The sequence below is a fragment of the Faecousia intestinalis genome (assembly GCF_040096185.1).
Classification (GTDB): Bacteria; Bacillota; Clostridia; order Oscillospirales; family Oscillospiraceae; genus JAZOXB01.
On record NZ_JBBMFF010000260.1, the window covers coordinates 1 to 57671 of the forward strand.

Annotated in this window: 48 protein-coding genes, 1 pseudogene and 1 riboswitch (1 of these 50 running past the window's edge); of the genes and pseudogenes, 35 read left to right on the top strand and 14 right to left on the bottom strand. The window is 54.3% G+C overall.

Going from position 1 to position 57671, the window contains the following annotated elements; genetic code table 11:
- Window positions 1-136: 136 nt before the first annotated feature.
- Window positions 137-772 (top strand): lactate utilization protein, encoded by a 636-nt coding sequence (locus WMO66_RS12735; protein WP_349136801.1) that lies wholly within the window; start codon window positions 137-139, stop codon window positions 770-772.
- Window positions 773-837: 65 nt separating this feature from the next.
- Here WMO66_RS12735 and WMO66_RS12740 read toward each other — a convergent pair whose 3' ends face one another.
- From WMO66_RS12740 to ylxM, 5 genes are all read right to left on the bottom strand, one after another.
- A complete protein-coding gene (locus tag WMO66_RS12740) occupies window positions 838-2568 on the bottom strand; it encodes an ABC transporter ATP-binding protein (RefSeq protein ID WP_349136802.1) in 1731 nt (576 codons plus the stop codon).
- 119 nt (window positions 2569-2687) lie between these two features.
- Window positions 2688-2918 (bottom strand): KH domain-containing protein, encoded by a 231-nt coding sequence (locus tag WMO66_RS12745; protein ID WP_349136803.1) that lies wholly within the window; start codon window positions 2916-2918, stop codon window positions 2688-2690.
- Between the two features lie 17 nt (window positions 2919-2935).
- On the bottom strand, window positions 2936-3175 hold the full coding sequence (gene rpsP / locus WMO66_RS12750; RefSeq protein WP_349136804.1) for a 30S ribosomal protein S16: 240 nt from the start codon (window positions 3173-3175) through the stop codon (window positions 2936-2938).
- 60 nt (window positions 3176-3235) lie between these two features.
- Complete coding sequence (gene ffh, locus WMO66_RS12755; RefSeq protein ID WP_349136805.1) at window positions 3236-4579, bottom strand: signal recognition particle protein; 1344 nt, start codon at window positions 4577-4579, stop codon at window positions 3236-3238.
- 2 nt (window positions 4580-4581) lie between these two features.
- Window positions 4582-4932 (bottom strand): YlxM family DNA-binding protein, encoded by a 351-nt coding sequence (gene ylxM, locus WMO66_RS12760; protein WP_349136806.1) that lies wholly within the window; start codon window positions 4930-4932, stop codon window positions 4582-4584.
- A 130-nt stretch (window positions 4933-5062) separates the two neighbouring features.
- On the opposite strand from ylxM, the gene WMO66_RS12765 reads away from it, so the two are divergent.
- Window positions 5063-5860, top strand: coding sequence for a polysaccharide deacetylase family protein (locus WMO66_RS12765; RefSeq protein WP_349136807.1), 798 nt, complete (start codon window positions 5063-5065; stop codon window positions 5858-5860).
- Here WMO66_RS12765 and WMO66_RS12770 read toward each other — a convergent pair.
- The 3 genes from WMO66_RS12770 to WMO66_RS12780 are packed head-to-tail and all read right to left on the bottom strand — an operon-like array spanning window position 5818 to window position 12674.
- Window positions 5818-6891: a flavodoxin family protein gene (locus WMO66_RS12770; protein WP_349136808.1), complete on the bottom strand. Its 1074-nt coding sequence runs from the start codon at window positions 6889-6891 to the stop codon at window positions 5818-5820. The genes WMO66_RS12765 and WMO66_RS12770 overlap by 43 nt on opposite strands.
- The gene (locus tag WMO66_RS12775) at window positions 6881-8110 is read right to left on the bottom strand and encodes a Rossmann-fold NAD(P)-binding domain-containing protein (RefSeq protein WP_349136809.1); all 1230 of its coding nucleotides are present in this window, start codon (window positions 8108-8110) and stop codon (window positions 6881-6883) included. The genes WMO66_RS12770 and WMO66_RS12775 overlap by 11 nt, the downstream gene beginning before the upstream one ends.
- A complete protein-coding gene (locus WMO66_RS12780) occupies window positions 8100-12674 on the bottom strand; it encodes a cytidyltransferase-related domain protein (RefSeq protein ID WP_349136810.1) in 4575 nt (1524 codons plus the stop codon). Before WMO66_RS12780 ends, WMO66_RS12775 begins: the two co-directional genes overlap by 11 nt.
- Window positions 12675-12936: 262 nt before the next feature.
- Between WMO66_RS12780 and WMO66_RS12785 the strand changes: the two genes are divergently transcribed.
- Window positions 12937-13788, top strand: coding sequence for an LptM family lipoprotein (locus WMO66_RS12785; protein WP_349136811.1), 852 nt, complete (start codon window positions 12937-12939; stop codon window positions 13786-13788).
- Window positions 13789-13973: 185 nt separating this feature from the next.
- Window positions 13974-14684 (top strand): TetR/AcrR family transcriptional regulator, encoded by a 711-nt coding sequence (locus WMO66_RS12790; RefSeq protein ID WP_349136812.1) that lies wholly within the window; start codon window positions 13974-13976, stop codon window positions 14682-14684.
- 61 nt (window positions 14685-14745) lie between these two features.
- Here WMO66_RS12790 and WMO66_RS12795 read toward each other — a convergent pair whose 3' ends face one another.
- Both WMO66_RS12795 and WMO66_RS12800 read right to left on the bottom strand, forming a co-directional pair.
- Window positions 14746-15681: a TIGR03943 family putative permease subunit gene (locus WMO66_RS12795; RefSeq protein ID WP_349136813.1), complete on the bottom strand. Its 936-nt coding sequence runs from the start codon at window positions 15679-15681 to the stop codon at window positions 14746-14748.
- Window positions 15682-15691: 10 nt separating this feature from the next.
- The gene (locus tag WMO66_RS12800) at window positions 15692-16858 is read right to left on the bottom strand and encodes a CobW family GTP-binding protein (RefSeq protein ID WP_349136814.1); all 1167 of its coding nucleotides are present in this window, start codon (window positions 16856-16858) and stop codon (window positions 15692-15694) included.
- 265 nt (window positions 16859-17123) lie between these two features.
- Here WMO66_RS12800 and WMO66_RS12805 point away from each other — a divergent pair, with 265 nt between their 5' ends.
- The gene (locus WMO66_RS12805) at window positions 17124-19130 is read left to right on the top strand and encodes an LTA synthase family protein (RefSeq protein ID WP_349136815.1); all 2007 of its coding nucleotides are present in this window, start codon (window positions 17124-17126) and stop codon (window positions 19128-19130) included.
- A gap of 55 nt (window positions 19131-19185) precedes the next feature.
- Here the strand turns inward: WMO66_RS12805 and WMO66_RS12810 are convergent, their stop codons facing one another.
- Window positions 19186-19893: a hypothetical protein gene (locus WMO66_RS12810; protein ID WP_349136816.1), complete on the bottom strand. Its 708-nt coding sequence runs from the start codon at window positions 19891-19893 to the stop codon at window positions 19186-19188.
- 203 nt (window positions 19894-20096) lie between these two features.
- Here WMO66_RS12810 and WMO66_RS12815 point away from each other — a divergent pair, with 203 nt between their 5' ends.
- From WMO66_RS12815 to WMO66_RS12825, 3 genes are all read left to right on the top strand, one after another.
- Entirely contained in the window at window positions 20097-20381 is a 285-nt protein-coding gene (locus tag WMO66_RS12815; RefSeq protein ID WP_349136817.1) for a DUF6110 family protein, read from the top strand.
- Window positions 20382-20434: 53 nt separating this feature from the next.
- Window positions 20435-22537 (top strand): heavy metal translocating P-type ATPase, encoded by a 2103-nt coding sequence (locus tag WMO66_RS12820; protein WP_349136818.1) that lies wholly within the window; start codon window positions 20435-20437, stop codon window positions 22535-22537.
- Window positions 22538-22652: 115 nt separating this feature from the next.
- Complete coding sequence (locus tag WMO66_RS12825) at window positions 22653-23267, top strand: HAD family hydrolase (RefSeq protein ID WP_349136819.1); 615 nt, start codon at window positions 22653-22655, stop codon at window positions 23265-23267.
- Between the two features lie 3 nt (window positions 23268-23270).
- Here the strand turns inward: WMO66_RS12825 and WMO66_RS12830 are convergent, their stop codons facing one another.
- Window positions 23271-23927, bottom strand: a complete 657-nt coding sequence (locus WMO66_RS12830; protein WP_349136820.1) for an ECF transporter S component — start codon at window positions 23925-23927, stop codon at window positions 23271-23273.
- 80 nt (window positions 23928-24007) lie between these two features.
- A riboswitch (FMN riboswitch) is annotated at window positions 24008-24123 on the bottom strand.
- A gap of 53 nt (window positions 24124-24176) precedes the next feature.
- Entirely contained in the window at window positions 24177-24746 is a 570-nt protein-coding gene (locus WMO66_RS12835) for a DUF4830 domain-containing protein (RefSeq protein WP_349136821.1), read from the bottom strand.
- 85 nt (window positions 24747-24831) lie between these two features.
- On the opposite strand from WMO66_RS12835, the gene WMO66_RS12840 reads away from it, so the two are divergent.
- The 12 genes from WMO66_RS12840 to WMO66_RS12895 all read left to right on the top strand — a co-directional run bounded on the left by WMO66_RS12840 (window position 24832) and on the right by WMO66_RS12895 (window position 36562).
- Entirely contained in the window at window positions 24832-25581 is a 750-nt protein-coding gene (locus WMO66_RS12840; RefSeq protein ID WP_349136822.1) for a pseudouridine synthase, read from the top strand.
- 166 nt (window positions 25582-25747) lie between these two features.
- The gene (locus WMO66_RS12845; RefSeq protein ID WP_349136823.1) at window positions 25748-26842 is read left to right on the top strand and encodes a PucR family transcriptional regulator; all 1095 of its coding nucleotides are present in this window, start codon (window positions 25748-25750) and stop codon (window positions 26840-26842) included.
- Window positions 26843-26930: 88 nt separating this feature from the next.
- Window positions 26931-27620 (top strand): cell division ATP-binding protein FtsE, encoded by a 690-nt coding sequence (ftsE, locus tag WMO66_RS12850; protein WP_349136824.1) that lies wholly within the window; start codon window positions 26931-26933, stop codon window positions 27618-27620.
- Window positions 27607-28491, top strand: a complete 885-nt coding sequence (ftsX, locus tag WMO66_RS12855; protein WP_349136825.1) for a permease-like cell division protein FtsX — start codon at window positions 27607-27609, stop codon at window positions 28489-28491. Before ftsE ends, ftsX begins: the two co-directional genes overlap by 14 nt.
- A gap of 24 nt (window positions 28492-28515) precedes the next feature.
- Window positions 28516-29811, top strand: coding sequence for a murein hydrolase activator EnvC family protein (locus WMO66_RS12860; RefSeq protein WP_349136826.1), 1296 nt, complete (start codon window positions 28516-28518; stop codon window positions 29809-29811).
- 144 nt (window positions 29812-29955) lie between these two features.
- Complete coding sequence (locus WMO66_RS12865) at window positions 29956-31209, top strand: S41 family peptidase (protein WP_349136827.1); 1254 nt, start codon at window positions 29956-29958, stop codon at window positions 31207-31209.
- Window positions 31210-31280: 71 nt separating this feature from the next.
- Entirely contained in the window at window positions 31281-31760 is a 480-nt protein-coding gene (gene greA, locus WMO66_RS12870) for a transcription elongation factor GreA (protein WP_349136828.1), read from the top strand.
- Between the two features lie 48 nt (window positions 31761-31808).
- Window positions 31809-33272, top strand: a complete 1464-nt coding sequence (gene lysS, locus WMO66_RS12875) for a lysine--tRNA ligase (RefSeq protein ID WP_349136837.1) — start codon at window positions 31809-31811, stop codon at window positions 33270-33272.
- A gap of 207 nt (window positions 33273-33479) precedes the next feature.
- Window positions 33480-34085, top strand: coding sequence for a helix-turn-helix domain-containing protein (locus tag WMO66_RS12880; protein ID WP_302190695.1), 606 nt, complete (start codon window positions 33480-33482; stop codon window positions 34083-34085).
- Window positions 34086-34193: 108 nt separating this feature from the next.
- A complete protein-coding gene (locus tag WMO66_RS12885; RefSeq protein ID WP_022156502.1) occupies window positions 34194-34859 on the top strand; it encodes a phosphatase PAP2 family protein in 666 nt (221 codons plus the stop codon).
- A 135-nt stretch (window positions 34860-34994) separates the two neighbouring features.
- Window positions 34995-36386 carry a zinc-ribbon domain-containing protein gene (locus tag WMO66_RS12890; protein ID WP_349136829.1) on the top strand — a complete coding sequence of 464 codons (1392 nt, stop codon included), beginning with the start codon at window positions 34995-34997 and terminating at the stop codon, window positions 36384-36386.
- Window positions 36383-36562, top strand: coding sequence for a hypothetical protein (locus WMO66_RS12895; protein ID WP_074392707.1), 180 nt, complete (start codon window positions 36383-36385; stop codon window positions 36560-36562). The genes WMO66_RS12890 and WMO66_RS12895 overlap by 4 nt, the downstream gene beginning before the upstream one ends.
- Window positions 36563-36634: 72 nt before the next feature.
- On the opposite strand, the gene WMO66_RS12900 is transcribed toward WMO66_RS12895, so the two are convergent.
- Window positions 36635-36964: a hypothetical protein gene (locus tag WMO66_RS12900; RefSeq protein WP_074392709.1), complete on the bottom strand. Its 330-nt coding sequence runs from the start codon at window positions 36962-36964 to the stop codon at window positions 36635-36637.
- Between the two features lie 620 nt (window positions 36965-37584).
- On the opposite strand from WMO66_RS12900, the gene WMO66_RS12905 reads away from it, so the two are divergent.
- The 15 genes and pseudogenes from WMO66_RS12905 to WMO66_RS12980 form a co-directional block, all read left to right on the top strand.
- A complete protein-coding gene (locus tag WMO66_RS12905) occupies window positions 37585-38409 on the top strand; it encodes a ParA family protein (protein WP_349136830.1) in 825 nt (274 codons plus the stop codon).
- A complete protein-coding gene (locus WMO66_RS12910) occupies window positions 38366-39313 on the top strand; it encodes a ParB/RepB/Spo0J family partition protein (protein WP_349136831.1) in 948 nt (315 codons plus the stop codon). Before WMO66_RS12905 ends, WMO66_RS12910 begins: the two co-directional genes overlap by 44 nt.
- Window positions 39314-39545: 232 nt before the next feature.
- Entirely contained in the window at window positions 39546-40250 is a 705-nt protein-coding gene (locus tag WMO66_RS12915; RefSeq protein WP_349136832.1) for a hypothetical protein, read from the top strand.
- 71 nt (window positions 40251-40321) lie between these two features.
- Window positions 40322-44572 (top strand): SpaA isopeptide-forming pilin-related protein, encoded by a 4251-nt coding sequence (locus WMO66_RS12920; RefSeq protein WP_349136833.1) that lies wholly within the window; start codon window positions 40322-40324, stop codon window positions 44570-44572.
- A 148-nt stretch (window positions 44573-44720) separates the two neighbouring features.
- The gene (locus WMO66_RS12925) at window positions 44721-45014 is read left to right on the top strand and encodes an exodeoxyribonuclease VII small subunit (protein ID WP_003525240.1); all 294 of its coding nucleotides are present in this window, start codon (window positions 44721-44723) and stop codon (window positions 45012-45014) included.
- A 9-nt stretch (window positions 45015-45023) separates the two neighbouring features.
- The gene (locus tag WMO66_RS12930) at window positions 45024-45617 is read left to right on the top strand and encodes a hypothetical protein (RefSeq protein WP_302190701.1); all 594 of its coding nucleotides are present in this window, start codon (window positions 45024-45026) and stop codon (window positions 45615-45617) included.
- A gap of 13 nt (window positions 45618-45630) precedes the next feature.
- A complete protein-coding gene (locus WMO66_RS12935) occupies window positions 45631-45864 on the top strand; it encodes a hypothetical protein (protein ID WP_015573071.1) in 234 nt (77 codons plus the stop codon).
- Window positions 45842-46399, top strand: coding sequence for a hypothetical protein (locus WMO66_RS12940; RefSeq protein WP_080908673.1), 558 nt, complete (start codon window positions 45842-45844; stop codon window positions 46397-46399). Before WMO66_RS12935 ends, WMO66_RS12940 begins: the two co-directional genes overlap by 23 nt.
- Window positions 46400-46404: 5 nt before the next feature.
- Window positions 46405-47088, top strand: coding sequence for a hypothetical protein (locus WMO66_RS12945; RefSeq protein WP_080908672.1), 684 nt, complete (start codon window positions 46405-46407; stop codon window positions 47086-47088).
- A 15-nt stretch (window positions 47089-47103) separates the two neighbouring features.
- A pseudogene (locus WMO66_RS14545) lies at window positions 47104-53160 on the top strand (helicase-like domain-containing protein); the annotation flags it as partial.
- Between the two features lie 194 nt (window positions 53161-53354).
- Window positions 53355-55475 carry a recombinase family protein gene (locus WMO66_RS12960; protein WP_349136834.1) on the top strand — a complete coding sequence of 707 codons (2121 nt, stop codon included), beginning with the start codon at window positions 53355-53357 and terminating at the stop codon, window positions 55473-55475.
- Window positions 55400-55777, top strand: coding sequence for a TnpV protein (locus tag WMO66_RS12965; protein ID WP_032511034.1), 378 nt, complete (start codon window positions 55400-55402; stop codon window positions 55775-55777). The genes WMO66_RS12960 and WMO66_RS12965 overlap by 76 nt, the downstream gene beginning before the upstream one ends.
- Window positions 55778-55974: 197 nt before the next feature.
- Entirely contained in the window at window positions 55975-56922 is a 948-nt protein-coding gene (locus tag WMO66_RS12970) for a serine hydrolase (RefSeq protein WP_169277270.1), read from the top strand.
- Window positions 56923-57215: 293 nt separating this feature from the next.
- Window positions 57216-57407 (top strand): hypothetical protein, encoded by a 192-nt coding sequence (locus WMO66_RS12975; protein ID WP_278458798.1) that lies wholly within the window; start codon window positions 57216-57218, stop codon window positions 57405-57407.
- On the top strand, window positions 57388-57671 hold the 5' end (the start) of the coding sequence (locus WMO66_RS12980) for an AAA family ATPase (RefSeq protein WP_349136835.1). The gene runs 736 nt beyond the window's last position; the window shows 284 of its 1020 coding nt (coding positions 1-284); it begins with the start codon at window positions 57388-57390; its stop codon lies off the right edge, out of view. Before WMO66_RS12975 ends, WMO66_RS12980 begins: the two co-directional genes overlap by 20 nt.

Sequence of the window (57671 nt, forward strand, 5' to 3'; positions counted from 1 at the left end):
ACCCCATTTTATTCGCCGCCTGCGGGCGGCGAACTCTGCGAGGCTATTTGATATGCTGCTGCCCGGTTGTCCCAATTTGCTCCCTTGCATTTTTGCCTCCGGCGCGATAAAATGAAAGAAAAACGGAGGGATACCAATGGAACCTGTTTCGCTGTTTTATGAAAAGCGCGCGCAGCTCCTGCTGAAGAATCTTCGCGCCCGGCATTTTGATGCATGCTACTGCCCGGACCGTGCCTCTGCGCTTGCTGCTGCGCTGCGGCTGATCCCCCAGGAGTCATTGGTCGGCTGGGGCGGCGCGCGCTCTGCTGACCAGATCGGCCTGCAGCAGGCCCTGCGGGACGGCCCGTGGCGTGTCATCGACCGCGAGAGCATGCAGACGGATGCCGAGCGGGAGCAGGCTGCCCATGATTGCCTCTCTGCCGATTTCTTTCTGACCGGCGCGAATGCCGTCAGCCTTACGGGAGAACTGGTGAATATCGACGGCAAGGGAAACCGCGTTGCTGCCATCGTGTTCGGTCCGCGCGAGATCATCGTGATCGCCGGGATGAACAAGGTCGTCGATACGCTCGACGAGGCCGTGCGCCGTGCCCGAACGATCGCCGCACCGAAGAATGAGCAGCGCTTTCTCGGCAAGACGCCGTGCGCGCAGACCGGCTGCTGTGCCGACTGCCACGGCGAGGAGTGCATCTGCAATCAGATCCTCATCACGCGAAACTGCCGTCCTGCCGGACGCATCCATGTCATCCTCGTCGGCGAGGAGCTTGGCTTCTGAACAAAATTGGCGTAAAAAATCGGAGCCTCCGCTTTCAGAGCGGGGGCTCCGTGTTTTGCCAAGGGTCAGCCGTTTGCCACGTTGAACAGGGAATAGAACTGCTCACGGCGGGCCATCAGGGCGTCAAAGCTGCCGCGTTCGCAGATCTCGCCGTTTTTCAGAACGAGAATTTCATCATATTTCCGCAGCAGCGGCTCCTCGAGCCGGTGCGTAACAACAATACGTGTCAGACCCTCGATGGCCAGAATGGCGGCACTGACAGAATAGGCCGTGGCGGCATCCAGTGCTGCCGTGGCCTCGTCGATGAGCAGGACGGGCGTCTGCCGCAGCAGGCAGCGCGCGATAGAGATGCGCTGCCGCTCGCCGCCAGAGAGGCCGGAGCCGCCCTCACCGCAGATATAGTCCTCGCCGCGCTCGGCCAAAAGGGGAGTCAGACCGGCCTTCTCCGTGGCCTGCTGCACGAGCTTCTCATCAAAGTGGCGAAACATCGTGATATTGTTGCGGATGGTATCGTCGAAGATAAACACGTTCTGCTGCACGACGGAAACAAGGCCGTAGAGTGATTCCGTTGCAATGCTGCGCAGTTCGCGCTGATCGAAGCGGATGCTGCCCTGATAGTCGTTGCTGCTGCCCATGAGCAGGTTCACGAGCGTGGACTTGCCGCTGCCGGATGTGCCGACGATGGCATAGCTTTTTCCGGCCTCAAAGCGGACGGAAACGTCGTTCAGGACGGGCGCACTCTCGTGATAGCCGTAGGTCAGGTGATCGATGGTGATGCCGTCGCGCAGGACCGGGTCCATCTGTTCGCCGCTCTCGCGGACGTTTTTGCCCACGGCGTCGGCCAGCTTGTCGATGAGGGCAACGGCGGCACGGCGGTTGGCCAGGATGGGCGGCACGGAGCCGATGGGATCGACCACGAAGCTCATGAGCGGCAGGAACACGATGACAACGCCGGGTGTAACGCCCTGTTTCGTTACGGCAAGATATGCGCCGAACAGGAATACGCCGAGTTGGGCTACGATCCCTGCGCCGGTGCCGAGCATGGTGATGACCTCCTCCATGCGGCGGCGACGGCCCTTCGTCTCCTCCAGTTCCTCGTTGCGGCGGCAGAAGCGGGCAACGACCTCGGCCTCTGCCTTGAAGCTCTTGACAACGGAGAAGCCGGACAGGAGGTCCTTCGTCATGGCGACGAACGACTCGTTCTGCCGCGAGACCTCCGTCTCCATCCGCGCCAGCCTGTTGCCGCACAGGACGGAAACAGCCAGCGGCACGAGCGACAGCAGCAGGGCAAAGCCGGTGAGCAGGGGACTGTAGAGCAGCATCATGACCAGGCCGCCCACAAAGGAGACGCTCTTTGTCAGAAGTGTAAAGATCTTCGCAAGGTAATTTGTCTCGATGCAGACGGCATCATTCGTCAGGGCGGAGATATAGCGGCTCGTATTCTCGTCCGAGAACGTGCTGATGCTTTTCTTCGTCAGCTCCGTGAAGGCGTATTCTTTATACTGCTTCATGGCGCGCCGCAGAAAGGCGGGGTAGGTATAGCATTGCACCACATAGATCGTCGTCACGCTCACCAGAACACCGAGACACAGCCAGCACATGCGAACGAGCGGGGCAACGCTGTCGCCGGAGGCAATGTCGATGATCTGCTGCAGGATCCAGGCGACGGCCAGCAGCGCGCCGCCGAGCAGGAGCATTGCTCCTGCTGTGACAAAGAATGTGGCTTTATTTTTTCGATAGAACGTCGCGGTCAACTGCCTGCGCAGCGCCCGGACGCGGGGCGGATCAGATTTCATAACAGCGGTTCCTCCATGACAAGTTCGCATGCACGATAACGGTATGCACGCGGGCCGGCGGGGCAAAAGGGGGAAAAATGCAAAATGCCCGCTGCAGGGATGCAGCGAGCGAATTTGCATCAGTCCACAATGTCAACGGTGACGCGCTTGCCGTCACGCTGGGAGACGGCCTTGATGATGGTCCGGATCTCTTTTGCGATGCGTCCCTGGCGGCCGATGACCTTGCCCATATCCTCCGGCGCAACGTGAAGCTCCAGAACGGTGCTCTCGCCGTCCTCACGCTCCGTGACCGTCACGGCCTCGGGATCGTCAACAAGCTGCTTTGCCACATAGAGCAAGAGTTCCTTCATCGTGCAGTCCCTCTCGATCAAAGGACGTTAGCCTTTTTCAAAAGCGCCTTCACGGTGTCGGTCGGCTGAGCGCCGTTCTTGATCCACTGCTGGGCCTTCTCGGCGTCGACAGTGATGGTGGCCGGCTCGGTCAGGGGATCATAGGTGCCGATCTCTTCGATGCAGCGGCCGTCGCGCGGGCTGCGGGAATCAGCAACGATGATGCGGTAGTAAGGAGCCTTCTTCGCACCCATTCTTCTCAGTCTGATTTTAACCATGGGGTTTCACCTCCAAATAGAATTCAAAATATATCGTCAGACCTGGTTGCGGTCCAATGATCACATACCGGGGAAGCCGGGGAAGCCTCCCATTTTGCCGGGCAGCTTGCGCTTTTTGCCCTTGCCGTTCATCTGCTTCATAAGCTGCTGCATCTGGTCAAACTGCTTGAGCAGACGGTTAACGTCCTCGACCTTCTGGCCGCAGCCAAGCGCGATGCGGCGCTTGCGCGAGGAGTTCAGGCACGCGGGGTTCTCGCGCTCATAGGGCGTCATGGAGAGAATGATGGCTTCGACGCGGCCGAGGGCCGATTCGTCGACCTGCACATTCTTCATGCTGCCCATGCCGGGGATCATGCCGAGCAGGTCCTGCATGGGACCCATCTTGCGGATCTGCAGGAGCTGATCGTAGAAATCGGCGAGCGTGAACTTGTTGGCCCGCATCTTCTGCTCGAGCTCGGCGGCCTTCTTCTGGTCGAGGGCCTGCTCGGCCTTTTCGATCAGCGTGAGCACGTCGCCCATGCCGAGGATCCGCGAAGCCATGCGCTCCGGGTGGAACGGCTCGATCATGTCGAGCTTTTCGCCGGTGCCGATGAACTTGATGGGCTTGCCGGTGACGGCCTTGACGGACAGCGCAGCGCCGCCGCGGGCATCGCCGTCGAGCTTCGTGAGCATCACGCCGTCGATGTCCAGCCATTCGTTGAAGGACTGGGCGGCGTTCACGGCGTCCTGACCGGTCATGGCGTCCACGACGAGCAGAATTTCATTCGGCTGGACTTCAGCCTTGATGGACTTCAGCTCGTTCATCAGGGCCTCGTCCACATGCAGGCGGCCGGCCGTGTCGAGGAAGACCATGTCGTTGCCGTGCTGCTGCGCATGGCGGATGGCCGCCTTGGCGATCTTCACGGGGTTTTCCTGCCCCATCTGGAACACCGGGATGCCGAGCTGACCGCCGACGACCTCCAGCTGCTTGATGGCGGCAGGGCGGTAAATATCGCAGGCGACGAGCAGCGGGCGCTTGCCCTGCTTTTTGAACAGACCGGCGAGCTTTGCGCCGTTCGTGGTCTTGCCTGCGCCCTGCAGGCCGACGAGCATAACGACCGTCGGCGGCTTGGGGGAGATGGAAATACGCTGATTTTCGCTGCCCATCAGACGGATGAGCTCTTCGTTGACGATCTTGACGATCGTCTGTGCAGGGGTCAGGCTCTCCATCACGTCCTGCCCGGAGCAGCGCTCCGAAACGGACTTGACGAAGTCCTTGACGACTTTATAGCTGACGTCCGCCTCCAGAAGCGCAAGACGGATCTCACGCATGGCCTCCTTGATATCGGATTCGGACAGGCGGCCCTTGCCGCGCAGCTTTTTGAACGCGGCGTTCAGTTTTGCGGTCAGACCTTCAAATGCCATGGCTACTCCTTCAGGGAATCAACGGCGGCAAGGATGCGCTGGGCGCCCTGCCGGGTGGCGGGATCCCCGGCCTGCAGCAGGGGCTGGGCCTCGGCGGTGATCGCGGCGAGGGCATGGCGGAGCTTTTGCTCCCGGGCGACGCAGCCGGTCACGCGCTCGAACGAAGCGAGCAGCGCCTCGCTGCGGGAGATGGCGTCGTGAACGCCCTGACGGGAAATGCCCTCCTGCTCGGCGATCTCTGCCAGCGAGAGATCCTGATTGTAATAGAGGTCAAAATAGGTTTGCTGCTTTTCGGTCAGCAGCGCGCCGTAGGTGTCGAAGAGCAGGGACATGGTAAAGGCTTCCTGTTTCATGATACTGCCCCCCTTGACCTTGGGTATTATAGCAGACGGATGTGCGCTTGTCAAGAGAAAAAACTTGACAGCCGGGAAATTCGTGCCCTGCATATTTCCCGGCAGCGGCGGCATAAGCTGAGGCGAGGTGATGGACATGCGAAACTTTTACCGGCGGAATCTGCCCGTCCTGCTCGTGCTGGGCATCATTCTGGCCCTTGCGGGCGCGGGCGCGGCCAAGCAGGCAGCGGCGCTCCCGGCAGGCTCGTGGGGCCTGAGCTTCCAGCAGGAGGGCCAGCCGCCCGTGGGAAACACCACGGCGGACCGGCTGCGGCAGTATGATGCGGCCTTCCTTGGCGATACGGCGCAGAAGCGCATCTATCTCACGTTCGACGCGGGCTATGAGAACGGCTGCACGGCGCAGATCCTCGATGCGCTGCAGAAGCACCATGCTCCGGCGGCATTCTTCCTGGTCGGCAACTACATCGAGCGAAATCCAGACCTCGTCCGGCGCATGGCGCAGGAGGGGCATACGGTCGGCAATCACACCTACCACCACTGGGACATGTCGAAGATCGGGGAGATGGAGCAGTTCCGGCAGGAGCTCGAGTCCCTCGAGACGCTCTACCGTGACACGACCGGGCAGGAGCTTGCAAAATTCTACCGCCCGCCGCAGGGCATCTATTCCGAGAAAAATCTCGAAATGGCGCAGCAGCTCGGCTATCACACCGTGTTCTGGAGCCTTGCCTATGTGGACTGGCTGCAGGACGATCAGCCGACGTCGGAGCAGGCCTATGCCAAGCTCATCCCGCGCATCCACAACGGAGCCGTCGTGCTGCTGCACAGCACGTCCCAGACGAACGCGGCCATTCTCGACAGTCTGCTCACGCGCTGGGAGGAGATGGGCTATTCGTTCGGTGAAATTTCCGAGTTGTTCCCGGCGGGCTGACACAGGGAGCGCTGCATGGCAGCGGCAAAGTTGTCCAGCCGCCCGGCGATGCCCGGCAGAGCCTGCGCCGTTGGCAGGTCGTTCGCCGTTTCCAGCAGGCAGAAGCGCGGCGGCAGCGAGACGGTCTTGTTCAGGCACATCGCACCGAGCAGCTGGCGCGCGACGAGATCGCCGCCGGAGTAGCCGGAGACGATGACGCTGTAGAGCTGCTTTTCCGACAGGTCGCACTGCAGCAGCAGGCTCGTCAGGCGGTTGAACAGGGCCGTGAAATTTGCGCCGGCGGCATCGTTGTAGTTCGGGCAGAGGAACAGCATGGCGTCGCACTCGCGGATCGCGGGCAGGACGGTCTCGGAGATGGCTCCGCCGTAAAAGCAGCTGCCGCTGCGCGCAAAATGCAGGCACGCGCTGTAGGAGCAGCCGCGGCAGTCGTGGATCGTGCCGTTGCGCAGCGAAATTTCCGCAATGCTGCAGCAGCCGCTCAGGCGGCGGCTCAGCTCGCGGCCCATCCAGAGCGTGCTCGAGCGGCCGCTTTCGGAGGCATGCAGCACGAGCAGCTTCGGCCGCCCGACGCGCTTTGGGGAAAAGGCGAGCAGGCGTTCTCCCAGCTCCCTCGTGCGTGCACGGTATGTCTCCTCCCAGCTCATGCCGCGCCGCGCAGCGAGAATATGCTGGTTATAGAGGGAGCCCGTTCCCTCCACGAGCGGCTTGCCGGGCAGGGCCGCTCCGGCGAGATTCGCGGCGAGCGCCAGATCCTGCGCCAGCGCCTTGGTGTAGAGCTCCGTCTCTCCGTCGACAACGAAGCCGCAGACGGAGCCCTCCAGACAGCCCGGCTCGCTCCGCAGCCGCCGGAGCAGACGGAGCGTCGGCTCATCCATCCCGGCGGAGCCTGCATCGAGCGCAAACAGAATACGCGCGCCGCGCAGGTCACCCTGTGCATTGCGGACCGGAAGGTCGCACAACGCCGTCTCGATCACGTCCCTCAGGCGTGGCCCGGCAGACGGGCAGACGAGGGTCAGCGGCTCAGGCATCATGGCAGAAGGCCTTCAGCTCGAGACGCGCGGCCTCGATGCGGGCGAGCAGCGCGGGGTGGAGCGGCTCACGGCGCTGCAGCGGTCCGAGCGGCGTCATGCGCCGCTGTGCGCCGAGCCACACGCCGCCGAGCGGCAGCGCGGCATAGTAAGGCTGCCCGCGCACGAGGGACAGAATGCTTACGGCGGCAGAGGAGAGGGCGGGGGCGAGATACGGTTTGAAGCCGAGCGCCCGCACCTCGAGATTGGCATGCACGGTTCGCTCCGTCAGCCGGGCGGAGACCGCTTTGTCGTAGGCTGCGGGATCGTTTGCCGCGACAAGGCCGCCACCGTGCGGGCCGTAGACGCGGCCGTTCGAAAAGTCGATGCCGTCCTCCTGCGCGCACCAGCGGGCGCGCGCCTCCATCACGCCGAGGCCGAAGCCCTGCACCTGCTCCGGCAGCAGGCCGCAGCCGTCAAATTCCCCGGCGGCGTTGCGGTTGCTTTCGCGGAAAACGGCGCAGGCCAGCGGATCGACGGGGTCGGAGATCTGGCAGAACAGACCGGTAAAGTGCGTTTTGCGCGCCATGGCTGCATAGCTGCGCAGCATGGCGCGGTTTTTTTCGTATTGCGCCAGCCGCACGTCCGCCACGCCGGAGCCGACGGGCGGCACGCCGCGCGAGGCCGTGAACAGCAGCAGGTCGCAGTCGAACAGCGTGTCCTCCGTGCAGACGGTGACGGGTGGCAGTGGGTGGTCCAGCGGAAGGACCTGATTCAGCTCCAGCTCGTAGCGCCGGCACTGCGCGGCGTTCGGGTCATAGATGCGCAGCTCGCCCAGCTCCCGGCCGAGCAGCTTCAGCGCCAGCAGCAGCGTGCCGCCGACGTCGCCGAGCCCGACGAGCGTGACGCGCAGCGGCTGTGTGCGCTTCCGATGCCAGCGCTCCAGAACGGAGAATGCGGCGGAAAACGCCGTGTTCAGCACGCAGGCGCCGTTAGCCGCCACAAATTCGCGCAGCGGCTCGGCAGGCGTCGTCCCCTGCGCCGGCGGCAGCAGCACACCGGCCGTCTCGGCCTCGAAGACCTCGTCCAGCACGGTAACGGCAAACAGGCCGCGGGAGCGCAGCGGATCGCGCCGGACAAGAAACACCAGCGGGGAAAACGGCGCGTCTGCGGGCACGGCATCCGGCGGATAGGCTCCGCCCAGCGGGCACAGGCAGAAGCCGTGCCATTGTTTAAGCTCCATGGATCATTCCTCCTCGCATACGGATGCGGTCAAGCCGCAGCAGATCGTCCTCCAGACAGGCGGAGGCGGGAAGCGACAGGTCATAGCGCAGGGACCGTCCGCGGTCCGGCAGGCGCGGGCGGTAGAGGGCCTCGCCGAGGCGGCGCAGCGTCAGCGCCGTGCTGAACTGTTCCTGATGCGCCTGTTCGAGCGCGTGCAGGATGGAGAGCGTGTTCTCCAGCGCAGTGCGGCTGAGATCGCGGATGGCGGCATCCGTCGTTCCAACATAGTGGCGCGGGTAGTAATAGGGCAGGATCAGGTTGATGGAGGGCAGCATCCGCCCCGGCGCAGGCGTGCCGACGCTGTCGCCGCCGAGGAAGGGATACAGCAGGCTCTCCGTGACCCAGTAGTGCAGATTCGGGATGAAGTATTCGCACTCGACCTGCCGCCCCTGCACCTCCATGAGGTCGCGGCCGCGCGCCGAGAGAATGCCGACGACGACGGTGCGGATCTCCAGCTCCTCCGCGGCAAAGACCGGGCTGAGCTTGTCGAGGCGGTAACCGTTGTGCAGCAGATCGTCCACGAGGATGACCGGGCGGCGGAAGGCCTTGATGGTGCGGACCTGATTGCGCACGGTGTCGTAGCCGGGGTAGGCCGGGACGGAGAACGAGCTGCCGTCCGGCGCGAATGTCTTGTCCACATGCAGCGTCTTTGTGACGGTGTTCGGCACGATCTCGTCGGAGAGAATCTTGCCGTAGGGCACGCACATGGCCCGGCCGAGCTGCCCGGCCGGTGCGCCGAGTACACCGCCGAGCTTCTGCACGCGGTACATGAGCGACTGGTTGAGCAGCTCCGCGTCGAAGCTCAGCACGAGCCTGCCGGGATACAGCGCGCACAGCGCGCGGCGCAGCCGGGGCCGGGCGGACTCTACGGCGGCGCGCACCTGCGGCTCATCGTGGTGCGGCTTTTTGATGCACAGCAGCACGTCCTGAATGAGGACAATGGGGGCGCGCATGTCGACGCACAGCAGTCCCTCGGCATCCTCGACGGGGGAGAAGCCGAGCTCCTCCAGCCATTCGCCCTCGCAGCGGGCCAGCGCAAACGTGTGGTCGGACGCCAGACTGCGGGCGAGCAGCTCATTGACAAGCATGCGCCGCGTCTGCGCGTCGTCCGCCTCCACATGGTCGAGCTTCAGCAGCTTGCCGGAGGTCAGGCGGCGGACGGCCGAGGCGGCCTCGACGGAGCCGAGCTCCGCAAACAGGCTCGCCGGGCGCACGGTATGGCCGCAGCACCAGCCGACGGCCGCATGGCGCCTACGGCTGCGCAGCAGGATGGCCAGCGGCTCCGGCGTGCTGCGCAGCCGCTCGAACAGGGCAGGTGGGAGGTCGTCCTCCGTCCCCGTCACGATGCGGAATTCCAGCTCCTGCGCCTGCAGCACGTTCTTGTGCTGCGGGGAACGGAGATAGAGGTCGTATTCATAGATATAGGACTGGACGATCGGGTCGACAAGCATGGAGATATCGACGTCCTGATCGATGGATTCGCGGATACGCGTGGAGCTGATGCCCTCGAGCTGGGGCGGGAGCTCCAGAAACGTCACGCGGCCCTGCAGACGGGTGCGGATGTCCGTTTCGTCCGTCTCTCCGCGGCGGATGAGCAGGTGATCCAGCTCCTGTACACCGCCGGGGCGGAGCGAGCGGTAGGCCGAGGCTCCGCACACGACGTCACAGCCCGCCACGAGCGTCACGCTCCGGCCGGGAAAGCAGGATCGCAGGCGCGCGATGTCCTCCGGCATGGCGATGTTGATGGGGATGGCGTTCGGGAAGACATAGGTGTCCCACTGGTCGGCCACGGACATGTTGACGATCCGGCGGCGCAGCAGCCGCGCGAGTGTACGCTTGCTCCAGGAGAATTCGTCCACGGCGAGATAGACCTCATAGCCGAGCGCACGAATTTCCTGCACGATGCGCTTATGTCCGGCGGAAAACGGGTCAAACGTGCCGGGAAAGAATGCGGCCGGCAGCGGCGCGGGAAAGCGCAGCCCGCCCTGCACGACCTCCGCCTGCACAAGGAATCGGTACAGGTGATTCAGCATGGCAGCCCGGTTGAAGAACGTCAGCTTGCCCGGTGCAGGCTCGGCCAGCAGGCACAGGAGCTTTTTGCTCACGCGGGCAAAGCAGTGCGCCCGCAGGGAGAACGGCAGGCGTTCGCTGCCGATGACATCGTGGCACAGAACGGTCATGGCGCTGCGGTGCACGGACTCGTCATAGTGCGACACACCCGTCAGCAGCAGGCCGAGGCAGTGTTCCGCCAGCACGCTGTTTTCGGGCAGGGCGGAGATCAGACTGCCGAGCGTCCGGAGCGAGGTCGAGGCGGCGCGGGCGCTGCCGCTGCGCAGCAGACCGTCGAGGAAATCGATGCTTTCGCGGATCTCCTTTTCCGGCATGGTGCTCAGAAGCCGCCCGAGATAGCGGGGAATGAAGCGCGCGATCTGCTCCTGCCCGTTTTCCAGCTCGCGCATGAGGTCGACGATGATCTCATTGCGCTGGTCGACGCTCAGGCGCGTGCTGATGGTCAGAAGCGCGCGCCCGGCGTGCTCGCGCACGGGAAGGTGCTCGCTGACGGACAGCAGATTGGAAAGATGCGTCGCCGTGTGGAACGTGTTGCCCGTGTGCTGCAGCGCATCGGCCTGCAGCAGGTCGATCTGGGCATTTTTTACGACCCACGGCACGGCAGTCTTTAGATTGCTGAGGTAGAGCAGCGAAGCCTCGGATTCCGAGAGCGGCGCGGGCGTTTTGCCGGTCAGGCGGCCGCGCAGGGCACGCACGGCGGGAAGATCATCCGCAAGCGGCACAGCGGCCTCCTGCAGCAGGTCCTCCGGCGCGGCGGCACGGAAGCGCCGCAGGCAGCGCAGGGCCGCAATGCGGCGGCTCTGGTCCGGACCGCACAGCAGGGCGCGCAGCCGGTCCGCCGCCGGGGCGAGCGTGGAGACGGCATGCGGCGGGGTGTGGTAGAGGGCGTCGAGCAGCACGAAGCTGTCCTCGTCCGTGGCATTCGGCAGGCGCGAGAGCAGCGGCTGCGCCAGCCGCGCCGCGTCCTCCGTCTCGGCCAGAAGCGTTTCGGCAACGGCCTTCAGCGAGTTGGAGATGCGCTGGGCGTGCTTCGGAGAGATTTTGTGGTCGGGGTGCAGGCACTGCGCCACGGTCTGCTCCCACAGGCCGAGCGATTCCTCCAGCACGGAGAGCATCGCGGGCGCGGCTGCGTCCTGCGGCGCAGCGGAGGGCAGCTCCTTGCGGTATTTCGGCCCGCTGTTTGCCAGAACGCTGCCCATGAGCTGCCCGGCCAGACGGCGAACGTCGCCCTCGGGATACAGCAGCAGCTCATAGAGGAAGGCGAGCAGCTTGCGCTTGTTTCCGCCGGACATATAGGTGTGGTATTCCTGAAACAGCTCGAGGTAGGTGCGGATGCGCAGCGTGTTCTTCTCGCCGCGGGCCTGCTCGAGCAGCTGATCGAACGACGCGTCCGTGCTGACGGTGTGCATCAGGCGGATGGCGTGGTCGAACGTCAGCGCGCGCAGGGCGTCCAGCGCCTCCTGCTGCGTGAGCAGGGCGGGGTCGCGCGTTTCGCGCTGCGGCGCGGGGCCGGGCTCCGTGGCCGCGCCGCGGCTGTGCAGATAGGCTTCAAAATCGCGCAGCTTCGTATAGACCGTGCGGTAACGGCGCTCCTTTTCCGGCGTAACGTCCGCCAGCTTTGAAAGGATCATCGCATAGGCCTCTGCCAGTGAATAAATGCGCACGGTCTCGCGTCCGCCCTCGCGCGTGCCGCGCACGCGGAAGTCCGCATAGATGAGCAGCAGGGACTCCACGGGCAGATTCTCAAATTCGAGGTCCCAGGTGGAGTGGTTCGCGGAGATATGCGCGATGTGCTCCATGCCGTGGCCGGACAGCCACTGCCAGGTATAATAATAGTGCAGATAGGGGATGCGCTTTGCATCCGCGCCGCGGCAGCCGAACTTGCCGATATCGTGGCACAGGGCGGCCGCGCTGACGAGCGGGACGTCGACAGGAAGCCCGGCTTCCTTCGCGCACTGGGCGGTCAGCGTGGCGATGTTGTGCACGCCGATGGTGTGCGAAGCGGCGTCAAACGGCAGAAGCTCCCGGCCGATGCGCAGCATGGTCACAAAATGCGAGGCGTGCAGTGCGGCGTGGAAGGCGGGCAGCTCATCGGCGACACGGCTTCCGTCCTCCGGGCCGTGCGCAGCCAGATCGGTCAGCATATCGAACGGCGCATCCTCGCAGGCGAGCACGCCGTCCAGCAGCTCGGCCAGCGCGGCAAGCACCGGTGCCTCGGGCGGGGCCTGATAGGCGGGATCGGGGAACAGACCGTTGTCCAGCCACGCATACAGCGCGGGCAGCCATCCGGCCTCCGGCTCCGGCGCAAGGCGCGCCAGCAGCGGGCGCAGGGCGGTCACGACGGCGGAGCATACGCTGCTCCGATCATACTCCAGTCCGTTCAGCAGCTCGGCCGCGCCCTCCAGCCCGGCGGGCGGCACGAGCGCATTCAGTTTTTCCCGGGAAAAATACACGGCAGTCATCCTCTCCGTACAGGTGTTTCCAAAACATACCCTTATTATAATAGAATCTTTCGGTTAAAACAAGGGCAGCACCGCATAATTCAGCGAGAGCATTCGGTGAAGGCCGAAGCTGCAATTGTGCGGTGCTGCCCAGAAAAAGAAACGCAAAATCTGCGGAACGGATGCGCAGAAATCGCGTCTGAATAGATAGAACAGTTTTGAGCAAATACACTTGCTGACATATTTTACGATTTTTGACGAAAGGATGATGGAGATGAAAAAGCTGATCTCCGCGCTGTGCGCGCTGATGCTGGCCGTTTCGCTTGCCGCCTGTTCCCGAGGCCCGGCGGAGCACGGCGGGCTGCTGCCGCTTGACCCAACGGACCCGCCCGCAACGGAAGCACCGACCGCCGCACCGACCGACCCCACGCAGCCGCCCGAGCCGGTCGAGCTGCCCAATGCCGGGACGCTGGCCGCTCTGGCATACGACGGCGCGGCCCTGTGCCTGTGCCAGTGGTCGCGCAGCGGGGAGCTGGAGCACAGCGGCATGCTGGACGCCGCTGCGGTCGCTGCGGTGCTCGATGCCGCCAATGCTGCGCAGTGGGTCGAGCGCAAAGCGCCGGGCGTGCAGGAATTCTCGTTTGACAGCTATGTGACGCTCAGCTCGCCAGCGGGCGGCGGCACGCTGCTCACGCTCTGGAAGGGCGTCTCCGCCCTGTGTCTGGATGCACCCGGCGGCCGTGTCTGGCTGGACCAGCCGGAGGGCGCGGATCTCGCTGCCGCCCTGCAGGGGCTGGAGCAGCAGGATGCCTATCCGCGCAGCCTCTACGCCGTCGGCGTGACCGGGTCCGCTGAGGACGAGAACATCGCCCAGAGTGCTGCCGGAGCCATGGTGCAGAGCCTGAGCGCCCACGAGGCCCGCGACGGCGCGAGCAGCGGAGTCGAATCGCTCTGCGGCAACCGCCTGCGCTTCACGTTCCGCTGCAGGCTCCGTGTCCCGGAGGACAGCGCTGCAGCATGGGGCGTGACGCCCGATGCCGCCGGAGAGGCGGAGTTGACGCGCAGCTGTGTCCTCGTCCGTGATGCCGTCGGCTTCTGGCACCCGGCTGTGGTGGAAAATGTATAATGCATAGTGTGATCCCCGACCGGAAGGCCGGGGATCGCTTTATGCAGACAATGAGAAAAGTTGATAATTCCAGGAGAATACCAAGAAAATCCACAAATTCACGCTTGCAAAATTCGACAGCATGTGATATCATTTGACCGGAGTTTATTTTTGATTCATATATTCAGTTGAAAGGAGCGAGTGCCATGCCGGGTCATGGGCTGCAGGCCAGAGGAATTGCACGCGAACAGAAGATGATCTATGCGGGGATGACGCTCTTCCTCGAGCAGGGCTACGAGCGCACGACGACGGCACAGATCGCCCGCAAGGCCGGGATGTCTCCGGCATCGTTTTTTGCCGCGTTTGAAAATAAGGAGGCGCTGCTGCTGCGCCTGACGCAGATCATGTTCCGCTCACAGTTTTCCCGCGCGGAGAAGATGCTCCCGGCGGATCAGTCGCCGCTGCTGCTGTACGCCATGGAGACGGGGCTGCAGCTCCATATCGCGGAGTGCTCCGAGCCGCTGCGCGACCTGTATGTCACGGCGTATTCGCTGCCGTCGACGTCCGATTTCATCAACCGGAGCATGACGCCCCGGCTGCGCCAGATCTTCTCCCGCTGGATGAAGCGCGCGGACGACAGCGAGCTGTTTGAGCTGGAGCTGGCCTCCGCCGGTGTCACGCGGAGCTATATGTCCGTCCCGTGCGATATGTACTTCACGATGGAGCGGAAGATCCGCCGCTATCTTTCGTGCTGCTTCCGCCTCTACTGCGTGCCGGAAAAAGAATACGCCCCTTATGTGGAGCGCGTCCTGCAGACGGATCTGCATCAGGTGGCGGAGAACATCGTCGCAGAAACGGTCCAGAATGCCGCAGCGGCCTTCGCTGCGACCATGGGAGCAGCTGCGGACGAAAACTGAGCCAAAAAAATCCTGCCGGAGTGGCTGACTCCGGCAGGATTTTGCTATATGAGGGCTTGATTCAGAATGTCGCGACCTCGTTCTTCGCGGGTTCGGCGGGCGTTACGCGGATGGCCGTCAGGATGGGGCCGGTGCCGCGGTAGAGCGCATGGAAGCGGACGGAGACCGTCGCCTCGACCGTGACCCACTCGCGGGCATGCAGAGAGGCGGCGTCGGCGTATTTGCACGGCAAACCCATGAAGGCGATGTCTTCCACGCAGCACGTCATGACAAAGCGGCCGGGCGCAAAGTAGCCGTCGCGGTCCTTTTTCAGGCGGGCGACCTGTCCCTTGAAGCGGACGGTCTTGCCGTCGTACTTCTTCGGCTCCTCCGTGATGTCGCGGTACCAGAGCGCGAAATCATCGTCGCCGATCTCCACGACCGGGGCGTTGATGTCAAAGGGGAGCGGGTCCTCGATCTCGTCGGGCTGCGTCGTTCCGTCGGTGTATTCATAGAGGATGCCGACGCGGCGGTTCAGCGCGCGGGCGAGCTTGTGCAGCGGCATGATGTCCGTGCCCGGTGCAAGACGATTGAACACGACCATCTCACAGCCCGTGAGCTTGTCCACCACAAGGGAGCGCATGTTGGCGTTGTAGGCGAGGATGCTCGTGCCGTCGGCAAACATGACCTCCTGCGCGATCTGCCAGTCCTCCGGCATTTTCTGGTAGAACGGGCCGACCTGCAGCATGCCGTTGAGCTCGACGACGACGCGCTCGCAGTGGTGCTTTTTGAACAGCTGCGAAAGCTCCTCGGTCGTAACGGCTTCCTGATCGATCACCTCGGGATAGACATGCTGGTAGGGATAGGTGGAGAGGTCATATTCCTCCTCGCCCTCCTCGCAGATGAGCAGCAGCGTGCGCTCGCCTGCGTTGAAGCGTTCGTCCTCCAGCGTCTCCTGAATGAATTTCGTTTTTCCGGCGTCCAGAAAGCCGGTGAAGGCATAGACGGGAATGGCCATGGCAGCCTCCTTACACGCCGAACAGGGCGGCGAGTGCCTTTTCGTCCAGCTTCGAGCCGATGACGCACAGACGGCCCGTCACAGCGGCCGTGCCGGTGCGGACGTCGATCTCGCCGGGCACATGGTCAAAGTGCAGCCACGTGCCGTCCGCCGTCGGAACGATGCCCTTGGCGCGCAGCACGATGCCATAGGTCTCGCCGTTGTCCAGTGCGGCGAGGGCATTGCGGATTTCTTCCTCGGTGAACTTCTTCGGCGTCTCGACGCCCCAGCTCTGGAAGACCTCGTCGGCGTCGTGGCCGTGATGATGGTGATGATGGCAGCAGTGGTGCTCGTCCTCATCCTCGTCATGGTCGTGATGATGGCAGCAGTGATGCTCATGCTCATCATCGTCTTCATCGTGGTCATGATGGTGATGGCAGTGATGCTCATCCTCGTCATCATGGTCATGATGGTGGCAGCAATGATGCTCGTGCTCGTTGTCATCGTCATGATGATGGTGATGATGGTGCTCTTCCTCTTCGTCCTCGTCGTCCTCCTCGGACTGGGCGCTGCGGATCATGTCAGCCAGCTCTTCGGTGAGCGTGTGCTGCTTCTGCATGGCCTCGAGGATCTGTGCGCCGGAGAGCTGGTCCCACGGCGTCGTGATGATGACGGCGTTCTGATTGTGCTCGCGCAGCAGGGCCACGGCGGCAGCCAGCTTCTCCTCGGAGATGGAGCCGGTGCGGCTGAGAATGATGGCGGAGGCGGTCTCAATCTGGTTCGTGTAGAATTCACCGAAATTCTTCAGATAGACCTTGCACTTCGTGGCATCCGCCACGGTGATGAAGCTGCCGAGCGTGACGCTCTCGTCCGCAACACGCTCTACGGCGCCGATGACGTCGCTGAGCTTGCCGACGCCGGACGGCTCGATGAGGATGCGGTCGGGATGATAGTCGGAGATGACCTGCTTCAGCGCGCGGCCGAAGTCGCCGACGAGCGAGCAGCAGATGCAGCCGGAGTTCATCTCGTTGACCTGAATGCCGGCGTCCTGCATGAAGCCGCCGTCAATGCCGATCTCGCCGAACTCGTTTTCGATGAGGACGATCTTTTCACCCTGATAGGCCTCGCGGATCATCTTTTTAATGAGCGTGGTCTTGCCCGCGCCGAGGAATCCGGAGTAAATGTCAATGGTAGTCATGAATTTTCTGCTTCCTTTCCAAACGAAGGCCGCAAAGCGGCATTCGGCTGTTATTTCATCCTATATTATATCACCCGTGTAAAGCCCCTGCAAGAAATTTTCGATTTTTTGATCGGAAATTCACATAGGCTCCGCTTTTTCGTTACAAACTGTTTTCAATTGTGGCGAAACTTTGAATTTTGGAAAAGAACTGGAAAAATCCTTGCTTTTTTCGGGGTAAGTGTTATACTGTTAGCGCAGAATTATGACTTCTGGGGTGATGAAAATGAAGCGTCCCTTTTCGCTCCGCCGAGTTGGAAAGGAATGGAACCGTGAAAATATTCTCCGTTTTTTGGGCTATATCCTTGCTGCGTTCGTCATCAATTTGGCGCTTGAATGCCTGTCGCGCAGGTCCCTTGGCGATGGCCTGCACTATATGGTGACGCGACCGTGGCAGTTTTTTTATGACTCTCTCATTATTTTATTCACGCTGTCTCTCTCACTGCTGTTCCGCAAGCGCAGCTTCTGCTTCCTGCTGTTCGCCGCTGTTTGGATCGGGCTTGGCCTTGCCAACTGCATCCTGCTCGGCTTCCGCGCCACGCCGCTGACGGCGCCGGATATCTGGCTGCTGTCGTCCGTGCGGGACATCATCGAGATCTATATGAGCCAGCCGGTGCTGATCCTCCTGATGCTGGGCATCGCGGCCCTCATCGGCGTGATCGTCCTCCTGTGGCTGCGCGCGAAGAAGACGCGCCCGTCCTATTATTTCGCTGCCGTGCAGGTCCTGCTCTGCGGCGTGATCCTCGCGGGCTTTACGGTCGCCTTCCTCCGCAGCGGGACGCTGGCCTCGCATTTCCCCAATCTGCCGGATGCCTACGACTCCAACGGCTTTGCCTACTGCTTCTCCGCCAGTGCGGTGACGCAGGGCATCAGCGAGCCGGACGGCTATTCGCAGGAAGCGATCGACGTGCTCCTCAGCGAGCAGGACGACCTGCCTGACGACCGGGTGCGCACGCCGAATTTCATCTTTGTGCAGCTCGAGTCATTCTTTGACGCGAATTATCTGAAGGACCTGACATACGGCGAAAATCCGGTCCCAAATTTTGAGCGGCTGAAGGAGACGTGCTCCAGCGGCCTGTTCTATGTGCCGTCCATCGGCGCGGGCACGGCGAACACCGAGTTCGAGGTCCTCTCCGGCATGAATCTCGACCATTTCGGCGTCGGGGAGTATCCCTACAAGACCGTCGTCAAGAACCGGACCTGCGAATCCATGGCCTATGCGCTGCAGAGCGCGGGCTATTCCACCCACGCCATCCATAATAATAACGCCACATTCTACAGCCGCGACCGCGTCTATGCCAATTTCGGCTTCGAGACGTTCACGTCGCTGGAATACATGCACGACGTCGAGCGGAATCCGCTCGGCTGGGCAAAGGATTTCGTTCTGACGGAGGAAATTTTGAAGGCGCTGCGCTCCACCGAGGACCGCGATCTTGTTTTCACGGTCTCCGTGCAGCCCCACGGCAAGTATCCCACGGCGCCGCTGGAAGGCGCGCGAACCATCAGGGTCACGGGGGAGGAGGCCGAATCCCGCCGCGCCGGGCTGGAGTATTACCTCTACCAGCTCAAGCAGACGGATGCCTTTGTCGCGCGCCTTGTGCGCCGGCTCTCCACGTTCAGCGAGCCGACGGTCGTCGTATTCTACGGCGATCATCTGCCGAGCTTCGGCATCACGCAGGACGAGCTGAGCTGCGGCACCGTGCAGTCTACGGAATATGTCATCTGGACGAATTTCCACGCCAAAAAGGTCGACCGCGACGTGCAGGCCTATCAGCTGGCCGCCATGGTGCTCGACCGCTTCGGCGTCCACGACGGCACGATCCTGCGCTATCATCAGAGCCACGGCTACGATGAGACCGGCAGCGAGACCTTCCAGAACGGCCTGTGCATGCTGGAGTATGACATGCTATATGGCAAGCACTATGCAACGGGCGGGGAGATGGCGGTGCAGCCGATGGAGCTGCAGTTTGGTGTCGACAAGATCATGCTCACCGGCGTGAGCAGCAGCGACGCCGGCCTGACCGTCCACGGCACGAACTTCACGCCGTACAGCGTCATTCTGGTCGACGGCGAGCAGGTGCCGACGGAGTATATCGACGAGCAAACGCTGGCAGCGGCGGATACGCCGCTCAGTCCTGGCAAGATTCTGTCTGTTGCACAGGTCTCCGCCACGGATACGCTCAGGATCCTCAGTCAGACGCCGGACTGGACCGTCCCGGCGAAAAAATCGTAAGTAATAACAGGACCCGATGCGGCACCGGAAAGCCACATCGGGTCCTGTTTTATCCTTACACGAATTCGCCAAGCTCCAGAATATCCTGCGGGGTGGCGCGGCGGAGAATCGGTTTTGTCTGCGCGGGCGGGTAGGGTGCGTCCTCGGCCGTGCAGGCCTGCACCGCGACGATCCTGCCCAGCAGCTCGTGCGCATCCGGCCCGGCCGGAACGACCACAAGCTCACCGGCCTCCAGCGTCCGGTCTTCGGAGCGGTAGGAGTAGCATGTGCCGTGCGGCTCGAATTCCACGGCGCAGTAAAACAGCGGCCCCGGCGCGGCGGCTGCGCGCGACGGGTCGAACAGCTCGCCCTCCGTATAGAAGCGCAGCAGGGTATCTGCCTCGGCGGCAAGCTCTGCCCAGCCGTCCGGAAGGCCCGTGCAGTCATAGCGGCCGGTAATGCGCTGCGACGCGCCGTCCGACCAGCGCAGCGTGAGCGCATAGCGCGCCGCGGCATCGTCCGTCCCGGAGGCAAGAGGCGGCGATAGCAGTCCCTGCGGGAGCGTGTCGAGCAGGCGGGCCGCCGCGGACGGGAGCGAGCAGCGGCGCTCGGCGGTGTGCTTGCCGACGGAGCTGAGGTGTGCGATGCCCTCGCTCCGGTCAAGCACGAGCCGCTCCGTATGCTGCAGCAGGGGAGAGGCCGCACTGCGGCGGGCGTATTCCATGACGAGCCGGTCAACTTTTGCATCCGTCCCGGCGGTCCGGCGGGTAAATAAGCGTTTCATGCGGTCTCCTCCTTTTTCTGCTTTCATTATAACGGGCGGCCTGCGTTTGTCAAGAATTGCGGATTTTTCTCGAAAAGTGGGGCGGGAAAGCATTGACATTTATGGCCCTGCGGTGTATCATACGGGCACGGGAAAAGCGAGTGCGGTCAAATGTTAGCCAAACCTTACTTTTTCTGAAGTTACGAAAACTGGAGGAAATCAATATGCGTATTGCAGCAAAGCTTGGCCTGTTTGCAGGCGGCGTTCTGTTCGGAACGGCTGGGATCCGGATCCTCAGCAGCCGTGACGCGAAAAAGGTCTATACCCACGCGACGGCTGCCGTGCTCCGTGCGAAGGAAGACGTGATGACGACGGTTACGACGCTCCGTGAAAACTGCGGGGACATTCTGGCAGATGCGAAGGCCATCAATGAAGAGCGTGCCGCCGCTGCCTGCGAGGAGATCGCCGATACTGCGGAGGAGCCCGCTGCAGAGCCTGCCGAGGCCTGAATCATGTGCAGCCGGGGAGGAAAACCCTTCCCGGCTGCGGGCAGGAGAATCCTATGAAGTGCAGAATTTTACATGAAACCAAGGGCCGCCTGCGTGTGCATCTGTGCATCGGGCGGATGACGCTCCGGCAGGCAGACCTGCTGGAGTATTCCATGCGCGCCGTGGACGGCGTGGCGTCGGTCAAGGTCTATGACCGCACGCAGGACGCTGTCATTGAATATTGCGAGGCGCGCAGCGCTGTGCTTGCGGCGCTTTCCTCGTTTTCATTCGCGGCGGCTGAGGAGGCCGGGCTTGTCCCGGAGCACACCGGCCGTGCGCTGAACCGCGAATTTGAGGACAAACTCGTCTGGAAAACGGCACTCCACTATGCCTGCAAGCTGTTCCTGCCTGCCTATGTGCGGGCGGGCATCGCCATCGTGCGCTCCGTGCGCTATCTCAAGGCCGGTCTCTCCGCCCTGCTGCACGGGAAGCTTTCTGTCTCCGTGCTCGATGCAACGGCCGTGACGGTCTCACTGGTCCGCCGCGACTTCGATACGGCAGGCTCCGTGATGTTCATGCTCGGCCTCGGCGAGCTGCTGGAGGACTGGACGCACAAAAAGTCCATCGCCGATCTGGCGGGGGCCATGGCGCTGAACGTCGACCGCGCGTGGGTGCGCGACGCAGACGGGCAGGAGCTGCTTGTCTCCGTGAAGGACATCCACGCGGGCGACTGCGTCGTCGTCCGTACCGGCAACATGATCCCGCTCGACGGCCGCGTGACCGGCGGCGAGGCCATGGTGAACCAGTCGTCCATGACGGGCGAGTCGCTCCCCGTGCGCAAGACGCCGGGCAGCTATGCCTATGCCGGAACGGTCGTGGAGGAGGGCGAGTGCCTCATCACGGTCGAAAAGACCATGGGCGGCGGCCGCTATGACCGCATCGTCCGCATGATCGAGGAGTCCGAAAAGCTGAAATCCACGGCGGAGGACCGCGCCTCCCGTCTGGCGGACCGGCTCGTGCCCTATACGCTCGGCGGAACGGCCCTCGTGTGGCTGTTTACCCGGAATATCACCAAGACGCTTGCCGTTCTGATGGTGGACTTCTCCTGCGCACTGAAGCTTGCCATGCCGATCGCCGTGCTGTCTGCCATGCGCGAGAGCAACGCCCGGCACATGTCCGTCAAGGGCGGGCGCTTCCTCGAAGCCGTTGCCAAAGCGGATACGATCGTGTTCGATAAGACGGGCACGCTGACCTATGCGCAGCCGCGCGTGGCGGAGGTCGTTACGTTCGGCGGCCGCCGCGAGGACGATATGCTGCGTCTGGCTGCCTGCCTCGAGGAGCACTATCCGCACTCGCTGGCCAATGCCGTCGTAGAGGAGGCGCGCGTGCGCGGCCTGAACCACGAGGAATATCACTCCAGCGTGGAGTATGTCGTGGCGCACGGCATCTCGAGCACCGTCGAGGGCAAGAAGGTCATCATCGGCAGCTATCACTTCGTGTTTGAGGATGAGGGATGCCGGGTGCCGGAGGGCGACGAGGCAAAATTCGACGGTCTTTCCGATGCCTACTCCCATCTGTATCTGGCCATTTCCGGCGAACTCGCCGCCGTTGTGTGCATCTCCGACCCGCTCCGGGCCGAGGCGGCGGATGCCGTCCGCGCTCTGCATGAGCAGGGGATCGCGCACATCGTCATGATGACGGGCGACAATGAAAAGACGGCTGCCGCCGTGGCGCGCGCCGTCGGCGTGGACGAATACCACGCGGGAGTCCTGCCGGAGGACAAGGCGGCCTACATCCGCGCCCGCCGCGCCGAGGGCCACACGGTCATCATGATCGGCGACGGCGTGAACGACACCCCGGCCCTGTCCGAGGCGGATGCCGGCATCGCCATCAACACGGGTGCGGCCATTGCCCGCGAGATCGCCGATATCACGATCTCGTCGCAGGACCTGTTCGAGCTTGTAACGCTGCGCCGCCTGAGCGAGGCCCTTATGGGACGCATCGACCGGAATTACCGGTTCATCGTCAGCTTCAACCTCATGCTCATTATCTTGGGCGTGACGGGCGTCATCCAGCCGACGCTTTCCGCCCTGCTGCACAACATGTCGACGCTCGGCATCAGCCTGCGCAGCATGACGAACCTGCTGCCCGAAAAAACGGAGCAGAGCAACGCATAAAAAACGGCCCGGTGCGGAACAGAACGCTGCTTCGCACCGGGCTTTATCTATGGGTTGACGGGAGCACCGAAAATCGGTACAATAGGAGAAAACGTCACAATAGGGAGTATCAGCAATGGAAAGCTTGATTTTTGATGTCGACGGCACGCTCTGGGATGCCGTGGCCCTCGTAGCCGAGGGCTGGAACGACGGCCTGCAGAGCATGGGCTTTGCGCCGCACTGCACGGAGCAGAGCATCCGTCCGCTGTTCGGCAAGACCATGACGGAGATCGCACAGGTCGTGGTGCCCGGCGTCCCGCAGGAGCAGGCCATGGAGGTCATGGACCGCTGCATGGACGGCGAGATGGCGCGCCTGCGCCGCGATCCGTGCCATATTTTCTACCCCGGCGCCAAGGAAACGCTCACGGAGCTGCACAAAACGCACCGCCTGTTCATCGTCAGCAACTGCCAGCAGGGCTATATCGAGCTGCTGATGGAAAAGGGCGGCCTCGGCGGCCTGATCAGCGACTTCGACTGCTTCGGGAACACGGGCCTGCCGAAGGGGCAGACGCTGCGCCTGCTGTGTGAGCGCTGCAATGTCCGCGACGCGGTCTACGTCGGCGACACGCAGGGCGACATGGAAGCGTCCGAGCAGGCGGGCCTGCCGTTCGTGTGGGCGGCCTACGGCTTCGGCAAGCCCGCGCACTGGGATAAGCGCATCGATCATTTTACCGATCTGCTGCGCCTCTGAGACTCAGATCGTTCCGTGCAGGATCAGAATGAGCACGATGCACACGGCCAGAACGGCCAGCGCGCCGAGCCACACGGCCAGACGGCGCTTGACCGGCATGCGGCCGGGCGTTTTGCTCGGCGGCAGCAGGTGCGCATGGCGCAGTCCCTGCACGACGGGCTTGTAGAGCAGCACGGTGATCGTGGCGTTCAGGCAGCCCTTGAGCAGGTTGAACGGCAGGAACACCGGCACGAGCATCGCGGCGACGTCGGCGCGGGCCGTGTGCATGTACAGCGGCGTGATGATATAATTCCACAGCAGCATGAGCACGGTCATAAGCAGCGCGCCGCCGAACAGGCCCGCAATGGCGCTGCCCTGCGTGCGCTTTTTGCGGTAGAGCAGGGCGGCCGTGCCCGCAAAGGCGGCGGAGCTGAGGAAGTTCATCACAAAGCCGATCCAGCCCGTGGAGCTGATGGTCAGCATCTCGATGAACGAGACGACAAGCGAGATGCCCAGTGCGGCCAGCGGCCCGTAGAGGAAGCCGCCGATGGCGATGACGACGTCCTTCGGCTCATAGCTGAGGAACAGGACGACCGGGAAGCGCAGCAGCGCGACTGCGACATAGGCAATGGCGCTCAGCATGGCCAGAACGGTCAGTTTTTTCATTTTTTCGTGTTTCATGGTTGCCTCCTGAGAAAAAAATACACCCGAAGGATACGATCCCTCGGGTAAACGGCAGGAAACACGGACAGGTGCGCCAGCCGATTCTTCTTTCATCCAGACTGTACTGTCGGTCCCGGAATCTCACCGGATCATGCGCAGCGCGCTCGCGGACTTTACCGCCGGTCGGGAATTTCACCCTGCCCTGAAGAGTCGTATTCGATTGGCTGCTGTCATTATAGCACGACGAAGCGAAAATGCAAGTGTTTTTTAGGATGTGGTTGAAGGCTCGGCGGAGGGCTCCGTCGGTTCTTCCGTTCCGGCCTCGGTCTCCGTTCCGGCCTCCGTTGCCTCGGACGGCTCGGCGTTCGGTGCCGTGGTGCCGGGCTTGCAGAAGCCGTGGATGGCGCCGCCGGGCGCAGTGTCCGTGATGTCTCCGCCGATGATGTGCCCGTCGAGCACGAGCACGCTGGCGTAGACCGGCGCGGAGGCGTCCGGGTAATTCAGGATCTCATAGACATAGCGCGTGGCCTCCTTGCCCGCGTGCGCCGTGAGATCGAAGCCCTGACTTTTCTGCAGCGCGTTGTAGCGCGAGAAGACGCGGTCGTCGGCCGACTTGGGAATGCGGACCTGCTGCGTCTGCTTCGGCGTACCGTTCACGCTCCAGCCGAAGCCCGCGAGATAGGCAAGGCGCGCGTCGTTCGTCGCTCCGTCGGGCGCGTCCGCCGATCCGCCTCCGCCGCCGGAGACGAGCGCAACGACCAGGATCACAACGGCCAGGATCAGGACGCCTGCGGCGATCAGCCGCGGCTTTGACAGCTTTGCAGTCATGACAAACATGATGTAGCTCCCCCTTAAACAGGTTTTTATGGTCACTCCAATGTATGTCCCACAGGGGACGGTTATGCCGGAAGGAGGCAGACGGATGCAGCGTCTGGACAGGTTTTTATCGGAGGCCGGTGTGGCCTCGCGCCGCGAGCTGCGGGCCATCATCCGCGCCGGGCGGGTGCGCGTCAATGACGTTCCCGCTTCGGCCCCGGAGCAGAAGATCGACGAAACATCGGACCGGGTCACGCTCGACGGCGAGGCGGTCGGCCCGCGCGGGCCGGTCGTTCTGCTGCTGCATAAGCCGACGGGCTATGTGACCTCGACGGACGATCCCCGCGACCGCACCGTGATGGAGCTGCTGCCGCCGCAGTACCGCGGCCTTGCACCCGTCGGGCGGCTGGACAAGGATACGTCCGGCCTGCTGCTTCTGACGGACGACGGACAGCTGGCGCACCGGCTCATCTCGCCCCGCCATGCGGTCTGGAAAATTTATGATGCCGTCCACGAGGGCGAGGCCGGGGAGGCGGACTGCGCCGCCTTCCGCGCCGGGCTCACGCTGCGCGACGGAACGGTCTGCCGCCCGGCTTATCTCCGCCCGCTCGGCCCCGGCCGCAGCCTTGTGGCCGTGTGCGAGGGAAAGTACCATCAGGTGCGCCGGATGCTGGCCAGCCGCGGCATGCCGGTCACGGCGCTTCGTCGAATTGCCGAGGGCGGACTCGAGCTTGGAGCGCTCCCAATGGGAATGACACGCGAGCTGACATGCGGCGAAATTCGACTTTTGGAAACTGTGGATTTTGACGAAGCCTATCTGGAAAAACTTGTACAAAAAATTAGAAATATGCTCTGAAAAACTGGATAATTTAACGAAAAAGTCGGAAACTTCCATAAAAAAGTACCTATGATTTGAAATAAAATGCCGAAAACCTATTGCATTCTGCCGAAAAAAATAGTATGATACTAGCATAATTTTGCCGAATATCGACACTTTGTCTTTGGCGTAAGGAGGACGGCTTATGTCAAGTCGTATGTTTCAGGGCGTACTGCTCCAGCTCAGCGAAGCCGCACAGACCACCATCGGTGTGATCGATGCAGAAGGGAATGTCATCTCCTGCAGCGATACCACGCTCATCGGCGAAAAGTGGCCGGATGCCGCCACGGCGGTGGCCGCCATGCTGGAGAACCCCGTGCGCGAGGAGCCGTATACGTTCTACGCGCTCAAGGGCTGGAACCCTGCCTATGGCTACTCTGCCTTTGTGCTCGGAACGGACGCACAGGCCGAGATGCTTGTGCGCATGACGCAGGTCTCCCTGAATTCCGCAAAGGCCTATTATGAAGAAAAGCACGACAAAGGGACCTTCGTCAAGAACATCATCACGGACAACATCCTTCCGGGCGACATCTATATCCGCGCGAAGGAGCTGCATTTCCCAACGGAGCTGCCGCGCGCGGTCTATCTCGTCCGGCAGGTCGGCCGTTCGGACGTGGCCGTCGTGGAGCTGCTGCAGAGCATGTACCCCGACACGCAGCAGGACTTTGTCATCAACGTCAACGAGACGGATATCGCGCTCGTGCGTCAGGTCCCGGCGGACACGACGGGCGAGGAGCTGACCCGCGTCGGCCGCACCATTGAGGAGCGCCTGAAGTCCGAGCTGTTCGTGCGCACGACCATCGGCATCGGCACGATCTCCGAGCATCTGCGCGAGCTGGCCGATTCCTATAAGGAGGCGCAGGTCGCCATCGAGGTCGGCAAGGTCTTCGATACCGAAAAGACCGTCATCAATTATGAAAACCTTGGCATCGGCCGCCTGATCTATCAGCTGCCAACCACACTGTGCGAGATCTTCCTTTCCGAGGTCTTCCGCAAGAATTCCATCGAGTCGCTCGATCAGGAGACGTTGTTCACCATCAACATGTTCTTTGAGAACAGCCTGAACGTCTCCGAGACCTCCCGCAAGCTGTTCGTCCACCGCAATACGCTGGTCTACCGTCTGGAGAAGATCAAGAAGCTCACGGGCCTCGACCTGCGCGAGTTCGACGACGCCATCATCTTCAAGGTCGCCCTCATGGTCAAGAAGTATCTGGCCTCCCGCGACAACCGTATGATCTGATCTTCCGCAGAACGCTGCACGGCTGCAGCGCCGTTGGTACGGACATTTCAATATTTAATAATAGTTGAGTAAGAAACTGGTGTGATTTATGATCGATTTGGTAAACGTCACAAAAACATATGAGACCGGCACGCACGCGCTCAACGGCATCGATATGCACATTGATGACGGCGAGTTCGTGTTTCTGGTCGGTCCGTCCGGCTCCGGCAAGTCTACCATCATCAAGCTGTTGACGGCGGAGCTCAAACCGACGTCCGGCTCGGTGCTGGTTAACGGCTATCAGCTCGAGTCCATCAAGCGCGCGTCCATCCCCTATATGCGCCGCACGCTCGGCGTTATTTTCCAAGACTTCCGCCTCATTGAGAACAAGACGGTCTATGAGAACGTCGCGTTCGCCATGCGCGTCATCGGCGCAGCGCCGAAGGAGATCAAAAAGCGCGTGCCCTATGTGCTGGAGCTGGTCGGGCTGGAGAACAAGGGCCGCCGTCTGCCGAACGAGCTGTCCGGCGGCGAGCAGCAGCGTGTGGCCATTGCCCGCGCGCTCATCAACAATCCGACGATGATCATCGCCGATGAGCCGACCGGCAACCTCGACCCGCAGCGTTCGTTTGAGATCATGCTCCTGCTCGAGCAGATCAATGCGCTCGGCACGACGGTCATGGTCGTTACGCACGAAAAGGGCCTGGTGGACCGCTTCACCAAGCGCGTAGTCGCCATCGACGAGGGCAGAGTCGTCAGCGACGGAATGGACGGGTATTACAGCTATGAAGCACAATAATTTCAGCTTTCTCGTCGGCGAGGGCACGAAGGCGATCTTCAAGCATGGCTTTATGTCCTTTGCCGCAGTCTGCATCACCGTGGCCTGCCTCGTGATCGTCACGAGCTTCGGCCTTATCACCTATAACATCGGCCTGATTGTCGATGATCTGCAGAAGGAGAACGAGGTCCTCATCTGCATCGACGAGAGCTACACCGAGGCCGAGGCCAAGAGCGTCGGCTCCCGTATCAATCTGATCGACAATGTCGCGGATGCCCGCTTCATCTCCCGCGAGGAGGCTCTGCAGACGTTCGTCAAGGAATATGACGCCGTCATGTACGACGGCGTGACCGCCGAGACCATGCGCGACCAGTACATCGTCACGCTGGAGGACAACTCCAAGCTGCAGGAGACCATCGACGCGCTGAAGCAGGTGCCCGGCGTTGCGACCATCTATTCCGATCCGACGGTCGCCAACGCCATGTCCACGATCCGCAACGTGCTGTCCATTGTTTCGGCCTGCATCGCTGCCGTGCTGCTCATCGTGTCGCTCATTATTATTTCCAATACGATCAAGCTTGCCATGTTCGACCGCCGCGAGGAGATCGCCATCATGCGCATGGTCGGCGCCACGAACGGCTTTATCCGTCTGCCGTTTGTGGTCGAGGGCTTCATCCTCGGCCTGCTGGGCGCCGTGTGCTCGTTCTTCCTCGAGTGGGGCCTGTACGAGGCCATCCGCGGCGCCATTGCCAGCTCCGGTCAGCTCAGCTTCCTCCACGTCGTCTCGTTCAGCACGGTCGCTCTGCCGGTCGCGCTGGTGTGCGTGGTCACGGGTCTGCTGATCGGCGTTGTGGGCAGCCTGATGTCCATCCGGAAATTCCTGAAGGTCTGAAATACGCGCACAGGAGGGTATACTATGTATAAGTACAGAAGAGTCATCATCTCCGTCATCGCGCTGCTGCTGGCCGCTGCGATCCTGACAGGTCTGCTTGTTACGGTCTTCGCGGCCAATTCCGCGGATATCCGCACGGAGATCAGCGGCCTGGAATCAAAGCAGGATGAGCTTGATCAGAAGAAGCAGGAGCTCGAGGCACAGATCGCCGCAAACAACACTCAGACGCTCAATGTCGTGGAGCAGAAGGCGCAGATCGATCAGGAGATCGAGCTGACGCGGCAGGAGGTCGAGAATCTGAACGAGCAGATCCGTCAGTACAATCTGCTCATCGCCGAAAAGCAGGCGGAGCTCGACCAGCTCCAGACTGATCAGAACGACCTGCTCGACCGCTATAAGCAGCGCATCCGCGCCATGCAGGAGCAGGGCGACGTGTCGTACTGGTCCATCATCTTCGGCGCAAAGACGTTCTCCGAAATGCTCAACCGCGTTTCCATGGTCGAGGAGATTGCTCAGAGCGACCAGCGTATGCTCGAGAACATGCGCCAGATCGCCACGGAGGTCCTCTCCGCCAAGGAGGAGCTGGCAGGGGAGAAGGTCTCTCTCGAGGAGAAGAAGACTGAGCTTGCCAGCGCGCAGGAGACGCTCACGGCCAAGCGCGCCGATTCCGACGAGCTGCTGCAGGAGCTTGTCTCCGATGCAGACCTGCTGCGCGAGACAAACGAGACCTATGAGGCCATGCTCGAGGATCTGACGGAGCAGATTGCCGAAAAAGAAAAGGAATATACCGATGCCAAGCGTGCTGAGGAAGAAGCCGCCAAGAACAACAATAACGGCGGCAATAACAACAATGGCGGCGGCAATAACGGTGGCAACAACGGCGGCAACAACGGCGGCGGCAATGGCGGCACAAACGCCGGCGGCTTCCTCTTCCCGCTTCCCGCAGGCAGCGGCGTCGTCATTACATCCCCGTACGGTTACCGTTATCACCCGATCGACGGCGGCTATCGCTTCCATAACGGCGTTGACCTTGCCGTTGCGCAGGGAACGCCCGTCTATGCCACGAAGAGCGGTACGGTCACGACCGCAACCTTCTCTTCCGGCTACGGCTACTATGTCACGATCAACCACGGCGACGGCTTCTCGTCGCTCTATGGCCACATGACGCACTATACCGTCTCGTCCGGCGACTATGTCAATCAGGGTGACCTCATCGGCTATGTCGGCTCGACCGGTTACTCCACCGGCCCGCACCTGCATTTCACGATGTTCTACAACGGTGCCACCGTCAACCCGATGGACTATGTCAGCATCCGCTGAGATCGGATGCTGACCCCGCTCCGGCGGGATCCGCGTGAAAAAGCCTCGCAGAATTCGCCGCCTGCCGGCGGCGAATCAGCCTAAATCAATTTCTCCGACACTCTCACCCCGCTTCGGCGGGGTGTCGGCCGTAAAGGAGGACCTATGGAACCCAACGAGACCCCCATGGGACCGGAGGAGCTCCGTCCCGAACCCCAAAAACCAAAGAAGAAAAGACTCCTGCCCTATGTCGTCTGCTGCCTGGCCACGGCCGTGGTCGTATTCGCACTGACGCTTGCGGGCATGACGCTCCTGCAGAGCAGACAGAAGAGTACGTCGGGCGATGACTATCTTGCCAAGGTGCAGGAGGTCGTGGCCCTGCTCGACGCACGCTATGTCGACGGGCTGGACCATTCGAAGCTCGGCGATCAGCTTGCGTCCGCTGCCGTGACCGCGACGGGCGACCGCTGGAGCTACTACATCAGCGCCGACGAGCTTGCGGCCTATCAGGAGCAGAATGCCAACGCCTATGTCGGCATTGGCGTGACCATTCGCCTGGAAAATGAGGACGATGCCGGATTCACCGTTGCCTCCGTCACACCGGGCGGCCCAGCCGAGGCAGCCGGGCTGCAGATCGGCGATATGCTCCTTGCCATAGACGGCGCCAATATGAAGGAGCTCGGCATGGAGGAGGCCCGCAATCGCGTCCGCGGCGAGGAGGGCACGAGCCTGACGCTCACAGTGCAGCGCGGCGGCGAGACGTTTGACGTCACGGTCACGCGCGCGACCATCGAGGTGGAGGTCGTCCGGGCTGAGCTGCTGGACGGAAATGTCGGCTATCTGAAGATCAACAATTTCGATTCCGGCTGTGCCGAAAAGTCCATTGCCGCCATCGAGTCCCTGCGGGAGCAGGGCGCAACGTCTCTGCTGTTTGACGTCCGCTTCAATCCGGGTGGCCACAAGGATGAGCTTGTGGAGCTGCTGGATTATCTCCTGCCGGAGGGCCCACTGTTCCGCTCCGTGGACTATAAGGGCAACGAGGATATCGATTATTCCGATGCGTCCTGCGTCGAGCTGCCGATGGCCGTTCTCGTGAACGGAGATTCCTATTCTGCCGCCGAGTTTTTTGCTGCGGCGCTGCAGGAATACGGCGTCGGCACCGTCGTCGGCACGCAGACGGTCGGCAAGGCAAATTATCAGCAGACCTTCGTCCTGAGCGACGGCTCTGCTGTCGCCGTTTCGACCGGCCATTATCAGACCCCGCACGGCGTCACGCTGGCGGGCGTCGGCATCACGCCGGATATCCCCGTCGAGGTCGATGACGATACCTACCTAAAAATTTACTCCAATGCGCTCGAAAAAAGCGAGGATGCGCAGCTGCAGGCGGCCATCGCGGCCCTGACGCAAGGAAACCCTTGACAAGTGCGGCGGCAATCCTCTATAATCACAACGAATGAACGGGCTTTGCCTGATTTTGGGAGGAACATGGAATGGCAAAAGAATTTAAGCTGACCAGAGAACGTCTGAAGGAGCTCGAGGAAGAGCTCAATTATCTGAAAACCACGCGCGAGAAGGAAGTCGCGGAGCAGATCAAGGAAGCCCGCTCCTTCGGCGACCTTTCCGAGAACAGTGAATATGATGAAGCGAAAAATGAGCAGGCCAAGCTGTATGGCCGCATCGCAGAGGTCGAGAACATCCTGTCCCATGCTGTCGTGATCGATGAGAGCGCCGAGCAGGAGCGCGCCGGCGTCGTCGGGCTTGGCTGCACCGTGAAGGTCCGCGACCTTGATCTGGAGGAAGAGGCGACGTATGCTATCGTCGGCTCGCAGGAGGCCAACCCCATGGAGTCTCGCATTTCGGACGACTCTCCGTTCGGCCGCGCCATGCTTGGCAAGCACATCGGCCAGACCGTCGAGGTCGAAGCTCCGGTCGGCACGATCCGCTTTGAGATCCTTTCCGTAGAACGATAACACAGGAGGAATACCGTGGCTAAGAATACCCAGCAGCCCGAGCTTTCCATGGTCGATCAGGTCCGTATCCGCCGGGAAAAGCTCGCGCAGCTTCAGCAGGAGGGGCAGAATCCCTTCGCACAGACAAAGTTTGAGTTTACCAGCAACAGCGCCGAGATCAGGAAAAACTTCGAGCAGATGGAGGGAAAGGAAGTCTCCGTCAGCGGCCGCCTGATGACGAAGCGCGGCATGGGCAAGGTCATGTTCTGCGATCTGCAGGACGCTGCCGGCCGGATCCAGATCTATCTGAAGATCGACGAGATGGACGAAGCGACGTTCGAGCGCTGCCGCAAGCTCGACATCGGTGATATCGTCGGCGTGCATGGCGATGTGTTCCGCACGCAGCGCGGCGAGATCTCCGTGCGTGCGCACGAGGTCGTCCTGCTTGCCAAGGCTCTGCTGCCCCTTCCCGATAAGTTCCATGGCCTGACGAATCTCGAGACCCGCTACCGCCAGCGCTATGTAGACCTCATCGTGAACCCTGACGTCAAGGATACGTTCGTAAAGCGCAGCCTCATCCTGCGCGAGCTGCGCAGCTTCCTCGATGGGCGCGGCTTTCTCGAGGTCGATACCCCGATCCTGACGCCGTTTGAGATCGGCGCGTCTGCGCGCCCGTTCTATACCCACCACAACACGCTGGATATGGATATGGTCCTCCGCATCGAGACGGAGCTGTACCTCAAGCGCCTCATTGTCGGCGGCATGGACCGCGTGTATGAGGTCGGCCGTATCTTCCGTAATGAGGGCATGGACCCGAAGCACAACCCCGAGTTCACCACCATCGAGCTTTATCAGGCCTATACGGATTTCCATGGCATGATGGACCTTGTCGAGGACATGATGAAGCAGGTCGCGCAGAATGTCTGCGGCAGCCTCGTCGTGCCGTATCAGGGTCACGAGATCGATCTGGGCCACTGGGAGCGCCTGACCATGATCGACGCCGTGAAGAAGTACAGCGGCGTGGACTTCCGCGACTGGAAGACGGACGAGGACGCCATCGCCAGCGCGAAGGCGCACAATGTCACTCTGCCCGAGGTCCCGACGAAGGGTGCCATTCTGGCGGAGTTCTTCGATGCATTCGTCGAAGAAAAGCTCATCCAGCCGACGTTTATCTATGATTATCCGGTGGAGATCAGCCCGCTTGCCAAGCGCAAACCGGATGACCCCGCGTTCACGGAGCGCTTTGAGTACTTCATCAATGCCACGGAGTTCGGCAACGCCTTCTCCGAGCTGAACGACCCGATCGACCAGCGCGGCCGCTTCGAGCGTCAGGTCGCCGAGCGCAAGTCCATTGAGCCGGATTGCCGTGCGCAGGTGGATTATGACTTCATCAATGCACTGGAGTACGGCATGCCGCCTACAGGCGGCCTCGGCTTCGGCATCGACCGCCTCGTGATGCTCCTGACCGACAGTGCCTCCATCCGCGATGTTTTGCTCTTCCCGACAATGAAGTCCTTACCGAACGACAAGTAAGAAAACCCCAGTATTTATGCGGGTTTCGGGACTTTCCAAACCGAATAAATTTACCTCTTTACACCAAATTTACACCAATCGGTGCTAAAAACGGTGCAGAGACTAAAAAATCGCATAATTTACGGAATGAATGGGCAGTCCCATAGTGGGATTGCCCATTTCTAATAAAGGATACATTCGTATCTGAGTGCAAAAGGAATGTTTATTATGGAATTAAGTGAAAAATTACAAGAGTTGAGGAAAGAAAAAGGACTCACGCAGGAAGAACTTGCGGAAGCGTTATTTGTGTCTCGCACTGCAATTTCTAAGTGGGAATCCGGCAGAGGAGTTCCCAATATCGAGTCATTAAAAGCAATTTCAAAGTTTTTTTCAGTGTCAATAGATGAGTTATTGTCCGGTGAAGAAATACTTAAAATTGCTGACGAGGATAATAAGCAAAAGGAAAAACATACAAGAGACTTAGTGTTTGGTTTACTCGATTGCAGTTTGATTATGTTTCTGTTTCTGCCTTTCTTTGGACAAAAGGGTGATGAGATTATAAAAGAGGTATCTTTACTTTCGCTGACAGGTACCCCGCAGTATATCAAAATACCGTATTTAATTATTGTATTTGGAATTGTACTTACAGGTGTTTTGCTTCTCGCTCTACAAAATTATGAAGCAGTGTTTTGGTTGAAACACAAACATCAAATATCCATTGTGTTAAGCACAGTTGCTACAATAGAATTTATGATAACACTTCAACCTTATGCAGCCTTTTTCACTTTTGTTTCCTTGGCGATAAAGTCTCTGATGCTGATAAAATGGCGATGATACGAAGCGTGTCGCCAATGTGACGGTGAAATTCTTTTCATTTTTATTCATTCCGCCTATATTGTAAACAGGCGAAAGCCAAATAATTATGGCAAAGGATTGATAAAAATGAAAAAAGAAAAAAGTCAAAAAGTATTGCTTTCAGGAATAGCAATGGTAGTGTTATTTATTTTGTGGACAGTGGCAATAAGCCTTATTGATGTTCAGCCCATCGGGCCACAAAACTCTTCTGTTGGATTTGCAACCTTGAACGGCTTTATCCACAGCCTGACAGGTGTGCATATGGCAATATATACCGTTACGGACTGGTTAGGACTGATACCGCTTTGCTTTATTTTGGGATTTGCGTTGCTTGGACTTATACAGCTTATTAAAAGAAAAAGCTTATTCAAGGTCGATTCCAGTATTTTGGTGTTGGGAGCATTCTATATTGTTGTAATGGCGGCATATTTGTTTTTTGAATTTTATGTTGTCAATTACCGCCCGGTATTGATTAACGGTTTTCTTGAAGCTTCGTATCCATCATCGACAACCTTGCTTGTTATGTGTGTTATGCCGACAGCTGTTATGCAGCTAAACAGTAGAATTAGAAATACAAAAATGAAAAGAGCATTTGCCTTTGCTTTAATTGCATTTACTGCTTTTATGGTAATTGGCAGGTTGATATCCGGTGTTCATTGGATTACTGATATTATTGGCGGGGCAATTTTAAGTGCGGGTTTAGTGATGATTTATTATAGTGTAACCACTCTTATTGCCCGACAGGAAAGATAAAATTCTAACTGAGGAATCACTTATTGACCTTGAGAGATATTTTCTCCCAAGGTCTTTCTTATTATTCGCAAACTACACCAATCCCGATTTTCTCAATATAATTGGGATAATCACAAAGGAAGGGGTGGTTGTACTATGACGGGCAGTTTAGCAAGCGTTCATCCGGAGCTTATTCCTGAATGGTCAGAGAAGAATTTACCGCTGACGCCGGATAAGATAACCTTCGGTTCAAATAAAAGAGTGTGGTGGAAAGGTGCTTGCGGACACGAGTGGGAAACGAGCGTCAAAGCTCGCTCAAAGGGCGAGAAATGCCCGATATGCTCAGGAGCGAGAGTAATAGAGGGTATCAATGATTTAGCCACATTGAAGCCCCTGCTGGCTCAGGAGTGGTCTGAAAAGAACGAATTAAAGCCTACTGAGGTTTCTGTCGCTTCTCATAAGAAGATTATTTGGAAATGCAAACACGGACACGAATGGGAAGCAAGCGTTAAAAGCAGAACGGTAAACGGCACAGGCTGTCCATACTGCTCACATAATAAAGTCCTTGCAGGATTCAATGACCTTGCTTCACAGTATCCTGATATTGCTGCTGAATGGTCTGACAGAAATCTTCCGTTGCAGCCTACAATGGTAACAGCCTTTGCAAACAGCAAGGCTTGGTGGAAATGCAAAGATTGCGGAAACGAGTGGTACACTCTTATTTCAACCCGTTCTGGTGGGAGCAGATGTCCGTATTGCAGCGGATATACATTGCTCAAAGGATTTAATGACTTGGCGACTACGCACCCTGACCTTGCCGCCGAGTGGGCAGAAAGAAATTATCCCCTAATGCCTGATGAGGTAAACGCAAAATCAAGACACAATGTTTGGTGGAAGTGTAAGACCTGTGGCAATGAGTGGAAGTCCGTTATCAATGCTCGTGTAAAAGGAACTGTATGCCCGGTTTGTGCGGACAGGGCGGTTCTTGCAGGATACAATGATTTAGCCACAACGGACAGGAAACTGCTTGCTGAATGGGATTACGAAAAAAACTCTCTGCTACCGGCACAAGTGTCAAGAAGGTCGATGAAAAGTGTGTGGTGGAAATGTTCACTGGGACACTCTTGGAAAGCAAAAATCAGCGATAGAACAATTATCGGAGAAAAATGCACTGTGTGCGAAAACGAATATCGCTCCGTGTTCCCCGGCTTGGCTGTCGCCTATTACGCCAATCAAAAAGGATTAAAGGTGCAGCTCGGTTCGGATAAACTATTAGGAATACCACTTGAAACCTACATTCCGTCAGAAAAGCTGGCGATAGAATTTACGAACGGCTCAGAACATATGGAGGTTCTCAAAAGCCATCTATGCAAGCAGCGAAATATAAAACTTGTAAAGCTCCCTTTTAAGACAACCGAAACGGAAGCGGAGTATGCCGACAGAGTAAAAGCAGTTTTCAAAAGCGTACATATCTTTATTTATTCTGATGTCGAAGCAGATGTTTCGGTAATCAGAGCAAAATACAATGAATGGAGGAAAAGATTATGAGAGAAGAAAAGTTCCATATCTATCTTAATGATGACGAATATAGCAGAGTAATACAATCACTAATGCGTTTGAAGAACAACCTGATAGCACAAGGAAGATACACCGACGGCGTTGACGATGTTCTCTGCAAGGTGCTTTCAGCCAAGAAAAGAAAGCTCAAAATCAAATATATTTGAACAAAAAGAGACCGCCTACACGATGTAAGCGGTCTTTGATTATTAAGACTTAGTTCGGAAAACTGGAATTTGTCAGATTCCAAAATGAATTACAAATTTATTTTCATTGTCCGCTTTTCTTAATAAATCCTTTAATTCATTGAATTGAGTTTTACTATCAATGACAGAAATAAAATCTTTCAAAGAACGTGGCGGAATAATTGTAATTCCATAATACGCTAACCCTCGCTCTTCTTGTTGTAGCGAATGCCAATAACACGGGATTACCGATAACTCTTTTAAAAGCGACTCGATATATTCATCCTCAACAGAAATACAATGGTACTTTTCAGGTTCATACTTATTGTATTCCTGTTTTAGTGTTGGCGCTATATCCATAATTCCAAATTCATGTTTTGCCATATTCATCACCTTTATAAATTCCTGTTTTGTCTTTCTCTTGATTCCCCATTATACACCAAAAATATGAATAATTCTACCCGCCGTCTATTGACCTCAGTTACGAGGAAAATAGGCGGCTTTTTTCGTTCAGAAAAAAATTTTTCAAAAAATTTTTGAAAAAGGGGTGATTTAGGGTGTGCATTTTGACCCCCTTTGTCCAAATGAGTGAAGGGGTTAATTCCGAACCACGAAAAGGTCAGCTCTTTCACTTGTATTTTGACAACTGAATAAATCATTCACTAAGACTTTAATTCTGATGATTTTAGCCACCTTATCGGGTACGCCGTGACTTCTGCATTGCAGAACAGCGAGAACTCCCGGTATAAGTAATAGGTTGCCCCTGTTACGGCGATGACAGTCAGAAGGATAATGATACTTCTCTACGGAGCTGGCGGAGTACCCGGCAGAGGTGAAATTCCTATGATACAGATTAGCAGTCTGTTCCTTAGTGACTTCCCGTGAGCTTTTGCTCGGCAAGGGGTGTTGAGAACAAATATTGCCCGACCGGTTAGGAAATGAGCCGGTCAAGTACATAGCCATACTGCGATGGCTATGAATTTTACGAAAGGAGGACGCACAAAGTGTCGAACTGCAAAACGATTGCCATATGCAATCAAAAAGGCGGAGTTGGAAAGACAACCACTACGGTAAACCTCGGCGTCGGTCTTGCAATGCAAGGAAAGAAAGTGTTGCTCATAGACGCAGACCCACAGGGCGACTTAACCACCTGTCTCGGCTGGCAGGATACAGACAACTTGGGTATCACGCTTGCAACGAAACTCACAGATGTCATAAACGAAACGATGAATGACCCTACGGTCGGTATTCTGCACCACGACGAAGGTGTTGACCTTATTCCGGCAAACCTTGAGCTTTCAGCAATGGAATTTAACCTTGTCAACGCAATGAGCAGAGAGACGGCATTGAGAAATTATCTAAGCGAAGTGAAGGACAAATACGACTATATCTTAATAGATTGTATGCCTTCCCTCGGAATGGTAACAATCAATGCGCTATCTGCGGCAGACAGTGTTATTATTCCTGTTCAGGCTCAATATTTACCTGCAAAAGGAATGACGCAGCTTGTTCAGACCATTTCACGAGTAAAGAAGCGTATCAATCCGGGCTTAAAGATTGACGGTATGCTTCTCACTTTGGTGGATAGCCGTACCAACCTCGCCAAAAGCACGGTAGAAGCTCTGAGAGAGAACTTTGGTAATCAAATCAAGATGTATAGAACATATATCCCGATTGCCGTAAAAGCCGCAGAGACTTCTTCCAAAGGCAAGAGCATTTTTGCCTATGAACCCAACAGTACGGTGTCAAAGGCGTACACCGAATTTACAAAGGAGGTGTTAGCCGATGGCAGGAAGAAAGAGCGACTTCACTCTCACGAAGCTCGATGACTTATTCTCGACGCAGGAACAGAGAGATGAAGAAAAACTTTCAAAAATCCGAGATATTCCCTTGACTGAGATTGACGATTTCCCCGACCACCCTTTTAAGGTGCGTGATGACGAGGATATGGCACAGCTCATAGAGAGTATCAATGAACGAGGGGTAATCACTCCGGCAACGGTAAGGCAGAAGGAGGACGGCAGATACGAACTCATTTCAGGACACAGACGAAAGCGAGCTTGTGAGCTTGCCGGGTTTGATACGCTCCGCTGTGAAGTCGTTGACCTGAACCGAGACGAAGCCACGATTTTAATGGTTGAGAGCAACTATCAAAGGTCGCAGATACTTCCCTCTGAAAAAGCCTTTGCCTACAAAATGCGTTTGGAAGCAATGAAAAGGCAGCAGGGTGAGCGTACAGATTTAACTTCTGTCCCACTGGGACAGAGGTTGAACGGAAAAACTACAAGAGAAATTATTGCAAGTGAATCCGGAGACAGTAACACTCAAATTCAAAGATATATTCGCCTTACAAACCTTGTTCCCGAACTTTTGGAATACGTTGATGAGGGGCGAATTAAAATGCGACCGGCGGTTGAATTGTCCTTTCTCGATGAGGACAGTCAGCGTGATGTGGTTGATGAAATCGACCTGAACGACGCAACCCCGTCCCACGACCAAACAATCCGTATGCGAAAGTTCTTTGAGGAGGGCAAGCTCACAACCGAAGCAATCCAAGCGATTATGTCGGAGGAAAAACCAAACCAAAGGGAGAAAATTGTTTTAAGGGGCGACAGGGTTCGACAGCTTATCCCGAAGAACATTCCCATAAGCCAAACGGAGGATTTTGTGTGCAAGGCATTGGAGCATTACAACAAGTTTCTGCGAAGCAGAGCCGACCGTGACAGCCGATAGCCTTCCCCCTTTCTCACACTCTAACCCCTATATATACCAGCTATTAACCTGCTGAAAAATATACTCTATCTCCCTTGAGTATATCTATCTCAATAACATATAGCTGTCTATTAAAGGGTTCGCACATTTGGAGCAAAAGCAAAATGTCTGCTACGATAAAAAGTTCAGCCAATCGCACCTTTGATGTTTTGACCGGTTTTGATTACGATTAAGGCAGAAAGGAGCGATGGATATGAAAAACAGGCTGATACCTTGTGTTCTTGCCTGCCTGATGATTTTCCTCGTAGGTTGTAACGGTAACACAGTCAAAGAAGCTGCACAGGAGATTACGAAAACAGAGACTTCTTTTCCGGCTGGTAATACCGAAACAGATTCTCAGGAAGAAACGGCAGAAGAACCGGAAAGCACGACAGTTCAGGAAGAAACACCGATTACGGCAGAAGAAAGCCAATCAACCGCTGAAAGGCAGACGGTTGCGACTGTTCAGACAAAACCGGCGGAAGATAAAACGGCTGAAACTCCTGTAACTGAAAAGACAAAGGCAGAGCCACCGAAGCAGACAACCACGCAGGCTGAACCCGAAAATCAACCGGAACAGCCGAAAGAACAGACAACTGCCGAACAAAAGCCGGTTGAAAAGCCGACTGAAAAGCCGGCAGAACCGAAACCGACAGAGCCGCCCAAGCAGACATTCGATGTCAGCTCTTATGTTAGTTACGCAAAAGAGTATGCGGTAAGCATAGGGCTTTCTCTTGACAGCACGGCGACAGAATGTTGGGACAACCCCATATCCGCAAATCCTAACCGAAGCGGTATCAAGTCTGATATTGAAAGCAGACTGAACCGATACAAGAACAGCGAGGGTTTTACCGCTGTGTGGATATGGGCAGAAAAGCTATCCGATACGGAGTACAACATCTATATCGGCTACTGCTAAAACAAAATAAATTTTAAGCGGACGCACTGAGTAAAATCGGTGCGTTTTTGCATTTCAAGGAGGAAAACGCAATGGTTAAAACAAAATTCAAGAAAGCCGTTTCGCTTATGTTGGCGGCGGTTATGAGCCTTACTGCTTTTATGGGCATTGGGGCAACGACAGCCTTTGCAGCCGTAGGCGAAAAAGCCGATGTGTACCTCGTCGATTATCCCCGAAGCGGAGATACCAATAACAACGGCGAATGGGGACACGGCAATCTCAACTATATGAACGGTTGGAAAGGCTTGTCCACGAAATATACGGGACTTCGTGCAATGGGTTCGTATTCGGGCAATATCGCCTACTGTATCGAGCCGGGTACAGGTCAGCGGACTGGAGATACTCTCACCGAAAAGGACGAGAACTTCTTCAACAACATCAGTCCGAACGGTACGATTTCCGGCGATGATATTCGCCTGCTTATCGGTCGTATCTTGCAGTACGGCTACCGTGGAGGAATTTCGACAAGCTGGAAGTCGCAGAATGAAAGCGACGCAAACTGTATCGCCCACGCTTATGCCACTCAGATTTTGATTTGGGAAACGATTGTCGGCGAAAGAGACGCAGGCTTTAATCACGTTTCTACCGGCGGGTACAATGCCGTGCTTGAATGTGTAAGCTCCGCACACCCACTCCGCAGTAAAATCTTGTCGTACTACAACAGTATGGTAACAAGCGTTCAGAATCACACCAAAGTGCCGAGCTTCTGCACAAGGTCAAGCGGTTCTGCAAAGGTAAACGAGCTTGAATGGAACGGAAGCAAGTATGTTGCAACTCTCACCGATACAAACGGTGTGCTTGGCAATTACAACTTCTCGGCAAACATTGACGGCGTTTCGTTCTCTGTCAGCGGAAACAAATTGACTGTATCAATGGACACCGCTCCGAGCAAGGAATTTACCATCACAGCCACAAAGAAAAACGGCGTCCGCAGAGGTGTAGTTGTATGGACTGATGGTATCCATCAGAACGGCAACGGTATTCAGGACGTGGTTACTTATGCTCAGGAGGTCAGCGACCCTGTCAGCGGCTTTGTCAAAATGAAGGTAAGCTACGGCTCTTGTCAGATTGTAAAGACAAGTGAGGACGGAAAGGTTGACGGCATTCAGTTTACCATCAGCGGTAACGGTGTCAATCAGACTGTTACGACTGCAAACGGCGGTAAGTTCCAGCTTGATAACCTTATGCCCGGTGTTTATACGGTCACAGAGCAGTCTATCGACAAATATGTACCGCAGGAGGTTCACAGAGTAACTGTTGTTGCCGGTCAGGTATCAAAGGTAAACTTCAATAATGTTCTAAAAAGAGGTAATCTTCAGGTTATCAAATCTTCGGAGGATAATCTGGTCGAGGGTGTAACTTTCCACCTTTACGGAACTTCGCTTGCCGGTATTGAGGTCGATGAGTATGCCGTAACAGACAAAAACGGTGTTGCTTCTTTTGATGATGTGCTTATCAGCGGCACTACCCCATACACCATTGAGGAAGTGGATACCGCAATCCGTTATGTTGTGCCTGCAAATCAGACCGCACCGATTAACTGGAAAGAGGTTACTACCCGCAATTTCACGAACATTCTCAAAAAGTTCAGCGTAACCGTAACAAAGAGCGACCGAGAGGAAGGCACACCGCAGGGCGACGCTACCCTTGCCGGAGCAGTTTACGGTATCTATAAGGGTGAAACCCTTGTTGACAAGTATGTAACGGATAAGAACGGTCAGTTTACCACAAAGGAATATGTCTGCGATAATGACTGGACAATCCGTGAAATCACTCCGTCCGAGGGCTATCTGCTTGATACCACAATCCATAAGGTCGGTGCAGAACCGCAGCTTTATACGGTGGAACACAATCAGACAGCAAATGATGTTACCGAACAGGTTATGAAAGGCAATATCGCTATCATCAAGCATACCGATAATGGCGAAACTCAGATTGAAACACCCGAAAACGGTGCAACCTTTGAAATCTATCTCAAATCTTCCGGCAGTTTTGACGCAGCAGAAGAAGATGAAAGAGATGTGATTGTTTGTGATGAAAACGGCTTCGGTCAGACAAAGGATATGCCTTACGGCGTATATACCGTTCATCAGACCTCCGGTTGGGAGGGGCGTGAGTTAATGGACGACTTCGATGTGTTCATTGCTCAAAACGGACAGACCTACCGCTATCTTATCAACAATGCAAACTTTGAAAGCTATATCAAGGTGGTTAAGGTGGACGCAGAAAGCGGTAAAAACATTCCTTATGCCGGTGCTGGGTTCAAAATCTTTGACCCGGACGGCAATCAGGTAACAATGACCTTTACTTATCCTACTCCGACAACGATTGATACTTTCTACACCGACGCAAACGGACAGCTTGTTACACCGGAGAAACTGGAATACGGCAAGGGATATTCTCTTGTTGAGGTTCAGGCTCCTTACGGATATGTGCTTGACAGCACACCGGTGTGCTTTGATGTGGCAGAGGAACATTCTTCCGATGAGGGTGGTATTACCGTGATTAAGGTCGATAAGCCTAATATGGCACAGAAAGGCACAGTCAACATTGAAAAGACCGGCGAGGTATTCTCCGGGGTGAATGTCTCCGGCGAGGAAAATACCGATGTTATCTATCAGCCTGTGTATGAAGTGAAAGGTCTTGCAGGTGCGGTATATGAAATTACCGCAGCAGAAGATATTATCACTCCCGACGGCACACTCCGTTATGCAAAGGGTGAGGTTGTAGATACCGTAACGACAGATGAAAGCGGTCTTGCCAAGAGCAAGGAGCTTTATCTCGGAAAATATACGGTGGTTGAAATTACTGCACCGGAGGGTATGGTCATCAACAAAGAAGCTCACGATGTTGAGCTGACTTATGCCGGTCAGGAAGTGTCTGTAACCGAAACCGCCACAAGCTTTGTAAACGACAGGCAAAAAGTAACGGTAAGTCTTGAAAAGACTATTGAAAAGAACGACATCTTCAACATCGGTAACGGCGATGAAATGAAGAATATCAGCTTCGGACTTTTCGCCGCAGAGGAACTTGTTTCTGCAAGCGGTACTTCTATCCCGGCAGACGGTCTGATTGAGATTATCTCACTTTCCGAAAACGGCAAGGCAACGCTGAAAACCGACCTTCCTTTCGGAAGCTACTATGTAAAAGAGCTTGCAACTGATGAGCATTATATCCTTACCGACGCCAAGTATCCGTTCACTTTCAGCTATGCCGGTCAGGATACCGCAAATGTTGAGATTGCGGTCAATGACGGCAAGCCGATTGAAAACAAGCTCATTTACGGTTCTGTTTCCGGTAAGAAGATTACCGAAAACGGCGAAGCACTGGGAGGTGCTGTAATCGGTCTGTTTAAGGCTGATGAAACCGAATTTACAAAAGAAAATGCTTTGATGACTGCTACCTCCCAAAAAGACGGTAGCTTTTCTTTTGAGAAAGTACCGTATGGCAACTGGCTTGTAAGAGAAATCGAGCAGCCGGAGGGCTTCGTGCTTGATGAAACTTCTTATGAAGTTAAAATCTCCGAGGTCGCTCAGGTCATTGAGGTCGAAATCGTCAATGAGTATGTTCACGGCAATATCAAGTTGACTAAGGTCGATGAAGATTACCCGGACAACAAGCTGACAGGAGCGACCTTTGAGGTTTACAAAGATGTAAACGGCGATGGCAAACTGGACGACGGCGACGAGCTTATCGGTACACTCAACGAAACTTCTACGGGTATTTACGAGATGAAGGAGCTTCTTTACGGAAAATACCTTGTAAGAGAAACCAAAGCACCGGAAGGCTTTGAACTTGATAAGGGTGTGTACTCCGTATTCATTGAGGAAGATGAAATGACCTATGAGGTTGAAAACAAAGCGGGCGTCGGTTTTATTAACACGGCAATGAAAGGAAGCCTGAAAATCGTAAAAACTTCCTCTGACGGTAAGGTCGAAGGTTTCACTTTCAGAGTAACAGGAGTAAACGGTTACGACCGAAGCTTCACGACCGATAAGAACGGCGAAATCATTATCGAGGGACTTCGTATCGGCGATTACACCGTTTCCGAGGTTCAGGATACTGTTTCTGCTTCCTATGTGCTTCCTGCGGATAAGATTGCAACCGTAAAGGTCGGCTCTACTACCGTTGTGGAAATGCACAATGAGCTGAGAGACACACCAAAGACCGGAGATAACAGCAATGTCGGCTTGTGGACTGCACTTGCGGGACTTTCTGCCCTCGGTATTGTAGGCACAGCCGTTGTTGCGTACAGAAAAAAGAAGAAGGAGGACAATGAGTAATGGACGCTAAAACAATCGTAGCAGTTGTATTAGTCGCCTTTATTATCGGCGGCTTTATCTTCTTGCAGATTAAGAACAGAAAGAAATAAGGAACGCTTATGTGGGCGGAGTGAAAACTTCGCCCACCGTTCTTTTACGGAGGTGCATTATGAATAAGCAAAAGACGGTTGACAGCAAGGTGCTTGCAATACTCAGAGAATGCCCCGAAACGAGGTATGATGATATGCAGCTTATCCTTTGCTATTACAACCGATACAGCTATATGAGAGTCGGAGATTTACCGCTTGAGGATATAGTCAACAACTATAAAGGCTACGGCTTGCCGTGCTTTGAGACTATCCGCAGAGCAAGACAGAGAGTGCAATCCCTATTTCCCGAACTGTCAAGGCAGTGCAGTGGCTGCGACTGCGGAAACATCAGAATTGTGATTGAAGTAAGCTGAGGTGTGGATATGAACGAGGGAAAAAGAAAAATCGGTGAATACACTGTTCTTTGCTCGGTCAATGTGGGCGAAAAGGAAGTTATCTTGGCTTCCAATGAGCAAAGCACAAACGGCGATAAATTTATGTGCGGCTTTGCAGAGCGAAACGACCTGTTTGAACTGTGTTCGGAATGTATGGTAAGCGATGACTATATCGAAATCGTACACCTTTTCGGAAGCCGTGTGGCAAATGAAGCGGAGCTTTTCAAGGAACAGGTCGAAAAACTGGATATTCCAATCACACTCATAACAGAAGCCGACTGTATCCCCGACCACTATTCCAAAGACATCAACGGCAAAATCATAGCCATTGACCCCAAGGTATTAAAGCCTGAATTTCAGAGAGCCGACAGACAGCTCTACTATGTTACAGGTGGTTTCGGTGCGTCGGCAAACAGCCGTGGAAGCGCCGTGTTTTGTACCAATCTTCACACCGGCAAATCAACCCGATATGAAAGAATGGATGTTATGGGCGAGGTAAAGCCTGAGCGTCTGCCTGAATGGGCAAAGGAAAAGGCACAGGAGCTTTCAAACAAGAAGCGAAACAAAGACAAAGAACGATAAGGAGGACAAAGCAATGAAGGAAAATTTCACTTTTCAGCAAAAGACAAAGCTTCTGACGAAACTGTTTGACGCAGGCTGCAATACCGAAAAGAAATTGCAGCAGCTTGATATGGAGAGCATTTTGAAAATTCCCGGTATCACTATTCCGGATATGAGCCTGATTATCGAGTTTCAGAAGCAGACCAAAGCCAATAAGCTGTTCTCTTATTTGGGAGGTGGCACTGATGAGCAGGCAGGAACAGAATGACCGCCATATCATTTGGAGCGATATTAGCCTTGACCTTGATGATTGGCGAGAGTCTTTGGAGGAACTGTATCCCGGATATTCCGATGATGAGCTTTACGACATTATGGTAAAATCCAATGCCGAAAATCTTTATGATGAACGAGCAAATCTCAACATTCAGCTTTCACAGCCGATTATCGTAATCGGCGACCTCGGCCGATGGAACGGCAGAGTGTCGGGATACAAGATGATTGATTCAGGCAACATTAAGGACTGCCTTTATTCTGACACCGACTACACAGAATGGTATGTTGACAAATACGGAGACCTTCGAGCCGACGCTGTTCATCACGACGGTACAAACCATTATCTTTACCGTGTATTCAAAGACGGTGTTACCGATACGCAGATTGAAAATCTGCAAGTTAAAATCTACAACGGAAAAGCCACAAGAGCCGACATCACACGAGTTACCAAAAGACTCGGCGATGATATTGCCGGCGTATATGGTTTTTCTATTCCAAAGCAAAGACAACCAAACGAACAAGCGAGGTGATGAAAATGGATTACAGAGTATTGACCGAAGCAGAGCGTAAATACACCTTCAGCCAAAGTCAGCAGCTCTCTATGCAGACCGGTCTTATCGGATATTTGCGTGCCGACTTCGGTTCTACCGGGAACGAGTTTTGGACGACTTGGAACGATTTCAGAAAAGACCTGAAAACCGATGAATTTAAGGCTGAATTTGACGATGTGATAAACGGATTGCGTGACGGCGATGTTTTGTCCGGCAGAAAGGCTATGTCCTCTTACTGTTATTCCACTCCCGACAGTTCCTTTAATGATGACCGCAACCACTACGGCATTCGTCTTGATACGGAAAAGTACAGCTATCTTATGAGGTTTAACCCCAATAGGGGCGAGTACAATCTGTACTGCTATTGCTATCAGAAAGAGTGGCTGAACAGCCACTTGAAAAATGCCGAGCGTGGTATCCGATTTATCGACCCGCACTATCAGGAGCAGTTTCGCATTGCGGACGGAGAAAAAATCTCAATCAAGCTCGGCGACGGCAAAACAATGGAGAGAACTTGCAGATATATCGACGACTACCATTTGGAGGTCGGCACAAATCTCTACCATATCTGCGAATTTGCCGAGCTTTGCGAGAGAAACGGTCATACCGTAGAACCAGCCGCAAAAGAAAACACGAAGCCTGCAAAGGACAAAGAAAAAACACGATAAGGAGGTGCAGACGAGGTGGCAAGGAAATTTGACCTGATTTCGGAGCTGTATGAAAGAACCTGCTTTGCAGTTACAGACAATCCGGTAAACTGGCAATCGTTTCTGAAAACAGCAGGCAGAAATTTCAGGCTCCGATTTGATGAACAGCTTCTCATTTATGCCCAAAGACCCGATGTAACAGCCGTGCTTGAAATCGAACGATGGAACGGCACTTTCGGTCGCTGGGTAAATCGAGGAGCAAAAGGTATTGCCGTATTTGAGGACGCAGACAGAAGCCGTCAAAGGCTGATTCATTACTTTGATATATCAGACACCCACGAAAGCCGACATTCCCGCCCTGTTCCTATTTGGGAGATGAGACCCGATTATGAAGCAGAGGTTATCGAAACGCTTGAAAACACTTTCGGGGCGGTAAACGATACAACGAGTATTGAAAATGTCGTCAAAGAGAGCATTGCCAATGCCGTCGAGGACAACATCGCAGACTATATCTCCGACTTTATGAGTTTGGGTGCAGGAAGCGATATTGAGTATTTGTCTGCCGACGAAGCAAATGCCTTGTATTTGGAGCTTGTCAGAAACAGCGTGTCATATATGGTTATGGCACGATTGGGACTGAACGCAGACAAGGTCTATTCTCCCGATGACTTTGCCGGTATTTCAAGCTTCAATTCACAGGAAGTTCTCAATGCGGTGGGTATTGCTACAAGCGACATTGCAGAAATGGCGTTGCTCCCTGTCAGCAGAACAATCAGCACGCTCAGCAAGGAAAATCGCATAATTGATGAACAGGAGCAATCCGAATACAATAAAGACATCAAAGACGAAAGGAGTCAAAGCGATGAGCGAAATCACATACACGATGGTGGGAGATTACAATCTTCCGAACCTGAAACTGCCGGAGCAGACGGAAGTGACTCTCGGCAGATGGTCGCAGATGAGGAGAACTTATCTGAAGGAACATCACAAAATCCTGTACTACAATCTTCTGACGAAAGGGATTCTGAACAGTCACTTGGCGGAGGTTCAGCAGAGAGCCAGCGAACTGGAGGAAACTCTCGTGAAGCAGATGGCACAGAAAGCCGGGCTGACGGAGCAGATGAAAGCGGAAGATATGATGAAGTGGGTTCGCCTGATGAACAACATCAGGAACTCGGCACAGGAAATCGTGAAGAATCAGGTAATATTCGCTTAGAGTATTACGACAGAAACCACGAGGACAAGAGCCTGCCGTTTTTCGGTGGCGATGATACTATCCGAGAGATACTCGGTACCACCCCGCATTTGTCCGCTTCAAAGGAAGAAATCAAAGACTTCTATGAGAGAAATACGGACAATGCGACCCGTACCGAATATATCAAGGGTATTTTCAACAACGATTACACCCGGCTTACCTTAAACGACGGCAGGCTTGTTGGATACAAAACATTTCAGAATGTCCTCCACTTGTGGGAGGGCGAATACGAAAACAGAACCGCTCAGAGCTTCTATGACTGGGGCGTTATCGCACAGCATTTTGAAGCAATGAGACTTTTGGGAGAATTGACCGATACAATGAAACCGCTTCCGTCTATGGACGGTCAGTTGACTCTCATAATGGGAAATCAGGCAGAGGAACAAAAAACCTCTGCCTTTACTTTTTCTCAGGAAATCATAGACGCAGTTCTCACCCGTGGAAGCGGAGTTTCCGAGGGTAAAATGCGTATCTATGAGCAGTTTGAAAAGAGCCTTTCCGCAAAGGAAAACGCCGACTTCTTGAAAAACGAATACGGTTGGGGCGGCTCTTACCCTGTCATTATCGGTGCAGGCATTGACGAACAGCACGACGGAAAAGGCATCACAATTTCAAAAGGTATCGGAAGCGACAAGCCACACATTACGCTTTCTTGGTCTCAGGTTGAAAAGCGTATCGGAGACCTTATCCGTATGGACAGATACCTAAACCGAAAGGAAAAAGAAAAGTACCCGGAATGGCTTGAAAAGCAGGAAGAAAGGCGAGCCGAGCTTGCAGAGCAGAGAAAAAACCGTGAGATACTCTCTACCGCACCGCCTGAGCCTGAAAACAAAGAGGACGAACCGGAAGCACAGTATGAATATCATCTCGGCGACAGCGTATATATCGGAGCTTCGCAGTATGAGATTTTGTCCTTTGATGAAAACCGTGTAATGCTCTATGACTTCGATATGCCCCTATTCAACAAGGAGATTTCAAGGGAAGAATTTGACCGCAAAGTGCGTGAAAATCCGATGAACGACCACTTGAAGGTCAGTGTATTACCGGCGGAAGAAAAAACCGTTACAGGCGAAAATAAAGCTCAAAACGATACCGAAACCGTACAGGATTTCAGTCCGAAAACCGGTTATGACGACGCCTTCTTTATCGACCGGGACAATGAAAGCGTTACTTGGATGTACTATAATCCCGACAGCAATGCCGGAGGTCAGTATGTTACAAATACGCTTTCTTTTGACGAGATACAGCAAGCTGCACTGGAGTATGACTCGGCTGAGGATTTCTTTGATTACCTCGGCAGCATTGCAAATCAGGAGCTTGCCGATGTAGGTACGGAATGGTTTGTGGATGCAGACCGAGAATTTCACAGGACACCGGATTTGACCGACTGTACCACCGCCACAATGGAAGCACTCATTGAAAACGCTGAAAGAACTGATATGGTGGCAACGAACATCGGAAATGTACCGATTGAGGATTACAGAGAAATCGTTGCTACTCAAAACGGTTTTGACAGTTATGAGGAAATGTATAACGAGGGTGTTCGTATCGGCAACGGTTACGACAAAAAGCCTGAAGCGATTGTTCCCGCTTGGGAGCAAAAGAAAAAGTCAAAGGTTAAGAGCTTTGACCTCCACCCGGATATTCCAATGTCCGAACGACACAATTTTGACCTTGCCAATAATCAGGTTGAAGAAGTCAATAAAAAAGAGCGTTTTCACAGAAACTATGCAGCGATTAAGGTCTTGAAGGATTGTCAAAACGAAAACCGTTTTGCAACACCCGATGAGCAGAAAATCTTGTCGAGATATGTCGGTTGGGGCGGTATTCCCGAAGCCTTTGACGAACGAGCCGGAGCTTGGCATACAGAGTATGCAATGCTGAAAAATACCCTGACACCGGAGGAATATGTGTCGGCAAGAGAAAGCACACTGACTGCCTTTTACACTCCGCCCGAAGTATCTACCGCCATTTATAAGGTGTTGGAACAGATGGGATTTCAGGAGGGCAACCTGCTTGAGCCGTCCTGCGGTATCGGTAACTTCATCGGTATGCTGCCTAAGTCAATGGAAAACGCAAAGGTTTACGGCGTGGAGCTTGATACCGTTTCAGCCGGTATCGCTCAGCAGCTTTATCAGAAGTCTTCCATTGCGGCACAGGGCTTCGAGGAAGTAAATGTTCCCGACAGCTTCTTTGACGGAGTTATCGGCAATGTGCCTTTCGGAGATTTCAAAGTCTCCGATAAACGATATGACAAGTACAACTTTCTCATTCACGATTATTTCTTTGCGAAATCGCTTGATAAGTTACGCCCTGGCGGTGTGATGGCTCTTGTGACAAGCAAAGGAACTATGGACAAGGAAAACTCCAATGTGCGTAAATATATCGCACAGAGGGCGGAGCTTCTCGGAGCAATCAGACTTCCGAACGACACCTTCAAAGGTAATGCCGGGACAGAGGTCGTATCCGATATTCTGTTTCTGCAAAAGCGAGACAGACTCATAGATATTGAGCCGGATTGGGTTCATCTTGACACCGACGAAAACGGTATAAGGATGAACTCATATTTTGTTCAGCACCCGGAAATGATACTCGGCGAAATGAAAATGGTAAGCGGTCGCTTCGGACCGGAAGCAACCTGTGAGCCGTTTGATAATGCCGACCTTTCGGAGCTTTTGAACGAAGCAGTCTCAAACATTCACGGAGAAATCTCTGAATACGAGGTTGCGGACGAGCTGGAGGAAGAAGATAATACCATCCCGGCAGACCCTATGGTAAGAAACTTCTCTTACACGGTTTTGGACGATAAAATCTATTTCCGTGAGAACTCCCGTATGTCCCCGGTGGAGGTATCTGCAACCGCTGAGAACCGCATTAAGGGTATGATTGGGATAAGAGATTGCGTCCGTAACTTGATTGAACTGCAAACCGAGGATTACCCGGACAGCGAAATCAAACAGGCACAGGATAAGCTGAACACACTGTATGACAGCTTTACAAAGAAGTACGGACTGATTAACAGCCGTGCCAATACTTCTGCCTTTTCCGACGACAGCTCCTATGCTCTGCTCTCCGCTCTTGAGGTTATCAATGAAGATGGCGAACTGGAACGCAAGGCGGATATGTTCTTCAAAAGGACGATTAAACCGCACAAGCCGGTAACGGAGGTTGACACCGCAGACGAGGCTCTCGCTGTCTCTATGGGCGAAAAAGCAGCCATTGATATGGAATATATGATGGAGTTGTCCGGCAAAAGTGAGGAGGAATTATTCGCTGACTTAAAGGGTGTAATCTTCTTAAATCCCCTTTATGAGTACGGTAATTCCTATGAGCCGAAGTATCTGATGGCAGACGAATATCTGTCGGGCAATGTTCGTGAGAAGCTGGCGACAGCCAAAAGGTCTGCGGCACTGTATCCCGAAGATTACACCGTCAATGTGCAGGCACTTGAAAAGGTGCAGCCAAAGGATTTGACGGCAAGCGAGATTTCCGTAAGGCTCGGTGCGACTTGGATACCGCCCGAAATATTCCAACAGTTTATGTTTGAGTTTCTCGACACCCCACGCTATGCACAATGGAATATCAAGGTTCACTACTCTCAGTTTACCGGCGAATGGAACATTGAGGGAAAGAGCTACGACCGTTCCAATGTAAAAGCGTACAGCACATACGGTACTTCCCGCATCAACGCATATAAGATAATTGAGGAAACACTGAACCTGAAAGATGTCCGAATCTTTGACTATATCGAAGATGAGGAAGGCAGAAAGAAAGCCGTTCTCAATAAAAAAGAGACGGCAATCGCACAGGCAAAGCAGGAACTCATAAAGCAGGGCTTTCAGGACTGGATATGGGCTGACCCTGCCCGCCGAGAAAAACTCACGAAGATGTATAACGAAAAGTTCAACAGTATAAGACCCCGTGAGTACGACGGAAGCCACATTGTTTTCAACGGTATGAACCCGGAAATCGAACTCCGTGAACATCAGAAAAATGCGGTTGCACACATTTTGTACGGCGGTAATACGCTGTTAGCACACGCAGTCGGTGCGGGCAAGACCTTTGAAATGGTAGCCGCCGCTATGGAGTCCAAACGACTGGGACTTTGCAATAAGTCGCTGTTCGTAGTGCCAAATCACTTAACCGAGCAATGGGCGGCGGAGTTCTTACAACTCTATCCGGCGGCGAATATTCTCGTAGCGACAAAGCGAGATTTTGAGACAAAGAACCGAAAAAAGTTCTGCGGTCGAATTGCCACGGGAGATTATGACGCCGTAATCATCGGTCATTCTCAGTTTGAGAAAATCCCGATGTCCATTGAAAGACAGAGGGCAATTCTTGAGCAGCAGCTTGAAGAACTGACAGACGGTATTATGGATTTGAAGCGAAACCGTGGAGAAAACTTCTCCATTAAACAGCTTGAAAAGTCTAAAAAGTCCGTGAAACAAAAGCTGGAAAAGCTCAACGACCAAAGCCGAAAGGACGATGTTGTTACCTTTGAAGAACTCGGTGTGGACAGGCTTTTTATTGACGAGAGTCATTATTACAAGAACCTCTACCTTTACACCAAAATGCGTAATGTGGGCGGTATCGCTCAGACGGAAGCACAGAAATCCTCCGACCTGTTTATGAAGTGCCGATACCTTGACGAGCTTACAGGCGGTCGAGGAACGGTATTTGCAACCGGTACTCCTATCTCAAACAGTATGGTGGAACTCTATACCATTCAGCGATACTTGCAGTACAACACGCTTGTGAAAAACAATTTACAGCACTTCGACTCGTGGGCAAGTACCTTTGGAGAGACTGTAACAGCCGTAGAGCTTACCCCGGAGGGCTATAATTTAGTAGGACGATAAATAATGCGTTCCTAAATTGAAAATAGGTTATCAAAGTCGGTTTCAGAACTTCAAAAATTTTTTTGATTTTTTTGAAAAACAGTTCCGCTTTGTACCCCTATTTTCTCCTATTAGCAGAGGGAGTAATTCCTGTAATGCTAAATCGGATTACATAAAGAAAGGAGGATAAGAGAATGTCAAGGACTTCAAAGATTACAGCACTCTATGAGCGTTTATCAAGAGATGATGACCTTAATGGTGAGTCAAACTCAATCACCAACCAAAAGCAATACTTGGAAGATTACGCCCGAAGAAATGGCTTTACGAATATCCGCCATTTTACTGACGATGGTTTTTCGGGTGTGAATTTCAATCGTCCGAGTTTTCAAGAACTGATTAAGGAAGTAGAAGCAGGAAATGTCGCAACGATTATTGTTAAGGATATGAGCCGATTAGGGCGAAACTATCTGCAAGTCGGCTTTTATACGGAAGTTCTGTTTCCGCAGAAAGATGTCCGTTTTCTTGCGATAAACAACAGTATTGACAGCAACAATGCTTCGGATAATGACTTTGCTCCGTTTTTGAATATAATGAACGAATGGTACGCAAAAGACACAAGCAATAAAATCAAGGCTGTGTTTGATGCCCGTATGAAAGACGGAAAGCGTTGTAGCGGTTCAATTCCCTATGGATATAACCGATTAGCAACCGACAAACAAACGCTTGTTGTTGACCCTGTGGCTTCTGAGGTGGTAAAGCGTATCTTTTTGCTTGCCAACGAGGGCAAAAGTCCGAGAGCAATCGCTGAATTGCTTACCGAAGAAAAGGTTTTAATTCCGGCAGCACACGCAAAGCAGTATCACCCCGAGCAGTATAATGGAACGAAGTTTTCAGACCCATATACTTGGGGAATGTCAACCATAAGAGCGATTTTGAGCAGACAGGAATATCTCGGTCATACCGTTTTGCGTAAATCGGTCAGCACCAATTTCAAACTGCACAAAAGGAAGAATACCGATGAAGAAGAACAGTATGTATTTTATAATACACACAAGCCTATCATCTCGCAGGAACTATGGGACAGCGTTCAGAAGCGAAAGAAACGAGCGAACAGGACAGCAACCAAAGGTACGCATAGCAATCGTTTAAGCGGTTATCTGTACTGTGCGGATTGTGGCAGAAGAATGACCTTGCAAACGCATTACAGTAAAAAGGACCGTTCGGTGCAGTATTCTTACCGTTGCGGCGGGTATGCAAGCAGAGTAAACGCTTGTACTGCCCATTCGATTAGTGCTGATAATGTTGAAGCCTTGATATTATCGGCTGTAAAACGATTATCAAAATTTGTTCTGAATGATGAAGAAGCCTTTGCAAAGGAACTTCAAGCACTTTGGAATGAAAAGCAGACAGAAAAGCCAAAGCACAATAAATCGGAATTGCACCGTTTTCAGAAGCGATACGATGAATTATCTAAACTTATTCGTGGCTTGTATGAAAATCTTGTTTCGGGATTACTGCCCGAAAGACAGTATAAGCAACTGATGAAGCAGTACGATGATGAACAGGCTGAACTGGAAACGAAGATTGAGGAAATGGAAAAGGAACTGACCGAAGAAAAGGCAAATACGGTGGATATTAAGCATTTCATTTCTTTGATACGCAAGTGCAAAGAGCCGACAGAAATTTCCGATTTGATGTTTGCTGAACTCATTGACAAGATTGTGGTTTATGAAGCAGCGGGTATGGGAAAAGCAAGGACACAAAAGGTTGATATTTATTTCAACTATGTTGGGCAGGTCGATATTGCCTATACGGAAGAAGAACTTGCTGAAATCAAGGCACAGGAAGAACAGATTGAAATGGAACGACTGGCAAAACAGCGTGAGCGTGAAAAAGCATACCGAGAGAAGCGAAAGGCAAAAAAACTCGCTGAAAACGGTGGAGAAATCGTCAAAACAAAGATATGTCCTCACTGTCAAAAAGAGTTTGTGCCTACAAGTAACCGACAGATATTCTGTTCAAAGGATTGTTGCTATCAGGCAAGGCAGGATAAGACAAAAGCCGACAGAGAAGCAGAAAAAGGAAATCATTATTATCGTCAGCGTGTCTGTGCTGTGTGTGGCAGTACCTACTGGCCTACACACAGTCAGCAGAAATTCTGTTCCGAGGAATGTCAAAAACAAAATCACAACGAGAAATCTTTGGAATTTTACCACAAGAAGCAAAAGGAGAAATCAGGATGCAACGATTTATTACAGACGAAAGAACTGGTATCCAGTACGAACTCATCGGAGATTATTACTATCCCTGCTTGACGATAGAAAACGAAGAACCGCCCACTCTCACAAAATACGGAAGAATGAGGGAAAGATATTTAAGGGAACACAGGAAAATCTTGTATATCAATCTGCTTACAAGCGGAAAGTTATATGAACACCTTGCCGATATTGATACTTCGGCGTGTGATATGGCGGAGTATCTGATAAAGGAAATGGCAAGAAAGCAGGGTGTGACGGAAGAACTGAAAGGAAAGGATATGATGAAATGGATAGGATTGATGAACAATATCCGAGCCTGTGCAGATGAGATTGTATTGAACGATATTGTGTATTCCTAATAGCATACCAGCCGAAAAGGAACTGCTGTCTTAATTGATGGCAGTTTTCTTTTTTCGGCAAGTATTCAAGAAGTCATAAAGTTGTGAGTATAGTCGAAGTAGTTTGAAGTATTGAAAAAAATGATGACTTTTGTTATAATGTTTAACGGAAGGTTATATTTTATTAGAAATAACGAAATGAATTTGTAGGTGAGAGTATGAAGAAGAATAGAAAATACAAAAAGATAAAGATAATAATGGTTTTTACAACAGTCTTGCTTATAGCGTTTGTAGCAGTAGTTGGATTATATAAAACAGGGATTTATCGTTTTGATTTTTTTAAGGATGTGTATAAAAAAATCGATTTTCAACTGAGTACAAATGAGCTTAACATTCCTCAGGACGCTCTTTCGTTTTCTGTTTATGATATTGAACAGGGTGAATATTTATTTTACGAGGGAGATAGCCAATTGCCCACAGTAGCAAGTTTGGCAAAACTATTTGTCATTGACTATGCTTTGACAAAAGTTAACTTGGAAGATGTTATTGAAGTAAATCAAGAGGTATTGGATCTTGTGCCGGCTGGGTCATCTTTAGCAAATCTAAAAGTTGGGAAGTACACAGTAAAAGAAATAATGGAAGCTATGCTTGTTCCTTCGGGAAACGATGCTGCCTATTCGTTGGCATATTATATTGCTAAAAATGAATTAGGAGAGGGCTATACAGCAACGGAATATATAAATTATTTTACGACAGAGCTAAGTGAGTATTTAATTGAAGAAGGCTATTCTAAAACAAATTTGTATAATGATCCGAGCGGGGCATCTATGTCAGCCGATACACATTTGGATGATATTAATCGTGTAGCCTTGAAGCTTTATAATTATGATTTTGTTAAAGAATGTGTAGGGAAAAGCACTTTCTCAATTCAAACTCCACAAGGTGAATTTACTTGGAAAAATACCAATAAGTTTTTAGATAAAAAGTCACCGTACTATAATGAAAATGTAAAAGGAATAAAAACAGGAACTATGGCATCTTCCTATAATATTGTTGTTCTTTATAAAAAAGATGGCAAGGAATATTTGATTACCTGCTTGGCATCATTATCAGATGAAGGAAGATATAAAGCAGTGCAGTCCGCTATAAATACAATTATTAAATGATGTCGAAATATCTTTTAATTAAAGCGTTAAAGTGTCGTGGACAAGATAAAGATTAGTTTGGTGAAACAACAATAGTTGAAGTACGAAAAACATCGTAGAAATACGGTGTTTTTTGTTACCCCAAACCCTACAATTTTATACATAACCACAGGTTAGTACAAATACCTTGTGTGATTTTTTGAAAGGCATAAAAAGGCAAATTTGCCCGATTTTCGCCCCGAGAAATGACAGAAACAAGGCTCTGAGTATCTTTCCTGTGGTTTTTTTATTTTCAGACGGAAAGGAGGATTGATATGCCGAGAATGAGCAAGAAACGGAAACAAGAGTGGGCATTGTTTCTGAACGAAAGAAATCGCATTACCTACAACGAACTTTGCAGAAAATGCAGTAATGACTGCAAGCAGAGTTTCCGCTGTATTGTGGTGCTTTGCCCTAAGTATTTATCGAAAAGGAGAACGAAGAAAGATGAAGCAGATGGAAAATGAAATGAATGTAAATGTACCTCTTGAAGTTATCAAGGCAAGTGAGATTGAGCCGAGAGAAGTGAAATGGCTGTGGTATCCGTATATTCCGTTCGGCAAGGTTACGCTGTTGCAGGGAGATCCCGGCGATGGAAAAAGCAAGTTGATGCTTTCCATTGCCGCCCTGCTCTCTAAGGGAGAGTTTCTCCCCTTTACCGATGAAGAAACAGAGCCTATGACTATCATCTATCAGACAACGGAAGATGACGCAGATGATACGGTAGTACC

What these genes read in the sequence shown, in the direction of transcription:
- ffh (WP_349136805.1), bottom strand. Translation starts at nt 4,579, where the DNA reads ATGGCATTTGAAGGTCTGACCGCAAAACTGAACGCCGCGTTCAAAAAG.
- lysS (WP_349136837.1), top strand. Translation starts at nt 31,809, where the DNA reads ATGGTCGATCAGGTCCGTATCCGCCGGGAAAAGCTCGCGCAGCTTCAG.
- WMO66_RS12805 (WP_349136815.1), top strand. Translation starts at nt 17,124, where the DNA reads ATGAAGCGTCCCTTTTCGCTCCGCCGAGTTGGAAAGGAATGGAACCGT.
- WMO66_RS12765 (WP_349136807.1), top strand. Translation starts at nt 5,063, where the DNA reads ATGGACATGCGAAACTTTTACCGGCGGAATCTGCCCGTCCTGCTCGTG.
- WMO66_RS12960 (WP_349136834.1), top strand. Translation starts at nt 53,355, where the DNA reads ATGTCAAGGACTTCAAAGATTACAGCACTCTATGAGCGTTTATCAAGA.
- WMO66_RS12885 (WP_022156502.1), top strand. Translation starts at nt 34,194, where the DNA reads ATGAAAAAAGAAAAAAGTCAAAAAGTATTGCTTTCAGGAATAGCAATG.
- WMO66_RS12975 (WP_278458798.1), top strand. Translation starts at nt 57,216, where the DNA reads ATGCCGAGAATGAGCAAGAAACGGAAACAAGAGTGGGCATTGTTTCTG.
- WMO66_RS12735 (WP_349136801.1), top strand. Translation starts at nt 137, where the DNA reads ATGGAACCTGTTTCGCTGTTTTATGAAAAGCGCGCGCAGCTCCTGCTG.
- WMO66_RS12835 (WP_349136821.1), bottom strand. Translation starts at nt 24,746, where the DNA reads ATGTTTGTCATGACTGCAAAGCTGTCAAAGCCGCGGCTGATCGCCGCA.
- rpsP (WP_349136804.1), bottom strand. Translation starts at nt 3,175, where the DNA reads ATGGTTAAAATCAGACTGAGAAGAATGGGTGCGAAGAAGGCTCCTTAC.
- WMO66_RS12800 (WP_349136814.1), bottom strand. Translation starts at nt 16,858, where the DNA reads ATGACTACCATTGACATTTACTCCGGATTCCTCGGCGCGGGCAAGACC.
- ftsE (WP_349136824.1), top strand. Translation starts at nt 26,931, where the DNA reads ATGATCGATTTGGTAAACGTCACAAAAACATATGAGACCGGCACGCAC.
- WMO66_RS12740 (WP_349136802.1), bottom strand. Translation starts at nt 2,568, where the DNA reads ATGAAATCTGATCCGCCCCGCGTCCGGGCGCTGCGCAGGCAGTTGACC.
- WMO66_RS12860 (WP_349136826.1), top strand. Translation starts at nt 28,516, where the DNA reads ATGTATAAGTACAGAAGAGTCATCATCTCCGTCATCGCGCTGCTGCTG.
- WMO66_RS12910 (WP_349136831.1), top strand. Translation starts at nt 38,366, where the DNA reads ATGGCAGGAAGAAAGAGCGACTTCACTCTCACGAAGCTCGATGACTTA.
- WMO66_RS12940 (WP_080908673.1), top strand. Translation starts at nt 45,842, where the DNA reads ATGAGCAGGCAGGAACAGAATGACCGCCATATCATTTGGAGCGATATT.
- WMO66_RS12890 (WP_349136829.1), top strand. Translation starts at nt 34,995, where the DNA reads ATGACGGGCAGTTTAGCAAGCGTTCATCCGGAGCTTATTCCTGAATGG.
- WMO66_RS12785 (WP_349136811.1), top strand. Translation starts at nt 12,937, where the DNA reads ATGAAAAAGCTGATCTCCGCGCTGTGCGCGCTGATGCTGGCCGTTTCG.
- WMO66_RS12840 (WP_349136822.1), top strand. Translation starts at nt 24,832, where the DNA reads ATGCAGCGTCTGGACAGGTTTTTATCGGAGGCCGGTGTGGCCTCGCGC.
- WMO66_RS12935 (WP_015573071.1), top strand. Translation starts at nt 45,631, where the DNA reads ATGAAGGAAAATTTCACTTTTCAGCAAAAGACAAAGCTTCTGACGAAA.
- WMO66_RS12970 (WP_169277270.1), top strand. Translation starts at nt 55,975, where the DNA reads ATGAAGAAGAATAGAAAATACAAAAAGATAAAGATAATAATGGTTTTT.
- WMO66_RS12845 (WP_349136823.1), top strand. Translation starts at nt 25,748, where the DNA reads ATGTCAAGTCGTATGTTTCAGGGCGTACTGCTCCAGCTCAGCGAAGCC.
- WMO66_RS12795 (WP_349136813.1), bottom strand. Translation starts at nt 15,681, where the DNA reads ATGGCCATTCCCGTCTATGCCTTCACCGGCTTTCTGGACGCCGGAAAA.
- greA (WP_349136828.1), top strand. Translation starts at nt 31,281, where the DNA reads ATGGCAAAAGAATTTAAGCTGACCAGAGAACGTCTGAAGGAGCTCGAG.
- WMO66_RS12865 (WP_349136827.1), top strand. Translation starts at nt 29,956, where the DNA reads ATGGAACCCAACGAGACCCCCATGGGACCGGAGGAGCTCCGTCCCGAA.
- WMO66_RS12925 (WP_003525240.1), top strand. Translation starts at nt 44,721, where the DNA reads ATGAATAAGCAAAAGACGGTTGACAGCAAGGTGCTTGCAATACTCAGA.
- WMO66_RS12815 (WP_349136817.1), top strand. Translation starts at nt 20,097, where the DNA reads ATGCGTATTGCAGCAAAGCTTGGCCTGTTTGCAGGCGGCGTTCTGTTC.
- WMO66_RS12930 (WP_302190701.1), top strand. Translation starts at nt 45,024, where the DNA reads ATGAACGAGGGAAAAAGAAAAATCGGTGAATACACTGTTCTTTGCTCG.
- WMO66_RS12745 (WP_349136803.1), bottom strand. Translation starts at nt 2,918, where the DNA reads ATGAAGGAACTCTTGCTCTATGTGGCAAAGCAGCTTGTTGACGATCCC.
- WMO66_RS12790 (WP_349136812.1), top strand. Translation starts at nt 13,974, where the DNA reads ATGCCGGGTCATGGGCTGCAGGCCAGAGGAATTGCACGCGAACAGAAG.
- WMO66_RS12920 (WP_349136833.1), top strand. Translation starts at nt 40,322, where the DNA reads ATGGTTAAAACAAAATTCAAGAAAGCCGTTTCGCTTATGTTGGCGGCG.
- WMO66_RS12965 (WP_032511034.1), top strand. Translation starts at nt 55,400, where the DNA reads ATGCAACGATTTATTACAGACGAAAGAACTGGTATCCAGTACGAACTC.
- WMO66_RS12915 (WP_349136832.1), top strand. Translation starts at nt 39,546, where the DNA reads ATGAAAAACAGGCTGATACCTTGTGTTCTTGCCTGCCTGATGATTTTC.
- WMO66_RS12880 (WP_302190695.1), top strand. Translation starts at nt 33,480, where the DNA reads ATGGAATTAAGTGAAAAATTACAAGAGTTGAGGAAAGAAAAAGGACTC.
- WMO66_RS12945 (WP_080908672.1), top strand. Translation starts at nt 46,405, where the DNA reads ATGGATTACAGAGTATTGACCGAAGCAGAGCGTAAATACACCTTCAGC.
- ftsX (WP_349136825.1), top strand. Translation starts at nt 27,607, where the DNA reads ATGAAGCACAATAATTTCAGCTTTCTCGTCGGCGAGGGCACGAAGGCG.
- WMO66_RS12900 (WP_074392709.1), bottom strand. Translation starts at nt 36,964, where the DNA reads ATGGCAAAACATGAATTTGGAATTATGGATATAGCGCCAACACTAAAA.
- WMO66_RS12820 (WP_349136818.1), top strand. Translation starts at nt 20,435, where the DNA reads ATGAAGTGCAGAATTTTACATGAAACCAAGGGCCGCCTGCGTGTGCAT.
- WMO66_RS12775 (WP_349136809.1), bottom strand. Translation starts at nt 8,110, where the DNA reads ATGGAGCTTAAACAATGGCACGGCTTCTGCCTGTGCCCGCTGGGCGGA.
- WMO66_RS12830 (WP_349136820.1), bottom strand. Translation starts at nt 23,927, where the DNA reads ATGAAACACGAAAAAATGAAAAAACTGACCGTTCTGGCCATGCTGAGC.
- WMO66_RS12770 (WP_349136808.1), bottom strand. Translation starts at nt 6,891, where the DNA reads ATGATGCCTGAGCCGCTGACCCTCGTCTGCCCGTCTGCCGGGCCACGC.
- ylxM (WP_349136806.1), bottom strand. Translation starts at nt 4,932, where the DNA reads ATGAAACAGGAAGCCTTTACCATGTCCCTGCTCTTCGACACCTACGGC.
- WMO66_RS12810 (WP_349136816.1), bottom strand. Translation starts at nt 19,893, where the DNA reads ATGAAACGCTTATTTACCCGCCGGACCGCCGGGACGGATGCAAAAGTT.
- WMO66_RS12825 (WP_349136819.1), top strand. Translation starts at nt 22,653, where the DNA reads ATGGAAAGCTTGATTTTTGATGTCGACGGCACGCTCTGGGATGCCGTG.
- WMO66_RS12895 (WP_074392707.1), top strand. Translation starts at nt 36,383, where the DNA reads ATGAGAGAAGAAAAGTTCCATATCTATCTTAATGATGACGAATATAGC.